44 protein-coding genes, 4 pseudogenes and 1 CRISPR repeat array (2 of these 49 cut by a window edge) are annotated in these 57,173 nt (G+C 66.6%); of the genes and pseudogenes, 25 read left to right on the top strand and 23 right to left on the bottom strand.

Going from position 1 to position 57,173, the window contains the following annotated elements; genetic code table 11:
• Positions 1 to 491: the 3' portion of a SurA N-terminal domain-containing protein gene (locus tag ACYVKI_RS14885; protein WP_460691147.1), read on the top strand. The gene continues 310 nt to the left of window position 1, outside the view; 491 of the gene's 801 nt are visible here — the last part of the coding sequence; its start codon lies off the left edge, out of view; it ends in the stop codon at positions 489 to 491.
• A 152-nt stretch (positions 492 to 643) separates the two neighbouring features.
• On the opposite strand, the gene ACYVKI_RS14880 is transcribed toward ACYVKI_RS14885, so the two are convergent.
• The 3 genes from ACYVKI_RS14880 to ACYVKI_RS14870 all read right to left on the bottom strand — a co-directional run bounded on the left by ACYVKI_RS14880 (position 644) and on the right by ACYVKI_RS14870 (position 4,964).
• Positions 644 to 2,098, bottom strand: coding sequence for a DUF3100 domain-containing protein (locus ACYVKI_RS14880; protein WP_460691146.1), 1,455 nt, complete (start codon positions 2,096 to 2,098; stop codon positions 644 to 646).
• 137 nt (positions 2,099 to 2,235) lie between these two features.
• Positions 2,236 to 3,723 carry a chlorohydrolase family protein gene (locus tag ACYVKI_RS14875; protein WP_460691145.1) on the bottom strand — a complete coding sequence of 496 codons (1,488 nt, stop codon included), beginning with the start codon at positions 3,721 to 3,723 and terminating at the stop codon, positions 2,236 to 2,238.
• The gene (locus ACYVKI_RS14870) at positions 3,723 to 4,964 is read right to left on the bottom strand and encodes an amidohydrolase family protein (RefSeq protein WP_460691144.1); all 1,242 of its coding nucleotides are present in this window, start codon (positions 4,962 to 4,964) and stop codon (positions 3,723 to 3,725) included. Before ACYVKI_RS14870 ends, ACYVKI_RS14875 begins: the two co-directional genes overlap by 1 nt.
• Before the next feature lie 170 nt (positions 4,965 to 5,134).
• On the opposite strand from ACYVKI_RS14870, the gene ACYVKI_RS14865 reads away from it, so the two are divergent.
• Genes ACYVKI_RS14865 through ACYVKI_RS14855 form a run of 3 tightly spaced genes read left to right on the top strand, consistent with a single transcriptional unit; the run spans position 5,135 to position 7,741 of the window.
• Positions 5,135 to 6,529, top strand: coding sequence for an MFS transporter (locus ACYVKI_RS14865; RefSeq protein WP_460691143.1), 1,395 nt, complete (start codon positions 5,135 to 5,137; stop codon positions 6,527 to 6,529).
• On the top strand, positions 6,453 to 7,100 hold the full coding sequence (locus ACYVKI_RS14860) for a GntR family transcriptional regulator (RefSeq protein WP_460691142.1): 648 nt from the start codon (positions 6,453 to 6,455) through the stop codon (positions 7,098 to 7,100). The genes ACYVKI_RS14865 and ACYVKI_RS14860 overlap by 77 nt, the downstream gene beginning before the upstream one ends.
• Before the next feature lie 14 nt (positions 7,101 to 7,114).
• Entirely contained in the window at positions 7,115 to 7,741 is a 627-nt protein-coding gene (locus tag ACYVKI_RS14855) for a trimeric intracellular cation channel family protein (protein ID WP_460691141.1), read from the top strand.
• A 58-nt stretch (positions 7,742 to 7,799) separates the two neighbouring features.
• Here the strand turns inward: ACYVKI_RS14855 and ACYVKI_RS14850 are convergent, their stop codons facing one another.
• From ACYVKI_RS14850 to ACYVKI_RS14840, 3 genes are all read right to left on the bottom strand, one after another.
• A complete protein-coding gene (locus tag ACYVKI_RS14850) occupies positions 7,800 to 9,230 on the bottom strand; it encodes an aspartate ammonia-lyase (protein WP_460691140.1) in 1,431 nt (476 codons plus the stop codon).
• 101 nt (positions 9,231 to 9,331) lie between these two features.
• Complete coding sequence (locus ACYVKI_RS14845) at positions 9,332 to 10,867, bottom strand: sodium:solute symporter family protein (RefSeq protein ID WP_460691139.1); 1,536 nt, start codon at positions 10,865 to 10,867, stop codon at positions 9,332 to 9,334.
• Positions 10,867 to 11,139, bottom strand: a complete 273-nt coding sequence (locus tag ACYVKI_RS14840) for a hypothetical protein (RefSeq protein WP_460691138.1) — start codon at positions 11,137 to 11,139, stop codon at positions 10,867 to 10,869. The genes ACYVKI_RS14845 and ACYVKI_RS14840 overlap by 1 nt, the downstream gene beginning before the upstream one ends.
• A 653-nt stretch (positions 11,140 to 11,792) precedes the next feature.
• On the opposite strand from ACYVKI_RS14840, the gene ACYVKI_RS14835 reads away from it, so the two are divergent.
• The 8 genes and pseudogenes from ACYVKI_RS14835 (at position 11,793) to ACYVKI_RS14800 (ending at position 19,715) form a co-directional block, all read left to right on the top strand.
• Entirely contained in the window at positions 11,793 to 13,316 is a 1,524-nt protein-coding gene (locus ACYVKI_RS14835) for an ABC transporter substrate-binding protein (protein WP_460691137.1), read from the top strand.
• A gap of 33 nt (positions 13,317 to 13,349) precedes the next feature.
• Positions 13,350 to 14,309, top strand: a complete 960-nt coding sequence (locus ACYVKI_RS14830; RefSeq protein WP_460691136.1) for an ABC transporter permease — start codon at positions 13,350 to 13,352, stop codon at positions 14,307 to 14,309.
• Positions 14,306 to 14,470, top strand: a pseudogene (locus ACYVKI_RS14825) (hypothetical protein); the annotation flags it as partial. The gene ACYVKI_RS14830 and the pseudogene ACYVKI_RS14825, both read left to right, overlap by 4 nt.
• Positions 14,471 to 14,566: 96 nt before the next feature.
• A complete protein-coding gene (locus ACYVKI_RS14820) occupies positions 14,567 to 15,172 on the top strand; it encodes an ABC transporter permease (protein ID WP_460691234.1) in 606 nt (201 codons plus the stop codon).
• Entirely contained in the window at positions 15,169 to 16,821 is a 1,653-nt protein-coding gene (locus ACYVKI_RS14815; protein WP_460691135.1) for a dipeptide ABC transporter ATP-binding protein, read from the top strand. Before ACYVKI_RS14820 ends, ACYVKI_RS14815 begins: the two co-directional genes overlap by 4 nt.
• Before the next feature lie 11 nt (positions 16,822 to 16,832).
• Entirely contained in the window at positions 16,833 to 17,741 is a 909-nt protein-coding gene (locus ACYVKI_RS14810) for a LysR family transcriptional regulator (RefSeq protein WP_460691134.1), read from the top strand.
• 49 nt (positions 17,742 to 17,790) lie between these two features.
• The gene (locus ACYVKI_RS14805; RefSeq protein WP_460691133.1) at positions 17,791 to 18,153 is read left to right on the top strand and encodes a hypothetical protein; all 363 of its coding nucleotides are present in this window, start codon (positions 17,791 to 17,793) and stop codon (positions 18,151 to 18,153) included.
• Positions 18,154 to 18,182: 29 nt separating this feature from the next.
• On the top strand, positions 18,183 to 19,715 hold the full coding sequence (locus ACYVKI_RS14800) for an amidohydrolase family protein (protein WP_460691132.1): 1,533 nt from the start codon (positions 18,183 to 18,185) through the stop codon (positions 19,713 to 19,715).
• A gap of 416 nt (positions 19,716 to 20,131) precedes the next feature.
• On the opposite strand, the pseudogene ACYVKI_RS14795 reads toward ACYVKI_RS14800, so the two are convergent.
• Together ACYVKI_RS14795 and ACYVKI_RS14790 are read right to left on the bottom strand one after the other, a co-directional pair.
• A pseudogene (locus ACYVKI_RS14795) lies at positions 20,132 to 21,112 on the bottom strand (IS701 family transposase); the annotation flags it as partial.
• Positions 21,113 to 21,190: 78 nt separating this feature from the next.
• A complete protein-coding gene (locus ACYVKI_RS14790; RefSeq protein WP_460691131.1) occupies positions 21,191 to 22,375 on the bottom strand; it encodes a metal-dependent hydrolase family protein in 1,185 nt (394 codons plus the stop codon).
• 137 nt (positions 22,376 to 22,512) lie between these two features.
• Here ACYVKI_RS14790 and ACYVKI_RS14785 point away from each other — a divergent pair, with 137 nt between their 5' ends.
• Entirely contained in the window at positions 22,513 to 23,367 is an 855-nt protein-coding gene (locus ACYVKI_RS14785) for a MurR/RpiR family transcriptional regulator (protein ID WP_460691130.1), read from the top strand.
• Positions 23,368 to 23,441: 74 nt separating this feature from the next.
• A complete protein-coding gene (locus ACYVKI_RS14780; protein WP_460691129.1) occupies positions 23,442 to 24,908 on the top strand; it encodes a sodium:solute symporter family protein in 1,467 nt (488 codons plus the stop codon).
• 253 nt (positions 24,909 to 25,161) lie between these two features.
• Here the strand turns inward: ACYVKI_RS14780 and ACYVKI_RS14775 are convergent, their stop codons facing one another.
• Together ACYVKI_RS14775 and ACYVKI_RS14770 are read right to left on the bottom strand one after the other, a co-directional pair.
• Positions 25,162 to 26,400 carry an acyl-CoA dehydrogenase family protein gene (locus ACYVKI_RS14775; RefSeq protein ID WP_460691128.1) on the bottom strand — a complete coding sequence of 413 codons (1,239 nt, stop codon included), beginning with the start codon at positions 26,398 to 26,400 and terminating at the stop codon, positions 25,162 to 25,164.
• A 40-nt stretch (positions 26,401 to 26,440) separates the two neighbouring features.
• A complete protein-coding gene (locus ACYVKI_RS14770; protein WP_460691127.1) occupies positions 26,441 to 27,958 on the bottom strand; it encodes an AMP-binding protein in 1,518 nt (505 codons plus the stop codon).
• A 315-nt stretch (positions 27,959 to 28,273) separates the two neighbouring features.
• Here ACYVKI_RS14770 and ACYVKI_RS14765 point away from each other — a divergent pair, with 315 nt between their 5' ends.
• Positions 28,274 to 28,642, top strand: coding sequence for a hypothetical protein (locus tag ACYVKI_RS14765; protein WP_460691126.1), 369 nt, complete (start codon positions 28,274 to 28,276; stop codon positions 28,640 to 28,642).
• Positions 28,643 to 28,685: 43 nt separating this feature from the next.
• Here the strand turns inward: ACYVKI_RS14765 and ACYVKI_RS14760 are convergent, their stop codons facing one another.
• Positions 28,686 to 28,841, bottom strand: coding sequence for a hypothetical protein (locus ACYVKI_RS14760; RefSeq protein WP_460691125.1), 156 nt, complete (start codon positions 28,839 to 28,841; stop codon positions 28,686 to 28,688).
• On the opposite strand from ACYVKI_RS14760, the pseudogene ACYVKI_RS14755 reads away from it, so the two are divergent.
• From ACYVKI_RS14755 to ACYVKI_RS14740, 4 genes and pseudogenes are all read left to right on the top strand, one after another.
• A pseudogene (locus tag ACYVKI_RS14755) lies at positions 28,840 to 29,538 on the top strand (TRAP transporter large permease subunit); the annotation flags it as partial. The gene ACYVKI_RS14760 and the pseudogene ACYVKI_RS14755 sit on opposite strands and share 2 nt — an antisense overlap.
• A 97-nt stretch (positions 29,539 to 29,635) precedes the next feature.
• Entirely contained in the window at positions 29,636 to 30,358 is a 723-nt protein-coding gene (locus ACYVKI_RS14750; protein WP_460691124.1) for a TRAP transporter large permease subunit, read from the top strand.
• An 88-nt stretch (positions 30,359 to 30,446) separates the two neighbouring features.
• Positions 30,447 to 31,313: an enoyl-CoA hydratase/isomerase family protein gene (locus ACYVKI_RS14745; RefSeq protein WP_460691123.1), complete on the top strand. Its 867-nt coding sequence runs from the start codon at positions 30,447 to 30,449 to the stop codon at positions 31,311 to 31,313.
• Entirely contained in the window at positions 31,310 to 32,209 is a 900-nt protein-coding gene (locus tag ACYVKI_RS14740) for a 3-hydroxyacyl-CoA dehydrogenase family protein (protein WP_460691122.1), read from the top strand. Before ACYVKI_RS14745 ends, ACYVKI_RS14740 begins: the two co-directional genes overlap by 4 nt.
• Positions 32,210 to 32,216: 7 nt before the next feature.
• Here ACYVKI_RS14740 and ACYVKI_RS14735 read toward each other — a convergent pair whose 3' ends face one another.
• Complete coding sequence (locus ACYVKI_RS14735; protein WP_460691121.1) at positions 32,217 to 33,137, bottom strand: LysR substrate-binding domain-containing protein; 921 nt, start codon at positions 33,135 to 33,137, stop codon at positions 32,217 to 32,219.
• A gap of 137 nt (positions 33,138 to 33,274) precedes the next feature.
• On the opposite strand from ACYVKI_RS14735, the gene ACYVKI_RS14730 reads away from it, so the two are divergent.
• Genes ACYVKI_RS14730 through ACYVKI_RS14720 form a run of 3 tightly spaced genes read left to right on the top strand, consistent with a single transcriptional unit; the run spans position 33,275 to position 36,293 of the window.
• Positions 33,275 to 34,564: a CaiB/BaiF CoA transferase family protein gene (locus ACYVKI_RS14730; RefSeq protein ID WP_460691120.1), complete on the top strand. Its 1,290-nt coding sequence runs from the start codon at positions 33,275 to 33,277 to the stop codon at positions 34,562 to 34,564.
• A complete protein-coding gene (locus ACYVKI_RS14725; RefSeq protein WP_460691119.1) occupies positions 34,561 to 34,992 on the top strand; it encodes an acyl-CoA thioesterase in 432 nt (143 codons plus the stop codon). Before ACYVKI_RS14730 ends, ACYVKI_RS14725 begins: the two co-directional genes overlap by 4 nt.
• 56 nt (positions 34,993 to 35,048) lie before the next feature.
• Entirely contained in the window at positions 35,049 to 36,293 is a 1,245-nt protein-coding gene (locus ACYVKI_RS14720) for an acyl-CoA dehydrogenase family protein (protein ID WP_460691118.1), read from the top strand.
• Here the strand turns inward: ACYVKI_RS14720 and ACYVKI_RS14715 are convergent.
• The 11 genes and pseudogenes from ACYVKI_RS14715 to ACYVKI_RS14665 form a co-directional block, all read right to left on the bottom strand.
• Positions 36,245 to 37,200, bottom strand: a pseudogene (locus tag ACYVKI_RS14715) (helix-turn-helix domain-containing protein); the annotation flags it as partial. The gene ACYVKI_RS14720 and the pseudogene ACYVKI_RS14715 overlap by 49 nt on opposite strands.
• A 123-nt stretch (positions 37,201 to 37,323) precedes the next feature.
• Positions 37,324 to 37,857, bottom strand: a complete 534-nt coding sequence (locus ACYVKI_RS14710) for a GNAT family N-acetyltransferase (protein ID WP_460691117.1) — start codon at positions 37,855 to 37,857, stop codon at positions 37,324 to 37,326.
• Between the two features lie 134 nt (positions 37,858 to 37,991).
• Positions 37,992 to 45,280: direct repeats of the CRISPR family, unit length 28 nt; unit sequence GGCTCATCCCCGCGTAGGCGGGGAGCAC.
• 28 nt (positions 45,281 to 45,308) lie between these two features.
• Positions 45,309 to 45,704 (bottom strand): type I-E CRISPR-associated endoribonuclease Cas2e, encoded by a 396-nt coding sequence (cas2e, locus tag ACYVKI_RS14705; RefSeq protein ID WP_460691116.1) that lies wholly within the window; start codon positions 45,702 to 45,704, stop codon positions 45,309 to 45,311.
• Positions 45,701 to 46,648 carry a type I-E CRISPR-associated endonuclease Cas1e gene (gene cas1e, locus ACYVKI_RS14700; protein WP_460691115.1) on the bottom strand — a complete coding sequence of 316 codons (948 nt, stop codon included), beginning with the start codon at positions 46,646 to 46,648 and terminating at the stop codon, positions 45,701 to 45,703. The genes cas2e and cas1e overlap by 4 nt, the downstream gene beginning before the upstream one ends.
• A 1-nt stretch (position 46,649) precedes the next feature.
• Entirely contained in the window at positions 46,650 to 47,339 is a 690-nt protein-coding gene (gene cas6e, locus ACYVKI_RS14695) for a type I-E CRISPR-associated protein Cas6/Cse3/CasE (protein WP_460691114.1), read from the bottom strand.
• Positions 47,336 to 48,031, bottom strand: coding sequence for a type I-E CRISPR-associated protein Cas5/CasD (gene cas5e, locus ACYVKI_RS14690; RefSeq protein WP_460691113.1), 696 nt, complete (start codon positions 48,029 to 48,031; stop codon positions 47,336 to 47,338). The genes cas6e and cas5e overlap by 4 nt, the downstream gene beginning before the upstream one ends.
• On the bottom strand, positions 48,028 to 49,170 hold the full coding sequence (gene cas7e, locus ACYVKI_RS14685; RefSeq protein ID WP_460691112.1) for a type I-E CRISPR-associated protein Cas7/Cse4/CasC: 1,143 nt from the start codon (positions 49,168 to 49,170) through the stop codon (positions 48,028 to 48,030). The genes cas5e and cas7e overlap by 4 nt, the downstream gene beginning before the upstream one ends.
• A 77-nt stretch (positions 49,171 to 49,247) precedes the next feature.
• Positions 49,248 to 49,760, bottom strand: coding sequence for a type I-E CRISPR-associated protein Cse2/CasB (casB, locus tag ACYVKI_RS14680; protein ID WP_460691111.1), 513 nt, complete (start codon positions 49,758 to 49,760; stop codon positions 49,248 to 49,250).
• Positions 49,761 to 49,893: 133 nt separating this feature from the next.
• Complete coding sequence (gene casA, locus ACYVKI_RS14675; RefSeq protein ID WP_460691110.1) at positions 49,894 to 51,591, bottom strand: type I-E CRISPR-associated protein Cse1/CasA; 1,698 nt, start codon at positions 51,589 to 51,591, stop codon at positions 49,894 to 49,896.
• A gap of 2 nt (positions 51,592 to 51,593) precedes the next feature.
• Positions 51,594 to 54,443 carry a CRISPR-associated helicase Cas3' gene (gene cas3 / locus ACYVKI_RS14670; protein ID WP_460691109.1) on the bottom strand — a complete coding sequence of 950 codons (2,850 nt, stop codon included), beginning with the start codon at positions 54,441 to 54,443 and terminating at the stop codon, positions 51,594 to 51,596.
• Positions 54,444 to 54,718: 275 nt separating this feature from the next.
• Positions 54,719 to 56,170, bottom strand: a complete 1,452-nt coding sequence (locus tag ACYVKI_RS14665; RefSeq protein ID WP_460691108.1) for a galactokinase — start codon at positions 56,168 to 56,170, stop codon at positions 54,719 to 54,721.
• 142 nt (positions 56,171 to 56,312) lie between these two features.
• Here ACYVKI_RS14665 and vapB point away from each other — a divergent pair, with 142 nt between their 5' ends.
• The 3 genes from vapB to ACYVKI_RS14650 all read left to right on the top strand — a co-directional run.
• Positions 56,313 to 56,564: a type II toxin-antitoxin system VapB family antitoxin gene (gene vapB / locus ACYVKI_RS14660; protein WP_460691107.1), complete on the top strand. Its 252-nt coding sequence runs from the start codon at positions 56,313 to 56,315 to the stop codon at positions 56,562 to 56,564.
• Positions 56,558 to 56,989 (top strand): PIN domain-containing protein, encoded by a 432-nt coding sequence (locus tag ACYVKI_RS14655; RefSeq protein WP_460691106.1) that lies wholly within the window; start codon positions 56,558 to 56,560, stop codon positions 56,987 to 56,989. Before vapB ends, ACYVKI_RS14655 begins: the two co-directional genes overlap by 7 nt.
• Before the next feature lie 86 nt (positions 56,990 to 57,075).
• On the top strand, positions 57,076 to 57,173 hold the 5' portion of the coding sequence (locus ACYVKI_RS14650; protein WP_460691105.1) for an organic hydroperoxide resistance protein. 325 nt of this gene lie beyond the right edge of the window; 98 of the gene's 423 nt are visible here — the first part of the coding sequence; its start codon is at positions 57,076 to 57,078; its stop codon lies off the right edge, out of view.

Below are 57,173 nucleotides of genomic sequence, written 5' to 3'. Positions count from 1 at the left end.
CGGGCCAGGAGGTCGACGAGGAGGCGATCAGGGAGCAGTCTCTGGAGGCCATGGTCTCCAATGAGCTGCTGATCCAGGACGCTGAGGACTCCGGGATCGACGCCGATGAGGACGACGTCGACGAACTGCTGGAGACCACCGCCGAGCAGGCCGGCATGGAATCCGTGGATGATCTCATCGCCGCCTACGAGGATCAGGGGATGGATGAGGAGAAGCTCCGCGAGGACGCCCACGACCAGGTCCTGATCGACCAGCGGCTCGCCGAGATCGAGGCTGAGGAGCCCACTGAGGAGGAGCTCCGCGAGTACTACGAGCAGGCCGTCGCCCAGCAGCCCGCCGAGGGTCCCGAGGGTGAGGAGGCCGAGGTCCCGGAGTTCGAGGACGTGCGTGAGGATCTCGAGGAGCAGCTCGAATCCCAGCTGCAGGACCAGGCGGAGCAGGAGCATGTGGCTGAGCTCCGCGAGGACGCCGACGTCGAGACTCACCTCTGAGCCGAGGACTCGTCCCGCACATCACATCGGCTGGGCGAGAGGGCCGGATCGCGGGGCTCTCGGCCCGTGGAAGTCCGTCCGTTTCGCCCAGCCGATGTGTCCGGGGTCGTCTCATGGTGCCTCAGGGCGCCTGAGGCCGCCCGGCCGTCGGGTCAGACCGCGGGCAGCACGAACTGCGCGACGACGGCGGCGGCGAGATAGGCCGAGGCCAGGGTGAGGAACCCGACGAGGACGACCTTCCAGCTCATCTTCTTCAGCCCGTCGATGTCACGGCCCAGGCTCAGCCCCAGCAGGGCGATCTGCGGCAGACCCACCAGCAGCACGTTCAGGTTCTCGGTCATCCCCACCAGGAAGTCCGAGCCGGGGAAGAACGGTGCCGAGGCCAGGGTGGCCATGGCGAGCACCCAGATCGAGGCGGGGACTCCACGGGTCACCCGGGCCAGCAGGAAGGCCAGCACGGACAGGCCGGTGACCATGCTCAGCCCGACGACGCCCTGCCAGGTCAGCGTCCCGGTGCCGACCCAGTTGATCAGCAGCCCGGCCACGCCGGTGAAGAGGAAGGCGGCGACCCAGGCGGCGATGGTCTTCGGCGGCGGCGGGTCCTGGGCGCGCTTCGGTGTGGGAGCCGCGTCCGTGCCTGTGCCGTCCGTGCCGTCTGTGCCGTCTGTGCTGTCCGTGCTGTCTGTGCTGTCCGTGTCGACGGCGATGCTGCGCGCATCGGCTTCCTGCTTGCCCAGGATCCTCACCCACACGCGGTAGAACCAGCGGGCGAAGGGCAGCACGACGTAGACGCCCATGTAGAAGCCCACGATGTTGGTGACCAGGTTGCTGATCGCGGCCAGGGCCATGATCTCGCCGGCCATCTCCGGGTAGAGCACTGAGAGCGAGCCCACCGCGCCGAGCATCATCGAGGCCGAGCCGAGTCCGGAGGCCAGTGCCAGCGCGCGCGGGTCGAAGATGTCCAGGCCGCCGGTGATGCCGGCGATCAACGAGATGAACACCGCGCCGAACACGGTGCCGAGCAGCCAGACGCCGAAGACGCCCTGGTACTCCGGGGCTCGCACGCCCCATTTGTCGATGGCGTAGGCGAGGTAGGATTCGCGGTTCGCGGACCAGGTGGCGCCGATCGCCACCCGACCCAGTCCGAGTCCGACCGCCACCGGGATGCCGATGATCACCGTGCCGAAGGCGTTGCCCAGCTCCTGCATCGCGATCGCCGGGCCGATGTCCACCAGATCCGGCAGCGACGGGCCGATTCCGGTGCCCAGCAGCGCCAGGAACACCACGATCCCGACCCGGATCAGCAGCTCGCTGACCGCACGCGTGGGCCCGGTGACCGGGCGCCAGGGCTGCAGGCCGACGACGGCGCCGATCAGCACCGCCCAGAGCAGCGGGAAGAGCACGATGGCGGCCAGCCCGACGGAGATCTCATAGGTGCCGATCAGTACGGCGGTGGCGGGGACCCCCACGCCGAGCAGCATCGCGGCGAGCCAGGAGCGGCGAGAGAGCCGCGGGCGAGCTGATGGTGTGCCTGCAGCCCCCTCCTCCGGCGGTGTCGCCGGAGGAGGGGGCTGGGTCGACGTCGGCGACGTGTCGTTGGTGTGCATTCGATCCTCCCGAGTGAATTGGTATACCAAAACCATAGGGAGGGGTGTGATCTACGTCAATAGCTGCCGTGAGCCATCTCACGTAGCGAGAAGGTTCGATGTCTCAACGGTCAGGACGCCTCAGCGGTCAGGACGCCTCAGCGGAGTGGGAAGCTCGGCGGCTGCAGGTCCTCGAGGCTGCGCCCGGCGAAGTCGCTGACCGTGTGCGAGGCGATGTACTCGTCGAGGAACTCCTGGGCGCGGGCCTGGTAGTCGCCGTCGTCGACAGTGCGGAGCTCCCCGTCCTCGACGATGGTCCGCCCGGCCACCACCACCCGGGTGATGTCCCGACCGTCGCCGTTGAGCACCATCGTGCGGATCGGGTCCGCATGCGGCCCCACATGGGCACCGGTCAGGTCCATCACGAAGTAGTCTGCCTGCGCCCCTGGAGCCAGGCGTCCCAGGTCCTCCCGGCCCAGTGCCCGGGCCGGGTCCAGGGTCGCCGAGCGGAACAGGTCCTGCGGCTGGGCGGCCGGCCCCCGGCCGGTCAGTGTCTTGGTCATCACCGTCGCGAGGTCCAGGGCGCGGATCATGTTCGGCGGCGCCGAATCGGTGCCGATCACCACCGGGATCCCACGCTCTCGGTAGGACTCGTAGGTCTGCAGGCAGGAGCCATAGTGGCCACTGGGGATCGGGCAGAAGATCACCGAGGTGCCGGACTCGGCCAGCAGGGCGAGGTCGTCGGTGCTGTCTCCGCCCAGCCCGTGCTCCGGGCCGCTGATCTCCGCGGGCATGTGCAGATGCCCCGGCATCGTCCAGGCATGAGGGATGAACGTCCGGTCGCCCAGGAAGCCGATCTCCGCCAGATGCGGCAGCGAGCGACGCGAGGTGCGCCGGATCATCTCCCGGTTCTCGGGCACGCCCTGAGCGGCGTGCAGGCGGATCGGCACGTCCAGATCGTCGGCGGCCTGCCGGGTCAGCCGCAGCGTCTGCTCGGTCTGGGTCTCGATGCGCGCCGGAAGCAGCGCCCCGCGGATCATCCCGTCGGCGGTGCCGTCGTAGTCCTGGATGAACCGCACGGCGTCGTCCAGCCCCTCCAGGCCCTTCCGCTCGTCCCGGTGCAGCAGCATCTGTGAGCCGTCGGTGTAGGGCACGTGGGTCCGGTAGCTGGGCCCCAGGTAGGCACGGATGCCCAGCGCCTCCACCGCCTCGGCGGTGTCGGCCATGTCCTGATAGTCCTCGCACCATTCCTTATAGGTCTCGGCGGCGATCGGCATCATCGTGGTGATGCCGTTGCGGATCAGCTGGCTGATCGCGAACTCCCGGCGGAACTTCTCCTTCTCCCGGGTGAAGCGCGGCCCGTGATCGTGCAGGTACTCCTCGGACCAGGCCAGGCCGAGCAGCCGGGAAGCGTCGGGCCAGCAGTCGAACAGGGCGTGGTCGATGTCGGCCAGTGCGTTGAGGTCGATGAATCCCGGCGAGACCACGGATTGACCGGCATCGACCTCCCGGTCGGGGCTGCCCGGCCAGTCCCGACCCACGAAGAGGATCTGGGCGTCGTCGTGGACCAGCTCGCCGTCGGGGATCAGGCAGTGGTCGCCGTCGGCGTAGCCGATGACGAATCGGGCGCGGATGCGGGTGATCATCAGCGGACACCTCCGATCAGCTCGCCGCCGGAGGCCACCAGCCGGCCGGCGGAATAGACGTCACGTGCGTCCGGGCAGTCCATCACCGCGGAGGTGACTGTGTCGGCGTGAAGCAGGATGAAGTGCGCGGGTGCGCCGACGGCCAGGCCGAACCTGGCGTCGTCGAGCAGGCTCACGCGCTCGGGGCGGGCCCCGGCCATGACCATCGCTCCGCCGCGGGAGGCGATGTCCACACAGGCTTCGACGTCGGCGTCGCGGCGGAATCCGTTGGTGAAGGCCAGCTGCCAGGTCCGGCGCAGCAGGTCCCCGTCGCCGTAGGGGCTCCAGTGGTCACGCTGGCCGTCCTCGCCCAGACCGACCGCGACCCCGTGCTCACGCAGCAGACCCTGAGGCAGGGAGCCGATGGAGGGAGCGACGGTGGTCAGCGAGACGCCGGCCTCGGCGAGCAGCTCCACCACACGAGCCACATCCTTCTCCGGGTTCGTGTGCAGGGCGAAGGCATGGGAGACCGTCACCTTGCCCTGCAGGCCCAGCTCCTGAGTACGGTGGGCGATCTCCTCCATCGAATAGACCCCGGCGGTGCCGGACTCATGCAGATGGATGTCCGCGCCGACGCCGTACTTCTCGCACAGCCCGAACACCACGTTGAGGTGAGAGACCGGGTCGCGGTCATAGAGGACCGGGTCGAGGCCGCCCACCAGGTCCGCGCCCTCGGCCAGGGCCTGGTCCAGCAGATCGACGACGCCGGACTCCCGCTGGATGCCGGCCTGGGGGAAGGCCACGATCTGGTGGTCGATGACGTCGGTGTACCGGGAGAGCCCCTCCTGTACGCCGTGGAACCGCTCCAGCCCGCAGTCGGAGTCCACCTGGGCGTGCGAGCGGACCCGCACTCCGCCGGAGGCGATGATCTGGGCCAGCGCGTAGGAGGCCTGGTCGGCCACGCTGCGCTCGCCGTCGCGCCATTTGCGGCGGTCGTTCATGATGTAGCCGTGCAGGGTGCCGTCGGCGGTGTGGGGCAGGAAGGTCTGGCCGAGGCGGTTCGAGTCCAGGTGGGAGTGGACGTCGCCCAGGGCCGGCAGCAGGACGCGGCCGCCGCCGTCGACGCTCTCCGCGCCGTCGGGGGAGGGGGTGGTCCCGGCCGGGCTGATCTCCGCGATGCGCCCGTCCTGGACGGTGAGATCGACGGCGGGTTCGTCGGGGGTGCGCGGAAAGGGTCTGACGTCGGTGAATCGGGTGGTCATCCGCTGTCTCCTGGATGGTCGGGTGATATCGGGTGGCGACGGCGTCGATGGAGCTGACAGGGTCAGTCTCGTGCGACCTGCCGAGGGAGTGGGAGAATTCACCTCCAGGTATTATGGTATACCAAACAAGAAGTGGCACGATGTTCAGATGACAGGATCAGGAGGCCGGCATGAGAACTGACGCGCAACCCGGACGGGGCGCGACGGCCCTCGCCGTCCTCGCCCTGGCGCTGCTGGCCGTGTGTCTGCGCCCCGCCGCGACCTCGCTGGGTCCCGTGCTGGCCGACGTCGAGGCCGCCTTCGCGCTGCAGGGGTGGCAGTCTGGACTGCTCACCGCGCTGCCGGGGGCTGCCTTCGTGGTCTTCGGTGCGATCTCCTTCCTGCTGCTGCGTCGGCTGGGCCTGTTCTGGTCGCTGGCCATCTGTGCGGCCGCCATCGCCACAGGGCTCGGGCTGCGGGTGCTGGTGGACAGCTGGTGGAGCTTCGCGGCGTTCACCACGCTCGCGCTCGCCGGCATGGCCATGGGCAACGTGGTGCTGCCCGTCTTCGCCAAAGCGCGTTTCCCCGACCGCCAGGCGGTCTCGGTGACCGTCTTCATGGTGGGCCTGGGGCTCGGCGCCTCCGTGCCAGCCCTGCTCACCGCACCCCTGGCCGAGCATGTCGGCGGCTGGCGCCTGGGCCTGGGTGTGTGGGCGGGGCTGCCGCTCATCGCCCTGATCATCTGGGCGACCCTGCGGCACTTGGGCGGGGTGCCGGCCGCCTCCGCCCAGAACCGCGGAGCCTCCGGGGCCGTCGGCCGCATCACCGCCTCGCCCGGAGCCTGGATCCTGCTGCTCTACTTCGGGCTGCAGTCCCTCCACGCCTATACGGTCTTCGGCTGGCTCGCCCGGATCTACCGCGATGCCGGCCTGGACCCGGTCGCCGCGGGCGCCATGGTGGCGATCGTCGTCGCCGGCGGCATACCCGGCGGGTTCATCGCCCCACAGATCGTGGTGCGCCGCTGGCACGTGCGCAGTGTGCTCATCGGCTACGGCCTGATCTCCGCAGTCGGCTACACCGGCCTGCTGATCGCTCCCACCACCGCGCCGTGGCTGTGGGCGGTCTGCCTGGCCATCGGCGGATTCTCCTTCCCCTCAGCGCTGGCGCTGATCACCGCCCGCACCAGGGACCCGGAGGTCACGGCACGGGCCTCCGGCTTCATCCAGTCCGGCGGCTACGTCTTCGCCGCTGTCGGCCCCTTGGCCATCGGTGTGGTTCTGGAGCGCACCGGCACCTGGACCGTGCCGCTGATCGGGCTCATCGTGCTGGCGCTGGCCATGGCTGTCGTGGCCTGGTGGGCGTCCTCGCCCGACTCGCTGGACGACGAGGTGGCACCCGATGAGCCGCCGCCGGGTGGGTCGGCGGAGTCGGCCGGCGCGGAGCCGGGCATCGTGGAGACGAGCATTCCGGAGGCGGGCCCAGCAGACGGGGAGTGGAACAATGAGATCCATGGCCGAGCCAGAGACCAGAGAGTCCGAGACGACGCGCGTGGCCACCCGGCTGCGCGAACAGATCATCGACGGTGAGCGCCCGCCCGGCAGCCGGCTCGTGGAGCGCGAGCTGGCCGCCGAGCTCGGCGTGAGCCGCGTACCGGTCCGGGAGGGTCTGCGTCTGCTGGCCGCCGAGGGTCTCATCACACCTCGGCCTCGGACCTGGGCCATCGTGCGCGAGTTCACCGACCGGGACGTCCGCGAGCTGGAGGAGGTCCGCACCTCGTTGGACACCCTGGCCTTCACCTCGGCCGCCCGGCGCCACGACGTCGCCGGGTTGGCACGCCTCGAACGGGTCCTGGTCAACGGGGAGGCCGCGGCCCAGGCCGGCGACGACGTCGCCGCTCACCGAGCTGCGGCGGCGTTCCACTCTGCGGTGGTGGAGCTGGCGGACAACGCTCACCTGCAGGAGCTGTGGGGCACCATCCAGTCTCGGGTGCGCTGGATGCTCAGTCAGCACGATGACCTGCTCGTGGTCGCCCAGGAGCATCGTGGCCTGTTCGAGGCACTCGCCTCCCGGGATGAGGAGCTGGTGGAACGTCTGGTCGTCGAGCACGCCCAGACCAGCCGGGACCAGCACCTCGAACGTCGCGCGCGGCAGAGCTGAGCGGGGCTGGGTCGATGTCGATGACCACGGTGGTCCTCGTCCTGGAATTGGTGGGCACCTTCGCCTTCGCCGTCTCCGGGGCGCTGCTGGCGGCGCGCAAAGGATTCGACCTGGTGGGCTCACTGTTGTTGGCCAGCCTCGCCGGGCTCGGAGGCGGAGTGATTCGGGACCTGATGTTGAGCGCGGGGGTGCCCAACGCTTTCTCAGCCCCGCAGTACCTGGTGCCCGTGGTGCTGGCCGTGGTGGCTGTGTTCATTCGGCTCATCCATGAGGACAGGCTGCGGCGCACCCTGCTGGTCTTCGACGCACTGGGTCTCTCGCTGTTCTGCGTCATGGGCGCGACCATCGCCCATGAGGTGGGACTGAACCCCATCGCTGCGGTGCTGCTGGGGGTGACGACCGCCGTCGGCGGTGGGACACTGCGGGACGTGGTGGCCAATGAGGTGCCGCAGATCTTCAACCCGCAGGGCGTCTACGCCGCGCCCGCCTTCCTGGGTGCCGGGGCGACCGCACTGCTGCTGGAGACGGGGCTGTTCAGTGCCATCACCGCCGTCGCGGTGGCGCTGCTGGTCTTCGGACTGCGCCTGCTGGCGCTGCGCTACCGGTGGCGGATCCCGTTGGCGGTGCTGAGGCGGAGATGAGCTGGTCTCGCAGAGGCCGCGGTGAGGGGCGTGTCATCGATCGCCGCGTTGCGTGACGTCACCCGAGAGCGGGGGAGACACGTGCGTCGGGGTCTGGGGGCGGGCCGGTGAGATTCCGGGGAAGGAGCAGCTCATCCAGGGCCTCTCGGGTCATGAGACCTTCGTCGACGACCGTCTCCGGGATGGTGCGCCCGGAGCGCAGTGCCTTCTGTGCGACGAGCGACGCCTGGGTGTATCCGATGTGCGGGCACAGTGCTGTCACGAGTCCGATCGATCGTTGAACCGTGTCACGCAGTTCTCTTTCATTGGCAGTGATGCCCTGAACGCATTTCTCATCGAGGGCTCTGCAGGCTGCTGTGAGATGTGTCAGCGAACGCAGGAGGCTGGAGCCGATCACCGGCTCGAAGGCGTTGAGTTGGAGCTGTCCGCTTTCTGCTGCCATGGTGACCGTCACATCGTTGCCGATGACCTCGTAGGCCACCTGGTTGACGACCTCAGGTATCACCGGGTTGACCTTTCCCGGCATGATGCTCGACCCTGCCTGAACGGGCGGAAGGTTGATCTCGTTCAACCCCGCTCGAGGTCCGGATGAGGTCAGGCGGAGGTCGTTGCAGGTCTTCGAGAGTTTGACTGCGACACGCTTCAGCACGCCGGAGAGTTGGACGAACGCGCCGGCGTCCTGGGTCGCTTCGATGAGATTCTCAGCGGTGCGGAGTTCGGCGGAGAGCAGCTCGGAGAGCTTGGAGCGGACGAGCTCGGGGTAGTCGGGATGGGTGTTGAGTCCGGTCCCGATGGCTGTCCCGCCGAGATTGATCTCGGACAGCAGATCTATGGCCTCCACCAGTCTGCTGCGGTCTTCCTCGAGCATGACGGCGTAGGTGAAGAACTCTTGTCCGAGAGTCATCGGCACGGCGTCCTGCAGCTGTGTTCTTCCCATCTTCAGGACATGTGAGAATTCCTGAGCCTTCCTGCGGAAACTGCTCGCGAGATCCCGCATGGCGCGGCGGAGCAGATGAAGCTCGTGCAGGAGAGCGATCTTCAGTGCCGTGGGGTACACGTCGTTGGTGCTCTGGCCGAGGTTCACGTGCTCAAGAGGATGAAGGCTCTCGTAGGCGCCCTTCTTCAGGCCCATCCGTTCGAGGGCGACATTGGCGATGACCTCATTGGCGTTCATGTTGGTCGAGGTTCCTGCACCACCCTGGAGCACATCCACGACGAACTGGTCATGGAAGCTGCCGTTCCGGATCTCAGAACACGCGCGTTCGATGGCGTGGGCGCGTTCTGCGCTGAGGCCTCCGAGCGAATGGTTCGCGTAGGCGGCGGCCTGCTTCACAGCTGCGAGCGCGTTGATGAGGCCCGGGTACGCGGAGATGGGAGTGCCGCTGATGCGGAAGTTCTCGGCCGCGCGGGCGGTGTGCACGCCGTAGTAGCACTCGGACGGGATAGGCAGGGGGCCCAGCAGGTCGTGTTCGGTTCGGGTGGTGTGCATGACTGTGCTCTTCCTGATCCTCAGGTCTCGAATCCGCGGCGCGGGCCGACTGGGGCCTCCCCCGATCGTCGTCGACGCCCGGGGGAGGCCCCAGTGATCCGTCAGCGGTTGGGCGTCGTCTCTGCGGCCGAAGACGTCTCCGGATCCGTGGGAGTGTCGTCCCAGCGTTCTTCGTCGAAATCCTGCTGGCGGCGTCGAATCTTGAGGAGCAGGTCGGAGCTTCGTGGCTTCGTCAGAAGACTCACACTGATGAAGACGATCACGTTCAGCAGAAGCGACAGCAGGCCGGCGCCATGGACGCTGAACGGCCCGGGGACCAGGGCCGGGAAGATCGTGAACAGCACGAGGGTGGTGATTCCCACGATCAGGCCGGAGGCCGCGCCAGCCACGCTGGCACGCCGCCAGAAGAGTGCCCCCACTGTCGGAACGATGACTTGGGCGAGTCCTGCGTAGGCGACCAGGCCGATGGCGATGAGCAGCCCAGGAATGTACAGGGCCATCACATAGGCGATGGCGCAGAAGGCCAGGATCGCCCAGCGGCCGACCCAGATGCGCTTCCGCTCGGGCAGGTCCGTCTGGATGTAGCGGCTGTGGAAGTCGATCGTGTAGCTGGCCGCCATGGCGTGGACCTGGGAGTTCGCCGTGGACATCGCAGCGCCGGCACCCGCTGCGATGACCAGCAGCGCCAGCGCGAGCGGTGCATACTCCAGGAGCATGATCGGCAGCACGTGGTCAGGCTGCTCGACGTCGGGTTCGAGGAGGACTGCTGAATTGCCGATCACCAGGGCTCCGATGTAGGCGATCGCCACGAGACCCAAGAGGAACGGCATCAGGTCGAACGATCGAGGGCTCCTCGCGGCGTACATGCGTGTCCACAGCTGGGGCGTCATGAGCGCACCGACCGGTGTGATGACCGCCAGAGCGATCCAATACATCCACATGCCGTCGCCGAGGATGAGGTTCTCGGGGCGGACCTGTTCGATCTGGTCGAACATGGTGCCCATTCCGCCCACCTCGCCCAGGATGAACACGCCCGCGGCGATGAGCCCGAAGAAGATCCCGACGCCGTAGAAGATGTCGGTCCAGGCGATGGCGCGGAGTCCTCCTGCCCAGACGTAGGCGATGATGACGGTGTAGAAGAGCAGGCCGCCCACCCAGAACGGGATCGTGCCACCTGAGGCCACGTCGATGAGGTAGGCCCCGCCCGTCAGCTGGATCTGCAGGTGAGGAAGGGAGAAGACGAGAAGGATGACAGCGATGAACGTGGCGAGTCCAGGTGACCGGTAGAGATCGACGAAGAAATCACGAGCCGTCAGGTAGTTTCCTGTCTTTCCGTGAAACCAAACCCTTTTTCCGATCCAGTAATACATGATTCCGAAGAATATATTGAAGATGACGGCCGTCCAGTAGGCCGGTCCATAGAGGTAGAAGTTTGCGTTGGAGCCGAGGAAGGCGAAGGCGCTCCACCACGTGGCCTGCACGGTGAAGAACAGGGCGATCGGCCCCATGGCTCGTCCCTGGACGAAGTAGTCGCTGGTGGTGGGACGTGCCTTCAGCGAGGCGATCAGTCCGATGACCAGTGGAATCGCGAGGGCTCCACCGATGGCTGCGATGCCGAGGATCTCCTGGGTGTTCATCAACCTCTGCCCTCCTGGGTGTCCTGAGTGCCAATGGCGGTCGTCGCGGTGCGTGGGGCGCGGCCCCAGTGAGAGATGTGCGCCCAGAGGAGGACGCTGCAGAGGAGTCCCCAGATGATGATGATGTATCCGTAGATGAAGGGCATGCCGAAGATCCTGGGCTCGGCGACATCATGGAAGAAGAGCACGCCTGGGAACTGGGACAGTCCCAGGAAGGTGATGATGAGCGACCATATGACCTTGGTCTTGAGTGTGTGGGGTCCTGTTCGCACACGATCCTCCTCGTCCGGCTCTGGGCGCCGGTGGTGGCGCCGCAGTGCAAGCGGTGGCGTTGGGTGGCCCCATCTTTAATCGTGAAGGAAGCGTGTTCAATAAGTGAAAAAAGAGGAGGCGCATCACAAGATGTGATGCCAGACGGCCAGCGTGGACCACAGTCCCAGGGCGGGTGATTCGACTGCCGTCGGTGGTTGTGTGTCATCTGACGGATACTGATCCAGCAGGGCGTATGCGTCACTCCGCGTCAGTGCGGGATGGAGTGCTGGACTGCGGGTTATCTCGGCCTCGGAACTGGTGGTCGCCGCGACGTTCAGCAGGGGCGACGCCAGGTCAGGAGGCCGAAGGCTCCTCGTGGCACAGGCGCTTGGTGGAACGGGGGTCACAGAAGTGACGCACGCCACAAGATAACTCTCATAGCCCAGTGGACTCATTAAAACTGCAGGTCAGGCGGGATTCGTGAGCTTCGTGGTTATGCGAAGACTTATGGCCTGCATGGATATAAGTTATTGGACACTCCTGCTGAACGTGCTGGAGGCTGTCCCTAACCCATACGCCGGACTGCAGGTGTTCTGGGGGTCACCGCACCTAGAAGATTGGAAACAACGTGCCTGAGTCTCGAACATCACGTGTCCCTCGATTGTCCTCGGCGGTGGCGCTGGCCACTGCTGGAGGCCTGCTGCTCGCAAGTTGCGCCGGCGACGACGCGGGAGGAGACGGCGGCGACAGTGGCCCTGTCGCTGATCAGGTCCTGCGCTACGGTATCGGTGGAGAGATCCCTGAGCTCGATGCCGGTGTGGCGCAAGGCAACCTCGCGGTCACCATCAACTCGCTGATCCACAGGGGTCTGCTCACCTGGGATGAGAATGGTGAGCTTGCTCCTGCCCTGGCGGCGGAGTGGGAAGAGATCGATCCCGCTACCTTTGCCTTCACCCTCCACGAAGGTCTGACTTTCAGTGACGGATCTCCGCTCACCAGTGAGAACGTCCGTCGATCCTACGAGCACTACGCAGACCCTGATAACAGTGCAATCGTGGTCGAGTCGTTCTCTGGGATCAGCGACATCGAGACCCCTGACGACACGACGGTCATCATCAACCTTGAGGGCAACGACGCGTCGTTCTTGGAGTTCGTCGCGAACGCCACTGCCGCTATCGTCCCTGACCAGGCGCTCGAAGGCGAGCCCAATACCGTCGGGGCAGGTCCTTTCCAGATTGACCAGGTCAACGAAGGGACCAGCACTGTGTTGACCCCTTTCGAGGGCTATTACGATGCCGACTCTGTCAACCTCGAAGAGCTGGAGCTGGTCTACTACGCAGACGACACTGCTCGCACGAATGCCCTCCGTAGTGGCGAGGTGGATCTCATCGACTACGTTCCCTGGGAACAGTTTCAGGCCATCGAGGACGAGGATGCTCTCGTCCTGGAGAGGGGGTCGGGCCCCCTGATGACCTTGATCCTCAACATCGACACTGTCGAAGAGTTCCAGGATCCGCTGGTGCGGCAGGCGTTGGCCTATGCCATCAGTCGGGAGAATGTCGTGCAGGGTGCCTTCGAGGGCAACGCAGCACCGATCTACGGTCTGCCGCTGATGCCGGACGAATACGAGGGCGCTGCAGACTTCTGGGAGTATGACCCGGACTACGCTAAGGAGCTCCTTGCCGAGGCTGGATACCCGGACGGATTCTCGGTGACGTTGAGTGCGACGGCCCAGTACAGCTTCGTCCAGGACGTGGGACTTGCTGTGCAGCAGGATCTCCAGGACATCGGTCTCGACGTGACGATGGATCTCCCTGACTGGCCCACCTATGTCGAGAGGACTGCTGACGCGGACTTCGAGATGGGGATCGGCTCGGTCGCTCCTTCAGTGCAGGAGCCGTCGTGGCTCAGCGGAATCGTCAGTGGCCCTCCGCACTACAGCCGCAGCGCGGGCTATGACAATGAGGAGCTCTACAACTACATCCAGCAGGGCCTCTCCGCAGAGAGCGAGGAAGAGGCCAGGGAAGCGTACGAGAAGGCCTTTGCCATCTTCGAGGAAGAAGCACCTACTGTGCCGCTCACCGAGCGGGATCAGGGCTATGCATACAACCAGCGAGTGGAAGGGTTCACCGTGCTGCCGGGCATTCTGACCCTGCAGTCGGCCCTGACTCTGGCTGACGCAGAGATCACCGAGTGACCGGACGATCTCTCTGAGGATAGGTGACGCTTGATGGGTAGATTTCTGCTCAAGCGCCTGAGTATCGGCGTGCTGCTGCTCTTCGTGGTGGTGACGTTGGTGTTCGGGGCGATCCACACGGTGCCGGGCGATCCCGCGCGGACCTTGTTGAGCGGCGGAGAGAGCGGGGGAGAAGTCTCCGAGGCGGCCCTCGCCAGGGCCCGGGCCGAGCTGGGATTGGACCTCCCGCTTCACGAGCAGTATTTCTCTTATCTGGTAGGCGTGTTCACCGGCGACCTCGGAAACTCCTTCTTCCGGGGCACAGGGGTCACGGAGATGATCGCCGCACGACTCACGAACACGTTGTCCCTCGTCGGGCTGGCGGTGGCGATCTCCTTGGTGATCGGCATCACTATGGGAACCATTGCCGCTCGGCGGGGAGGCGTGATCGACCAGATGATCACCGCATTCACCTCCGTAGGGATCTCCATTCCGGTGTTCGTGGTCGGTGTCCTCCTCGTCTACATCTTCGCGTTGGAGTTCGGTTGGTTTCCGGCCGGAGGGTACGTGGCATTCGGTGATGACCCGGGACGACACCTCCAGTTGCTCGTGCTGCCTGCCGCTGCGGTGTCCTTGGAGTTCAGCTCCGTCATTGCACGAATCACCCGGGCCTCAATCCTGGAGACCGCCGGTCAGGACTTCGTGCGGACTGCCAAGGCCGCGGGGTTCAAGGACCGCCAGGTCTTCGGGCGGGCCATCTTCCGGAACTCGCTCACCCCGGTGACCACCATCGTGGGGCTAGGTATCGGTACCCTGCTCGGCTCGACCGTTCTGGTGGAGCAGGTCTTCAACTGGCCCGGCCTGAGTTCGCTGCTGATCGAAGGTGTCGCCAGCCGTGACTACCCGGTCATCCAAGGGGTGGTCATCGTCACGGCGGCACTGTTCATCCTCATCAACATCGTGGTGGATGCGTTCTACGGAGTACTTGACCCCCGAGTGAGGCAGACCTCATGACCATGGCACACCCCACCGACGTCACGGCCGCCCCGAAGGCTCCGAAGGGTCGGAATATCCGCGGAGTTCTCGCCTTGACGGGCGCAGCAGTCATCGTGATCCTGGCGGTGTTCGCCCCCTGGCTCAGTCCGGCGGACCCCACACAGCAGAGCATGGAGCACAGATTCGCTCCGATCGGAGCGGAAGGGTACCTTCTCGGGGCCGACTCCTTCGGGCGGGACATACTGTCACGTCTCATCCACGGGGCGAGGGTCGAGATGATCACGGCCCTGAGTGCGACACTCATCGCCATGGTGGCAGGCGTGACGCTGGGGCTCCTCGGTGGATACTTTGGAGGCCTGACCCGGGGTGTGACCATGAGGGCCATGGACGTGGTGCTCACCATCCCTCCGCTGATGCTCGCACTCTTCGCCGTCACGCTCTATGGCGCGGGGATGGTGACTCTCATCGGGGCGCTGGCGATCCTCTTCACTCCGGCCTTCGCCCGCATCACCTATGGCCAGGTGCTTTCCATCCGTGAGCGCGAGTATGTCGACGCCGCACGTCTCTTCGGCGCCCCGGTGCCGGTCATCCTGGTAAGGGTCATCCTGCCCAACGTGTCTGCACCCATCCTCGTGCAATTCACCCTCACCATCGCCAACGCGATCCTGCTCGAGTCGGGGCTGAGCTACCTGGGTCTCGGCATCGTCCCGCCCACGCCCTCTTGGGGTGCGATGGTTGCCGAAGGCCAGCGCTACCTCGGTGCCGAGCCGCAGGCGCTGCTGGTGCCGGCCGCTGCGATCGTAATCAGCATTCTGATCTTCACCCAACTCGGAGATGCGATGCGCAGATGGCTAGACCCGCAGGAAAGGAAGCGTCGATGACTCTGCACACACCGATCTTGGACGTCCAGGACCTCATCGTGGACTTCGCCGGAGCCGACGGGCCGAACCGTGCGGTCGATGGCATCGACTTCACCATCGGCAGAGGAGAGATCGTCGCCCTCGTCGGGGAATCCGGCTCAGGGAAGTCGGCCTCCGCGATGGCGCTGTTGGATCTGCTCCCGGAGACCGCGATCCGCGGAGGCTCTGCGATCTTCGAGGGCGAACTGGACCTCATGTCGCTCTCCGGGCCACAGATGCGCATGATCCGGGGAGCCTCTGTGGGAGTCGTCTTCCAGGAGCCCATGACAGCGCTCAATCCGGCCTACACGATCGGCAAGCAGCTCTCCATGGCGCTGCGCGCCCACCGCGCACTGGATAAGGATGAGGTCCGGAGGCGTTCTCTCGAACTGCTGGAATCCGTGGCTATGCCGGACCCCGAACGGCGTCTGAAGCAGTATCCCCACCAGCTCTCCGGTGGACAGCGGCAGAGGGCCATGATCGCGATGGCGATCTCCGGTGATCCCTCACTGCTCATCGCGGACGAACCCACCACTGCGCTGGACGTTTCAGTGCAGGCAGGCATCCTCGACCTCCTGCATCGCCTCAGAGAGACCCAAGGGATGTCGATCCTGCTCATCACCCACGACATGGGGGTGGTAGCGGACATCGCCGATCGGGTCGTGGTGATGCGGCACGGAGAGGTTGTGGAGCACAACAAGGTGGTCCCCATCTTCGAGAAGCCGCACGACCCGTACACGATCCAGCTTCTGGACAGCGTGCCGCGCCGCGGTCATATGCTCGGCGGTCGCGGTCCGCGCGGCGTGCTGGACGACGAACGGCTCGACCGTTTGGTGATCAGGGATCTCACCATTGAGTTCGGTGGGAGCCTCATCACCAAGCCGTTCCGAGCAGTCGACGGTGTCTCGCTGGATGTTGCGGCCGGTGAACTGGTCGCTCTCGTCGGAGAGTCAGGCTCCGGGAAGTCAACCATCGGTCGGGCCGCCGTGGGTCTCCAGAAATCCACCGGAGGTTCCGTCGAGGTAGACGGAGAGCTCCTCCGAGGTCCTGCGGCGAGTGCCTCCATGGTCTTCCAGGACCCCGCTTCCTCCTTGGACCCGCGGGTAACCATCGGCAGCTCGATCGTCGCGCCGCTCAGGTACCGTCGGCGGGGACTGTCCCGCTACGAGCTCGACGAGCGAGCCGGAGATCTCCTGGAGAAAGTCGCGCTGCCGGCCGACTGGCGTCATCGGTATCCTCACCAACTCTCCGGAGGCCAGCGTCAGCGCATCGGCTTGGCTCGAGCGCTGGCCGACAACCCTGCTCTGCTGGTGGCTGACGAACCCACGAGTGCGCTCGATGTCTCCGTCCAGCAGAAAGTACTGGAGCTGCTTCTCGAACTGCACGACGAGCTCGGCTTCGCCTGTCTGTTCATCACGCATGACCTGTCCATCGTCGAAACGCTGGCGCATCGTACAGTGGTGCTGAGGTCCGGAAGGATCGCGGAAGAGGGGCCCACCGCAGATGTGCTCTTGAACCCGCAGGACAGCTACACGCAGACACTGCTCGAGGCGGCGCCCATCGCAGACCCGGTCGCGCAGCGTGCCCGGCGCGGCCGACCTCTCAGCGAGACCGACTATGTGGTCGCCTAGACTGACCCGCTATGGAGACTCGGCGCCTGGAATACTTCCTCATTCTGGTCTCAGAGGGGAGCTACAAGCGTGCCGCAGCGCGGCTCTTCATCAGCCAACCCGCCTTGAGCCAGCAGATCAAGAAGCTGGAACAGACGCTGGGCGTCCAGCTCATCGATCGGAGGGCCCAAGGGTTCACTCTCACCGAGGCCGGTCAGCATGTCTTCGACCAGTCCCACCGGGTGCTGGACGAAGTTTCGCAGTTGACCGCTCTGGCCAGTGGGGTGTCCCCGTCGACGGTGGGTCGGCTGCGGCTGGGGATCGTCCCGGGCCTCTTCTGGGGTTCGGTCACTCGCGTCATCAGAGATTTCACCCGACGCTATCCCGCGATCGACATCTCCATGCGCAAGGGCCGGACCGCAGCCCTGCACGAACAGCTGAGCTCCCACCAGCTGGATGTCGTGATCTCCTATTCCCCGCCCACCGACCCCGGCGCCCAGTCGGCGATCATCCTCCGCGAGGAGTATGCCGCCGTCGTGCCGGACGACCATGCCCTTGCCCTTCGGCGGAGCCTGAGGATGGAGGATCTGCGCGACGAGACGTTCTTCATCATCCCTCGGCAGGTCTCGCCGTCGGACTACGACGCGGTGATCACCGCCTGTCGGCAGGCGGACTTCTCTCCTCGGATCTCGACCCATGGGACGCCCGAACTGTCCGTGCAGGAGAACTACTTCAGCCAGATGGGGGCAATCTCCACAGGGCTCGGCGTCGCCATCATTCCTCTGAGCTTCTCCGTGTTCCAAGAGGCGTTCGGAGGTATCCGGTTCGTTCCGCTCATCGCCTCCGAGATGGAAGTGCGAGCGCGTCTGGGATGGAACGCCGATGCCCGCTCCTCGGAGCTGCAGGCATTTCTGTCCCACTTCAAGACCTCCTTGATCTGACGCGCTCCGCCGGGCCGTTGACTTACACCACGAAAGAGAGGGAACGCCTGTGTCTGACTACTACGGAGAAACCCAGAGCCTTCTGCGCAGCCGCCTCGAGCTGTGGCCTCGGGAAGGTAAGACCGATGATCTGGTGCAGCACTTCAAGGATCGAGGAGTCATCGAGAAGGCCGTCGAGATGGGCCTCTGTGTCCATGGGGCACTGCTGACCCCTCGGTCTCCGGAATCTCCTGTGGTCGTGGAAGCGCTCTGGCGCCGTGAGGACGACTACCTGCGGTGGCAGGAGTACAGCAGGGCAGACGGCATGGGGAGGATGGCCGACCTGCTGGACCCGAACAGGGAGCCTGCCCGCCATCTGAGCGAGATCAGTCATATCTCGCGATTCGCCGCCACCGCAGTCGTCGAGTCCTGATCCGTCCGTCATCGAAGTCAAGGAGCACGATGGTCAACACACTTCGACCGCCCCAGGAGGCCGCACCTGCTCGTACCGCCGGTGAGGGCCCGTTCGAGCGGCTGATTCTTCGCAATCTGACGATCATCGACGGAACAGGGGCCGCACCCTATGGGCCGGCTGATGTCGTCATTGAGGATGGGAGGATCACCGGGATCTGGGAGGAGAGCAGTTCGTCGACATTGATGGAGCGGCCTCCGGACGGCTCAGGAGAGGAGAGGGATCTCCGGGGGCATTACATCCTGCCCGGGCTGGTGGACTCCCACGCGCATATCGGCAGTGCCAACCAAGCACCCAATGCCGAGTACGTCTACAAGCTCTGGCTGGGCCATGGGGTCACCTCTGTGCGCGAGGTGGGGGCCTTCAACGGACTCGACTGGACCGTACGGGAGGCGGCCAGGGCGGAGAGGAGTGAGATTGCGGCGCCGCGGATCCACGCGTATCCGGCGTTCCGCGCCGGGCCTGCGGGGACGAGCACCCCGCTCACTCCTCAGGAGGCCCGGGAGTGGGTGAGCGACGTCGCCGAACGGGGGGCGAAGGGTGTGAAGTTCTTCGCCGCCGCCCCCGCGGCTATGGAAGCTGCGTTGAAGGAGATCAATGCGCTCGGGCTCGGCAGCGCCTGCCACCATGACCAGCGCCGGGCTTCGCAGGTGAACGCCCTGACTTCGGCACGATGGGGACTGGCCAGTGTGGAGCACTGGTACGGCATGCCCGAGGCGATGTTCCGGGACCGGACGGTGCAGCACGTGCCGGGCGGGTACAACCACAACTCCGAGCCCGAGCGGTTTGAGGAGGGGGCTCGTCTCTGGCTGCAGACCGCAGAGAGGGGGAGCGGGGCCTGGCAGAGCACCCTGGAGGAATTCCTTGAACTGGGAACGACCCTGAGCCCCACCTTCAACATCTACATCGGATCACGCGACGCTGCGCGGGTGCGCACCTCAGAATGGCACGATGAGTACACCGCGCCGGTGCTGTGGGATTTCTTCCAGCCCTCTGAGGCCAACCACGGCTCCTATATGGGGGACTGGGGGACCGAGCAGGAGGTCAGGTGGCGCCACGCGTACTCAAAGTGGATGTCGTTCGTGAACGACTACAAGAACATGGGCGGACGAGTGACCGCCGGCTCTGACTCCGGCTTCATCTACAAGACCTACGGCTTCGGCATCGTCGAAGAGCTCGAGCTGCTTCGGGAAGCAGGATTCCACCCCCTCGAGGTGGTCAGAGCTGCCACGTTGTACGGCGCTCAGTTGATGGGCATCGACAACCACGTGGGATCCATTGAGGTCGGCAAGCAGGCGGATCTGATGATCCTCGAGGAGAATCCGCTGGAGAACTTCAAAGTGCTCTACGGCAACGGCCATCTGCGTCTGACCGATGATGGGCATCAGCGTGTGGGCGGTGTGAAGTACACCCTTCGGGGCGGCGTCGTCTATGACGCTGCCCAGCTGAGAGCTGATGTCAAACATCTTGTGAAGTCGCAGAAGGAGGCACTGGCGGAAGGCCAGTCACTCCATGACCACTGATCGTCCGGCATTGCGCGATCGACCAGCGCCCGGGCCAGATGTCCAGCGCACCTGAGACGATGCTGTCGCGTCAGGTGCGCTGGGCCGTGGTCGTGAGATCCTGGACGTCCTCGCTGCCATGATGGTCCAGTCCAACGGTGATCGTGGCGCATCTGCGCCATACCCGAGCTGATGCACCGGTGGGTCGGTAGCGTCCGCGGGGCTTCCGCCTAGTACTACAGTCGTGTTTATGAGGCATGGCCTCGGGCGCGGTGATGGTGATGACGGGCCTGCTGCTGGTGTCGTCGACGCCACCGCGAGCGAAACAGGACCTCTTCCGGGCATCTCGGCGAGGACCAGATCAGGGTGCCCGGCAGTCGCCGAATCTCGGGCACCGAGAGCGCGATCAGTTCCTCTGACCCGGGCTCTGATCCGGACTCAGAGCCCCCCTTTTTCGCTCGGATGACGCTCAATAGGGCATGGGCGAGCATCGCCAGGGTGATGTGCCGGTACCAGCCGGTGTAGCTACGGACCTGGTAATGATCCAGTCCGGCCTCGCCCTTCGCGGTCTGGAAGCTCTCCTCGATCGCCCACCGGTAACGACGCTGGCCTTTGGTCCCGTGGCCGGCAGGACGGATCCGCCATCTGCGTGGATCCAGCTCTCTGGCCAGTTCATCGGCCCGGTACTCTCTGCCGATCGGCCCCTGGGGGCTGATCACGTGCTGGTTCGCCGCCACGGCCAGCACGTAGTGGAGTCCGCTGTCCTCGATGCGGCGGCGCAGCCGGGCCGGCTGACCATAGACCGCATCTCCGGTGACCCACCGCGCTGAGATCCCGGCGGCGAGAGAGCGCTCGATCATCTGCCCGGCCAGCTCGGGCTTGGTGGCGAATCCACGCTGGGACGGAACACCGGCGGCAGCGCAGCGATCGGGATCCTCAGCCCAACTCCTGGGCAGGTAGAGCTCCCGATCGATCAACGCGCGCCCACAGGTGCTGGCATACCCCAGGAACACCCCGATCTGGAAGTTCTCGATCCGGCCTGCGGTACCGGAATACTGCCGGGCGACCCCGGCCGAGTGCGCCCCCTTCTTAAGGAAGCCGGTCTCGTCGAGGATCAGCACCGCCTCAGAATCGCCGAGGTGGTCCTCGAAATAGCCGGCCAGGTCATCACGGACCAGGTCCGGGTCCCAGTCGGTGCTCGAGAGCAGTCGCTGCATCGCATCGGGGATCCCGTGGCCGGCCTGTTCGGACAGGGTTCAGGAGTTCTTCCGCTGCTGATCGCTCAGCAGTCCCCGCAGATAGGCCACCGCATTCTGATGTGGCTCGCTGCGCGAGAATCGGGGCTTCACCAGGCGGCTGATCTCGTCGAGGCCTTCAGCCCATTGTTCTCCCTCTGCCACGCCTGCATCATCGTTCATCTGCCATGGTTAACACCGCAGGCCAGCAGGAATCTTCGCTACACGCCGATCATGACCAAGACGAACACGACTGTAGTACTAGTCGATGACACGTCCTCCCCGGACGAAGACGCTCGCGACCGACGTCTCTGGGCGCGCAAGAACTGTGATGTCTTCCAACGGGTTCTCCTTCAGGAGGACCATGTCGGCGTATGCGCCGTCGGTGATGGTGCCCAGGCTGCCCTCGGCCTGCAACAGTCGGGCAGCAATCGTCGTGGCTCCGCGCAGGATGGCCCCGGCAGACTGCACCTGTGAACGAATCTCGAATTCTTGGCTCTGGTGTTCCCACATCGCTCCCAGGAGGTCTGAGCCGTAGGCGATGTCCACCTTGTTCCTGTCGGCCAGCGCAAGGGCGTCGAGTCCGGCGTAGAGGACGTCGTCGACCTTCTTCTGGCTCGGTTCGGGCAGTCCCAAGGCTGCACCGTCGGCCTTGAGGCGCTGGTAGGTCACCAAGGTAGGGACGAGGAACGCGCTGTGCTCGACGAACAGCCTGGTGGATTCCTCGTTGAGGAGGTTTCCGTGCTCGATGGAGCGCACCCCCAGCCGGAGGGCACGGTTGACCGCACGAGCTGCGTATGCGTGGCCGAGGACGTATCGATTGGTCGCCTGAGCTTCTTCGACGGCGGCACGGATCTCGTCGTCGGAGAACTGCGTCGAATCGATGCGATCCGTCGGGGAGGCGACGCCGCCGGAGAGCATGAGCTTGATGTGATCTGCTCCCGTGCGCAACTGATGGCGGGCTCCCTTGCGCACTTCGTCAGCGCCGTCACAGACGAGACCGATCTCTGGACAGCATTGGTGTCCGTCCAAGACGCTGGTGCCAGGTCCGCGCCCATCGCCGTGGCCGCCGGTCTGTGAGAGTGCCTTACCGCCGAAGTACAGCCGGGGAGAGACGAAGAGACCCTCGTTCACAGCGCGGGCCAGGCCGAAGTCTGCGCCACCGGCGTCGCGAAGCGTGGTGAATCCCCGACGCAGGGCCCCCTGCATCGTGTTGATGGCCGTTGCGGTCATGTAGGCCGGCGACTGGTCGCCCAACGATGCCAGATTGGCCGTGTTCGCCAGCACATGGACATGGCAGTCGATCAACCCCGGGCAGGCGATGTGCCCTTGGCCATCAAGCGTGACATCGTCCGCTTCCACAGGGCCGCCCACCGACGCGATACGATCACCATTGAAGCGGACTGTGGTGGGTTCGGAGAGCGTCTCGGACTCCGGGTCGAGCACTCGAACATTTGTCACAACGGTCGGGCGGGGGTCCAGTTTCATGGAGCTCGTCTTTCGTCGGTTCCGAAGATTCCGTGTCGTACTCGACGTGAATCACTGTTCACACACACTAAGCAAATGCAAAGGATGTTGCAAGCATGGGAGGTGATCTCTCTGTCTGGCTGGATGGACTCCTCGCCGGTCGCACGGCCCCCCGGGCGACGGCCCGAGTGATCGAGATATTGAGGTCGGACCCGCAGAAGGCGGCGTTCGCCACTGTTCGGTCGATGGCGGAGACGGCGGGGGTCAATATGGCGACAGTGACCCGCACAGGACAGTTCCTCGGCTACTCCGGGTGGCCGGCCTTCGTCGTGGACTATCGGGGCCAATACCTCTCCACGCTGCGAGCAGGCACCATCCCTTCGCGCGGAGGTGTGGCCGATGTGTCCCCGGGGCCCCGGGCCCGCGTGCACCAGGACGCCGAAGTGCTGCAGTCCATGGCGGAGAACCTCGACCAGGAGAGTTTTCACCGGGCAGCCCAGCAGCTGCGCCGGTCCGGGCGCATCGTCGTGCTCGCAACCGGCATGTATTTGGCTCCCGCGATCCAGCTGTCCTACAACTGTCAGCTGCTTGGCTGCGACTCGGAAGTGCCGATGGCGTCCGCGTCGATGCAGCTCAATGCCGTCAGAAGGCTGGGGCCCGGCGACACGCTGGTGATCTTCACGATCTGGAAGACGGCCGACGTCGTCTTCCGCTTGACTCGATACGCCCACTCTCGCGGGGTGCCTGTCATGGCCTTCGCTGACAGGTCGACGCCGGCTTCGGCTATGGCGGACTTCACCTTGACGGTGCCCACTGAAGGCACCAGCTATCTCCCGTCGGGCGTGCCTGTTGTCTCCGCAGTGCAGGCGCTCCTGGGCACGCTTGCAGACATCGACCCTCGAGGCGCGGAAGCGAGCTTCGCCGAAGCGGACGCCTTGTGGGCCGAGATGGGCATCATCCACGACATGTAGCAACTTTTGTTGCATGTGAGTGTGAGGAACTGCATACTGAGCAGGTCCCGTCGTCGAACCCGCGAAGGTCTCGCATGTCCCTGACTAGCCTCACAGTACTTGTCGTCTATCTCGTGGCCATGGTCGGAATCGCCCTCTGGTTCTCCCGGCGAAAGTCGGTCACAAGCGGCGAGGACTTCATGTTTGCCGGAAGATCTCTGAACTCCTTCGTGTTGGGATGTACGCTGCTCGCGACATTCGTCGGCTCCGGATCAATCATTGGTGGTGCCAACTTCGTCTTCACCTACGGGCCGTTGACAGGGCTCGTATTCTCTTCGGGGCTCTTTGCGGGCATCATCTGCCTGGCCTTCATAGCGCGTCGAGTCCGCATCATGAAGTTCAATACTGTCCCGGACCTGTTCCGCCGACGCTACGGTTCAACGACGAGTGTGATCGGCACTGTGGTGGTGCTCATTGCGTTCATCGGCATCTCTGCCTACCAATTCACCGGCGCCGGATACATCTTCAGCCTGATTGTGCCGGTCACAGAGTTCCAAGGCACCCTGATCGCCGTGGTCCTCATCGGGTTCCTCGCTCTCTCGGGTGGTCTCAAATCCGTGGCTTGGACAGATTTTGCTTCCTCGATCTTCTTGGCGTTGGGACTGGCGGTGGCGCTCTTCTACATCTTCATCACTGACATGGGAGGATTCGGGAGTTACGTCGACCAGCTTGATCCCGAGTTTCTGACGTTCACGGGAACCCTCGGTCCACTACAGATGTTGGGATTCTTCCTCCCGCTTTTCCTGCTCATCTTGGGCGATCAGAACATGCACCAGCGCCTGGCTTCGGCCAAGAGTCCAGCAACTGCGGTCAAAGCTATGATCGTGTTCCTCGTCGGTGCTGTGCTGACTCTGGGCATCACTACCATGCTCGCGTCCTCCGCCTCGATCCTCAATCCTGACGTCAACCCGGACATGGCCATCCTGGGGCTCGCGGCGGGAGAATTCACTCCGCCGCTGATCGGGGCGATGATTCTCGTGGCAGCGTTGGCGATCATTCTGACCACAGGCTCGTCCTACCTCTTGACCTGCTCGGGGAACGTCGTCTACGACCTGATCTTCCGGCCTCGCGCGGCACGCCGTGAACGTCCGGACGCCCACAGGAAGGAAGTGCTCTTCAGCCGTCTCTCCATCCTGGTCATCGCCGTGCTCGGCTACGTCATGGTGCAGTTCTTTCCCACACTTCTTGCTCTGCAGATGTACGCATACACCATGTACGGCGCGGCCATCACCCCTGCCGTGATTGCCGCGCTGTTCTGGAAGCGGGCCACATCTGTCGGCGCTATCTCGTCGATCCTCGTGGCCGCGGTCGCAACGATCGGCTGGGAAGTCTTCGGTTCGGGTGAGGTGATGGGAGCGGTGGTTCTCGCTCTGCCTGCTTCGGTGCTTGCGCTCGTGATGGTGTCCCTTCTCACCAAGCCTCACGAGACACCGCCAGGCTCCGCGCTCGATCCCGAACGCGGTGATGCGATCGAGTCTGATCCCTCGATGATGAGGGTGTGACCAGGGCCTGAATGTGATGTCTCGGGACATGGTGGACACCTCGCCGAGGTGCTTGTCTCGAGCAGGGAAGGGGTGAGCGCCGACTCCCTGCCAGCCCCGACCGCTTGATGCTCGGCGAATGATCTCCATGCCGTTTCCAGGGGCCTGACCCCTGGCGGCTGAGTTCTTCAGCCCGGCTGAGGGTTGCAGCATGCCGATCGGGCTGTCCAGGGATCTCGCTGCCGTCACCTCCTCCGGCCTTCCTGAGGGCGGCTCACCGGAAGGCGGCCTCCCCGGTGAGGCGCTGACCGATGATCAGCGTGTGGACCTCGTCGGTGCCCTCATAGGTGCGCACCGACTCCAGGTTGTTGGCGTGCCGCAGCGGGGAGTGCTCGGCGGTAATCCCGTTGCCGCCGAAGATGGTGCGCGCCTCTCTGCAGATCTCGATGGCGGCCCGGCAGTTGTTCAGCTTGCCCACCGAGATCATGTGGCTCTCCAACGTGCCGGCGTCCTTCGCTCTGCCGAGCTGCAGAGCCAGCAGCTGGCCCTTGGTGAGCTCCAGGGCCATGTCGGTGAGCTTCTTCTGGGTCAGCTGGTAGCCGGAGAGCGGGCGACCGAACTGCTGGCGCTCCGCCGCGTAGTCCAGTGCGGCCTCCAGGGCGTCCCGGGCCGCGCCCATCGCGCCCCAGGCGATGCCGTAGCGGGCCTCCGAGAGGCAGGAGAAGGGGCCGCGCAGGCCCGGGTGCTTCGGCAGGATCGCATCGGCCGGCAGGCGGACGCCGTCCAGGACGATGTCGCACTGCAGCGAGGCCCGCATGGAGAGCTTCCGTTCGATGGCCTCGGCCCGGAACCCGAGGGTGTCGGTGGGCACGATGAAGCCGCGCACCACCTCGCCGGCGTCGTCGGGGCGGGCGCGGTGCTCACCCTCGACCGCGGCCTCGGACTCAGCTGCCGCGACTTTGGCCCAGATGATCGCTACATCCGCGATGGTGGCCAGCCCGATCCAGCGCTTCGCGCCGTCGAGCACCCACTCGTCGCCCTCGCGGCGGGCGCGGGTGGCCATGCCGCCCGGGTCCGAGCCCGCGGTCGGCTCGGTCAGTCCGAAGCACCCGATCATCTCCCCGGCGGCCATGCCGGGCAGCCACTGCTGCTTCTGCGCCTCGGAGCCGTGCTTGTGGATGGCCGACATCGCCAGCGAGCCCTGCACCGAGACCACCGTGCGGATCCCGGAGTCCCCGGCCTCCAGCTCCTGCATGGCCAGCCCGTACTCGGTGGCGCTGCGCCCGGCGCAGCCGTAGCCGCTCAGGTGCATGCCGAACAGCCCCAGCTGAGCCATCTCGCCGAACAGCTCAGTCGGCAGCACCGCGTCCTCGTACCAGCGGGCGATGTGCGGCCGGATCCGCCGGTCCACGAGCTCCGCGACCCGGTCCCGAGTGGTGATCTCCTCGGCCGAGAGCTGGGCCTCGATGCCCATCAGATCGGTGCGGCGGAGGGTGGGGGTGCTGGTGGTCATCAAGACTCCTTCGTCGAGAGGTGCGGGCGGGGGCGTGTGGTCAGTCGGCCGGTGCGGGCTGTTCGGCGAGCAGCTCGCGGGCGGCCGGGCGGCGGATCTTGCCGGAGGCGGTGCGGGGCAGGGACTGCACCAGATGGACGATGCGTGGGCGCTTGTGTCGGGCCAGGTGCTCCCCGGCGTGCCGATGGATGTCTTCCCTGAGCTCCTCGCGGCGTTCGTCAGTGAGGCCCTGGAGGGGTTCGCGGAGGACGATCAGTGCGGCGAGCTCCTCACCGAGCCTCTCATGGGGCTGCCCGAGCACGACGGAGTCTTGGACCGCGCTGTGTGAGATGAGCACCTGCTCCACCTCCTGCGGGTACACATTGAGTCCCCCGCGGATGATCAGGCTGGAGCGACGATCCACCAGGTGGACATACTCGTCCTCGTCGATCCATGCGATGTCCCCGGTGCGGAGCCAGTCGCCGTCGAAGGCCTCGGCGGTGGCCTCCGGGTCTCCGGCGTATCCGGCGAAGATGGTCGGTCCGGAGACCTGGAGCTCCCCGAGGTGTTCGGGCCCCCGCGGCATCGAGGTCCCGTCCTCCCCGACGATCCGGACCCGGGTGCCCCAGGAGGGAGTCCCTACGGAACCGACCCGACGCGCCGCCCTGCTGGGATTCAGGCAGATCGACGACGTCGTCTCCGAGGACCCGTAGCCCTCCAGCAGCGTGGCGCTCGGCACCATGTCCTCGAAGCGCTCCAGCACCTGGGAGGACAGGGCGGACCCGCCGGAGGAGGCATGACGGAGGCTGGACAGGTCCCGGCCCTGGGCGCCCGCAGCGATCAGATCCACGTACATGGTGGGCACTCCGGAGAAACGCGTCGCTCGGTGCTTCGCGATGAGGTCGAGCACCTCATCGGGGTCGAACCGAGGAACCAGGACCAGAGTCATGCCCCAGGCCATGGCCGTGTTCATCAGGCTCGACATGCCGAACACGTGATGCAGGGGCAGGCAGGCGATCACGACGTCGCCAGCGCCGGGTGAGGTGCGCGCCTGGAGGGCGGTGCAGCTCATCCAGAGGTTCCAATGGGTCAGCTGTGCGGCTTTGGCCGCGCCGGTGCTCCCCGAGGTGAAGGTCACCGCCGCGACGTCCTCGGGAGAGCGGAGCACCAGCGGGTCCGGGAGGCCCGCCTCGCCCCGTGCCAGAAGGGTGGGGCAGTCCAGGAACTCTATGCCCTCGCCGCCTTCCGGCGCACCGGGGGGCGCGCTGATCAGGGCGCGGGCGCCGGAGATCCTCAGGGCGTGTCGGAGCTCGTGAGGAGTGGCATAGGGGGCCACCGGGGCGGCGACCAGGCCGGCGCGGAGGGCTCCGTAGAAGCAGACGATGAACTCGACCGACGAGGGCATCTGCAGGGCGACGGTGTCTCCTGGCCGCATGCCGGAGGCTTGGAACCCGCGTGCCGCTCGGCTGACCTCCTGGTTGAGTTCGGCGAAGGTCAGCGTGCGGTCCGCAGCGACGACGGCCGCATGGTCCGGCAGCGTGTCGGCAACGTGTGACATCGCCAGGGCGGGGTTGAACATGGGGGCTCCTTCCCTTGCTCCATGTCGTGGAACACGTAACCAGCACCTCCGGGGTTTGGCAACGCCGGGCCAGGGCCTCGGGGAGGATCGAACGCTGAGGGTCTGGCTTCTCGGACTGCTGTGCCCTCGGGCGGCGTTGAGCTGGCGCGGTTTCTCGGGTGCGTTGCGTGCAACAGGCGCAATTCATGCGAATTGAGGAATGAATCCCGGAAGCTGTCGTGCGAGTCACATCATGAAGGTATGAATGGAGGAGTGCTCCACCGCCTCTTGGCGACGCCGACACGTCAGCAGCACATGCCATCGACTAGAGGTCCCATGTCCGCCAGTATGACCCGCCGCAGCGTCCTCTCCGCCTCCACCGTGGGCTCGGGGCTGGCTGCGCTGAGCGTGCTGAGCGGATGCGCCGCGGCGCCGACGCTCGCTTCAGGGCTGTCGCGTCAGCTGGTCTGGTCCACCTATGGCGTCGGCACCAGGACCTACAACGATCTCGCCGCCGTCGCCAACACGCTCACAGGGCGTATGGGCGTCCAGGCCCGTCTGATGACCTCTGACGCCGTGATCGGGCGACTGGCGCCCATGATCAATGGGACGGCGCATTACGCGCGTGCCGGAGGCGAGTACTACTACGAGGATCTGCCGAGCCTCCCGCCCATCGATGACGTCGACGAGGGGGCCGCGGCATGAGTGCCGCGAGTCGCGAGGGCCGCGTCGCACCGCGGGCCGACAGTCACAGCCCCGACGTCGACGGCGCTGTGCGAACAGCGACGACGGCGCCCTCGGGGACGCGCGGCGTCCTCGATGCAGTGCGCAGGAATCCGCGGCTCTCGTCTCCGTGGACGGTGGCTGTGACGGCGTTGACGCTGACCGGGGTCCTGCTCGCCATGAATCAGGTGTTCTTCTGGAACATCGGAGGACTGGCTGTGCTGACCAATGCCTTCCTGTACCTGCTGATCGCTTGCTTCATCCCCATCGTCTTCATCATGTGGCCGGCCCGAGGCGCACGTGCGGCGCGGGGCGAAGATGACGACACCGCCCAGGGGGTTCCCTGGTACGACGTGCTGGTGCTGACGGTCTTCATCGCCTGCTGCCTGTGGTTCGCCTACCATGGCGTCGACATCCAGGAGTATGGCTGGGAGTTCATCGCGCCGACCACTGCCACGGTGCTCAGCTTCGTCCTGTGGGGCATCGTCCTGGAGGCGCTTCGACGTGCCGCAGGGTGGATCGTGGCGGTGCTGGCCCTGGCCTTCTCGCTGTACCCGATGGTGGCCGAGGGCATCCCAGTGGGTCTGCTGCAGGGGGTCTCCTACGACCTGCCGACGATCGCTCAGATCCACGTGATGGGGGCGGAGAGCATCCTCGGACTGTCGCTCCAGACGGCAGGGTCGATTCTGGTCGGTTTTCTGCTCTTCGGGGTCGTCCTGCAGCACACCGGCGGTGCAGGGTTCTTCCCCGGGCTGTCCATGGAGCTGTTCGGCCGCCATCGCGGCGGCTCGGCGAAGGTCACGGTGGCAAGCTCCGCGGCCATGGGCATGAGGAGCGGCTCGGCCGTCTCCAATGTGCTCACCACCGGACCCATGACCATCCCTGCCATGGAAGGCACCGGATTCAGCGCCCGCATGGCGGGAGGGATCGAGCGAGGCCACGGCCTTATCCGGCGGCTCCATCACACCGCCGATCATGAGCACGGCCGCCTTCCTCATGGTCTCTTTCGTCGGTGTGCCCTACACCGAGGTCCTCATCGCGGCGACGATCCCTGCCCTGCTCTACTTCCTGGGCATCTTCCTCCAGATCGACGGCTATGCCGCGCAGCAGGGTCTCTCCGGTACGCCGCGAGACATGCTTCCCCGACTGGGCGCCTCCCTGCTGGCCGGGTGGCCGTACCTGGGGGCGCTCGCTCTGCTCACGGTCCTGCTCTTCACCTCAGGCTCCGAATCCCAGGTGCCCTACTGGGTCGTGGGTGTGCTGCTGGCCATCGCAGTCATCACTCCCGGCCTGCGCTTCGGCCCCCAGGAGTGGCTGACGATGGTGCTCGACGTCGGCCGGACCCTCGGGCAGATCATCGCGATCATCGCGGGGGTCGGACTGTTCCTGGGCGGGCTCTCCGCCACCGGAGTGGCGCTGTCACTGTTCCGCGACCTGGTCGCCGAGGCAGGGTTCGGAGAGGTGGCGCTGGCGCTGCTGGCCAGCCTCGTGGCGGTCTACGCCATCGCCTGCGCGATCGAGGGCTGGTTGGTCGGCATCGAAGCCCCCGTGAGCGGGCCGCTGCGCGTGCTGCTCGGAGCCGGCGGGTTCCTGCTGTTCCTCAGCAGCAGCGCCCTGGCACTGGTCGGACTCGCCGTCGTCGGCGCGGTGCTGGGCCTGGCGATGTGGGGGAGACGTCCAGGGGACTCTGCGGGATGACCGGGGGCGGACCGCCGCAGACTGGGCCGCCGCGGCAGATTCGGCCACCACAGACACCACATCCACACAGGAAGGGGCAGGACAGCCCATGGAACATCGCACGACGCACGAGACGCGCAGGATCGGCAGTCTGATCCTGAGCGTCCAGGACGGTATCGGCATGATCACCGTGGACCGACCCGAGGTCCTCAACGCCCTGAACAGCACGGTGCTCCTCCAGCTGGCCGAGGCCGTGGAGGAGATGCGCTGGGACGATTCAGTGCGGGTCATTGTGCTCACCGGTGCCGGAGGAAAGTCCTTCGTCGCCGGAGCCGACATCAACGAGCTCGCCCGACGGACTCCGGCAGATGGCCTTCGGGCGACGATGCAGCGGCTCTACTCGACCGTGGAAGCGGTGGAGAAGCCCACGATTGCGGCGGTCAACGGGTATGCATTCGGAGGCGGGCTGGAGCTCGCGCTGGCCTGCGACATCAGGATCGCCTCCACTGCCGCACGCTTCGCCCTGCCTGAGACCGGACTGGGCATCATCCCCGCCGCCGGCGGGACGCAGCGGCTCGCCCGGCTGATCGGTGTCGGGCGAGCGACCGAGATGATCCTCACTGGCCGCCGCCTCGACGCAGAGGAGGCGCACCGAGCGGGGCTGGTGACTGCCGTCGTCGAGCCTGAGGATCTGCTGGGAGAGGCCCGGCGCACGGCCGAGAAGGTCATGTCCCGGGGGCCGCTGGCTGTCCAGCTCGCCACCACGATCGTCCGGCAGGGCCTGGATGCCGACGCCTCCACCGGGATGCTGCTGGAACGGTTGGCGCAGGCCGTGCTCTACAGCACCGGAGAGAGGGACGAGGGCACCGGCGCATTCCTCGAGAAGCGCCGTCCCGACTACACCGCGCACCAAGTGGTGCAACCAACGCGTCAGGGCTCGCAGGCCCCGGCCGCACAAGGGGGAGATGGCGCATGAGCGGACAGACCGCACAGGACACGACGTCGGCGAGCGTCGCCGGGATCCGGACCGTCACCGTGGTCGGTGCAGGAACCATGGGGTCACAGATCGCGGCCGTGGCCGCCCTGGCCGGGTTCGGCACTCATCTGGTCGACATCGCCGAAGAGCCGCTCAAGGCGGCCGCCGACCGTCTCCACACCCGCCTGGCCAGAGACGTGGAGAAGGGGCGCCGCGCGCAGGACGACGTCGCTGCGGCGTGGGAGCGCCTGGAGCTCACCACGGACCGGGATGCGGCAGCGGCCGCCAGCGACATCGTCATCGAGGCGGCCGTGGAGGACCTGACGATCAAGCGACGCATCTTCGCCGAGCTTGACGCGGTGTGCCGTCCCGAGACCATCCTCGCGACCAACTCCTCCAACATCGTCTCCTCCCGGGTGGCCGATGCGGTGGAGCACCCGGAACGGGTCTGCAATCTGCACTTCTTCAATCCGGCCCTGGTCATGGAATGCGTGGAGCTGGTCCCGCATGAGGGGACTTCCGAGGAGACGATGCAGCGGGCTGCCGAATTCACTCGTGCCCTGGGCAAGACCCTGGTGGCGCTGAAGCGTGAAGTCCCCGGCTTCATCGCGAACAGGCTCCTCAATGCGGTCCGTCAGGAGGCACTGAACCTGCTGGACCAGGAGGTGGCCGACATCGAGGACATCGACGCCGCGGCACGCACCGCCCTGCGTCACCCCATGGGCCCGTTCGAGCTGATGGACCTGGTCGGCATCGATGTGGTGCATATGATCCGGCACGCCGAGTACGAGCAGACCGGGGATCCCAGCACCCTGCCCCACCGGGCCATCACTGAGCTCTATGAGGCCGGCCGGTATGGTCGCAAGAGCGGTCGCGGCTGGTACACCTACGACTGAGCGTCCCTCAGGAGGGCGCCCCGCCGGTCTGCGCGCGGGGGTCGGGATACATCTTCTCGGCGATCCCGATCACCGCGCGCAGAGCAGGATTGTCGTCGGCGCGGCGCCAGATCATCCGAACCTCCAGAGGGCGCTCTTCTGTCGAGATGCTGGAGAACACGACGCCGTCGGAGGAGACGTTGTCGCGCACGGAGTCCAGACTGAGCCCGCATCCCATCTGGGCGCCCACGAGCACCACCTGGGTCCAGGAATCGGGCGCCGTCTGGAGGACCCGGGGGACGAAGCCTGCCGCCATCGCCAGGGAGTTCAGCCGGTTCTGCAGGGCAGCACCGGGGCCGCCGGGAAGCGTGATCCAGGGTTCCTCTGACAGGTCCTTCATGTCCACGGTGGTCCGAGCGGCCAGCGGGTGTGAGCTGGGGAGCACGACCATGACTTCCTCGAGGGTGATGACGGTGGATTCCACCTCTGCGGGGAGGAAGTCCCAGCGGCCGATCACGAGGTCCAGCGAGCCGTCCAGCACCCGTTCCAGTCCCAGGTGGGAGAACTGCGAGCTATAGAGCTCCAGCATCAGGCCGGGGCGTGATGCGCGGACCTGCCGTGCCAGTTCGCCGACCTTCCGGTTGATGGAGGCTCCGGCGAATCCGATGCGTACACGTCCGGTCTCGCCGCTGAGCGCGTTGCGGACGGCCTGCTCGGCCGCCTCTGAGGCGTCCAAGAGTCTGCGGGCAGGGTCCAGCAGCGCACGTCCTGCTGAGGACAGCGCTACGTGGCGGGTGCTGCGTTCGAAGAGCTCCGCCCCGAGAGTGCGCTCCAGCTGCTTGATGAGGCGGCTCAGCGGCGGTTGGGCCATCCTCAGCCGCGCTGCGGCGCGGCCGAAGTGCAGCTCCTCCGCCACCGTGAGAAACGCCCGGGCCTGATGCACTTCCATGCGGCTCCTGTTCGCCGTCACCCTCCCTGATTGTTGTCCATGAGGTATCAGAGTGGAGATGAATTTGTCTTGGACAAAGCCTAATCCGCATGGTTGTGTGGTGCAAAACACATGGTGCACCGTGAATGGGAGAAGTGATGGCACTGTCCGCCGCAGACATCGGCTCCGAGAAGCATCAGCAGCGCGACCGCCCGCAGGAGGGACGGTCGACGTCGCAGGTGACAGAGGCGACGCCCAACGGGCCGCTGACCGGCGTCGTGATCGCCGACTTCTCCCGCGTCCTCGCCGGACCGTACTGCACTATGTTGCTGGCAGACATGGGCGCCACCGTCATCAAGGTGGAGGGGCCGGGAGGGGACGACACGCGCCAGTGGATCCCCCCGCACCGTGACGGAGTCAGCACCTACTACCTGGCGGTCAACCGCAACAAGCACTGCCTGACCCTGGATCTCAAGGACCCGGAGGACCTGCGCACCGCCCATGAGCTGCTGGACGCGGCCGACGTGTTCGTGGAGAACTTCAAACCCGGTGGGCTCCAGAAGTTCGGTCTCGACGGGGACGCCGTCGCCCGGCGCTGGCCCCAGCTCGTGCATGTGAGCATCACCGGCTTCGGCACGCGGGGCGGGGCCACGATGCCCGGCTACGACCTCCTGGCGCAGGGGGTCTCCGGGTTCATGTCCGTCACCGGAGATCCGGACGGCAAGCCCCAGCGTGCGGGAGTGGCCATGTTCGACGTCATCACCGGTCTGCATGCAGCCGTGGGCATCCTCGGGGCGCTGCGTGAGCGTGAGGTCTCCGGGCAGGGCCAGCACTTGGAGCTGGATCTGCTCTCCTCGGCACTCTCCGGGCTGGTCAATCAGACCGCCGGATACGCGGCCTGCGGCAACGTGCCGCGTCGTCTGGGCAACGATCACCCCAGCCTGTACCCGTACGGGCCCTTCCCTGCCCAGGACCGTGACCTCATCATCTGCGTCGGCAACGATCGGCAGTTCACCCGGCTGGTGGCGCGCCTGGGGATGCCGGAGCTCGCCGCGGACCCGCGCTTCTCCACCATGGAGGCCCGCAACGGGCACCGCCATGAGCTGCGCCCGCTGCTCGTCGAGGCACTCGCCAGAGCCACGGCCGACGAGTGGTTCGACGCGCTCCAGCAGGAGGGGGTTCCCTGTTCACCGATCCTCGACATCGACGAGGGTGTCGAATTCGCCGCCTCCCTGGGCCTGGAGCCCGTGGTGGACTGTGGTGCCGGTGACTCTCGAGTTCCGACCATCCGGCATCCTGTGACTTACAGTCGCACGCCCGTGAGCTACCCCAAACAGCCGCCGGCCCTCGGAGAGGACCAGGAGGCAGTGCTGTCCTGGCTCGCCGATCGACGGGATCAGCGGGCCCAGGACGGCGCGGACGCAGCGCCGCAGGAGGGCGACCGGTGAGCGCCGCCGCCCCGTTCGTCTGCCCCATGCCGCTGCGCTGGTCGGACCAGGATCTCAACGCCCACGTGAACAACGCGAAGGTCATCACACTGTTCGAGGAGGCGCGGATCAAGGCGTCCGCCCACTGGTTCGGCGGGGTGCCCCGCCGACCCCGCCTGGTGCGCTCGCTGACGGTGGATTACCGCCATCCCCTGCACTTCTCGGCCGAGGCCACGGCGCACGTCTGGATCTCCCGGATCGGAACCACATCCTTCGTGGTCCACCACGAGATCCATCAGGAAGGGCGTGCCTGCGTCACCGGTCGGTCGGTCATGGTCTCCGTTCATCCGGAGACAGGGAAGCCCGAGCCGCTGAGCGACGAGGCGCGCCGCGACCTCGAAGCCGCGCTGATCATGGACGCGCCGACCGACACGTCCTTCGCGGGCTGACCACCAGCCTCTGATACCACCCTGTCTGATCACCTGAGTGAACGGAGACGCCATCCATGTCCGAGCCCTTCACGGCCGCGCACGCCGCCGACGCGATCCTGGCACACGAGCTGACCACCCTGGACTTCTTCTCGCTCGACGAGGGCCTCACCGAGGAGGAGATCGAGCTGCGCGACCGGGTCCGGGAGTTCGGACTGCGTGAGATCGCCCCGGTGATCGATGAGCACTGGGAGAGGGCGGAGTTCCCGGTCTCGGTGCTGCCCGGGCTCGCGCAGCTGGGCATCGTGGGCGGTTTCATCCCAGGGTATGGATGCCCAGGGCTGTCCCGTCGGGCGGCTGGGATCGTGGCCCGGGAGATGGGGCGCATCGACGGCTCGGTGAACACGTTCTTCGGCGTCCACTCCTCGCTCTGCATGGGGAGCATCTACATGCTTGGCAATGAGGAGCAGCGCCAGCGGTGGTTGCCCGCCATGGCCCGGTTGGAGAAGACCGGGGCCTTCGCTCTGACCGAGCCGACCCACGGCTCGGACTCCGTCTCCCTGGAGACGCGGGCGCGCAGAGAAGGTGACACCTGGGTGCTCGAGGGGCACAAACGCTGGATCGGCAACGGGCACGCCGCCGACGTCGTCGTGGTCTATGCCCGCGATGAGGCTGACAACCAGGTCAAGGCCTTTGTGGTGGAGAGGCAGGACGACGGCGCCTGGCCCGCGGGCTACCGTCCCGAGGTCATCACCGGGAAGATCGGCAAGCGCGCGATCAACCAGGCGGACATCGTGATCGAGGGCCTCAGGATTCCCTTGGAGAATCGTCTGGAGCACTGCGAGAGCTTCGCCGGCGTGAACCGGGTGCTGGCCGCCACGCGCGGCGGGGCGTCCTGGGAGGCGCTGGGTCACGGGACGGCCGCCTTCGACATCGCCGTCCGCTACTCCCTGGAGCGGGAGCAGTTCGGCGGACCCATCGGCGGGTATCAGCTGGTCCAGGAGAAGCTGGCCACGATGCTCTCCGACCTGGTCTCCATGCAGCTGATGTGCCTGCGGATGGCGGAACTCGCCGAACAGGGGAGGCTCACCGGTCCCCGAGCTTCACTGGTGAAGATGACCACGTCGCGGAAGGCGCTGGACATGTGCCGCACCGCACGGGACATCCTCGCCGGCAACGGTCTTCTGCTGGAGAACGAGATCGCGCGGCACCTCACTGACATGGAGGTCGTCTCCACCTACGAGGGGACTGATTCGATGCAGGCGCTCATCGTCGGTCGAGAGATCACGGGCCTCTCTGCCTTCACCCGCTCGCGTCGCTGACCGCGGTCGGCAGGGCGAGGGTGAAAGGGGTCGAGTGCGGCGTGGTGGAGTCCGGCGCCGCACAGCCTTGCGCACAGTTCGTGAGATCGCACCCGCCAAGGCTTCCACAGGGCGGGTGAAGTCCGCAGCCCGGTAGTTGGTCCCGTTGTCGGTGACCACCCGATCCAGTCGCCTGATCCCGTCAGCGGCGAAGAAGACCCGGACCTTGGCGAAGAAGCTGATCGTGGTCGCCGCGGCCTCATCGTCCAGGGCTTCGGTGTAGGCCAGCCGGGAATACCCATCCACCGCTGAGTGCAGGTAGGTATAGCCGACCCGGGCACCGGGACCGCGCTTGGCCTTCAGCGCCGCGCCAGTACCCCGGCCGTGGGCGAACCAGCCGCCTCCGTCGGGGATCCGCCCGAGCTTCTTCACATCCAAGTGGACCATGTGACCGGGCCAGTAGGCACGGATCCGCCGCGGTGGACGCCGCTGATCCTCACCATCAGGGGCCAGGTCCCGCAGCCGGGAGATCCCCAACCGATGCAGCCACCGGCCCACGGTGCGCAGCGCGATGACCACCGGGGCATGCCACCGGACCTCGGCGCCATCGCTGTCTTCAGTGTCGTAGCCGCCGGTGACCAGGTGTTGCCAGATCCGTCGGGCTGACTATCTACGGTGCCGGCGCAGGTCCTCGATGCGGGTGACGATCTCTGCCGGGGTCTGCCCGGGGCTCTGAGCGGGTCGACAGGTCCGGTCTTGGAGGCCTTCTTCGCCTTCAGCGAGGCAGCGGGCGACCCAGGTGGTCACCATCGGGCGTGAGACCCGGAACTCGGCAGCGACGTGGGCTTCTGGGGATCCCGTCGTTCAGGTGGCGGGTGACCATTCGGAGTCGGCCGGTGGGGGTCAGGGGTGCGTTAGCGTGGGTCATGGACGGGCTCTCTGGTGCGGATGGGTTGTGTAGGAACTTCCAGCCTGTGGCGGGGAGCCCGTTCCTCATCTCATCGACGCACCCGTGATAAGAACCTCATGCCCCACAACAACTAGGGCCGGGTCAGGACTCCAGGCGCTTGACCATCCGCTCCTCGGTCTCCGTGGCGGTGCCGGGGGCGCCGTCGTCGTCCACGGACGAGTACGTGGTGGTGGTGCGCTCGCCGGTGGGCCGGTAGCCCAGCCGCTCGTAGAGCCGCCGGGCGGCAGGGTTGTTCAGGTCCACGCGCAGCTGGAGGGTCAGCGCCTCCTCGTCATCGGCAGGATCACCGTCGTCCGGCGGCTCCCCCTGGGCGGCCCGCTCCAGCACCGCCTGTTCGGCTGCGCCCAGCAGCGCGGTGCCGATGCCGTGCCCGCGCCGGGTCTCGACGACGTGGACGTTCCTCACCTCGGCCGGCCAGGTCCAGCAGAGCTCCAGTGAGCCGACCAGCTCGCCGTCGCAGCACGCGATGAGTCCGGTGCCGATGCCGTGCGCCTGCTGGCGCAGCAGATACGGGCCCATGCTGGCGACCTCCGGCCGGGCGGTGAGGAAGGAGGGGAGGTCGGGCTCGCGGATCTCACGGACCTGGTGGCGAGCGGCAGGGGCGGTCATGGTCATCCATGGATTCTTCCACGGTCGCCGACACCCCTGGACAGGTGAGGTCTGCGGTCTACACTGTCCGCGGAGGTTCGGCGCCCGCTTCGTTCGAGCCCCAGATGCGGAGCCAAGACCAGGGTCGGCAGGCTGACTCGGGCTCACCCCTGCGTAGGCGGGGAGCACGCAGGCTCGCCGGATCGTGAGCCGTCGCTGACGGGCTCATCCCCGCGTAGGCGGGGAGCACTCCTCGAACGAGCCCTCGAGTTTCGACTCGACGGGCTCATCCCCGCGTAGGCGGGGAGCACTTCGTTGCCCTCAACCACCACGACCCGCACCTGGGCTCATCCCCGCGTAGGCGGGGAGCACAGCGGGACCATGCCCTCCGCCTCAATAGCGTCCGGCTCATCCCCGCGTAGGCGGGGAGCACGCCAATCAAGGCTGGGACCGCTTCGCGGACCACGGCTCATCCCCGCGTAGGCGGGGAGCACAAAGCCACCTCCGTGCTGGTGGAACTGGGCGTAGGCTCATCCCCGCGTAGGCGGGGAGCACGCATGAGCTCCTGCGGCCCGTGGTTCGCTGACCGGCTCATCCCCGCGTAGGCGGGGAGCACTCTCGCTGGTTCCTGCGGTGGTTGCTGAGTGCGGGCTCATCCCCGCGTAGGCGGGGAGCACTCCGTGGCACGGCAGTACCGATCCATGGGGGAAGGCTCATCCCCGCGTAGGCGGGGAGCACTGCTTGATGCGGACGCGGACCACATCTGGACCGGGCTCATCCCCGCGTAGGCGGGGAGCACATGAGAGAGAAGCTAGACCCGAACCCGGTGCAAGGCTCATCCCCGCGTAGGCGGGGAGCACGAGGCTGCGGATGAGCTGGGCTGCTCGTTCGTGGGCTCATCCCCGCGTAGGCGGGGAGCACTCCCGGTAGACGACCACCATGTCGTCGGTGAGCGGCTCATCCCCGCGTAGGCGGGGAGCACGTCTCCGTGTCGGTGCGCAGCAGAGCTTCGACGGGCTCATCCCCGCGTAGGCGGGGAGCACAACCGGTCGCCCTCGAGGTCGATCCAGCCTATGGGCTCATCCCCGCGTAGGCGGGGAGCACGGGCACATGCTCACCGAATGCCTCTGGCAATACGGCTCATCCCCGCGTAGGCGGGGAGCACGAGCTGCAGGGCGGATGGAGCTTCCCGGTCACGGGCTCATCCCCGCGTAGGCGGGGAGCACTCGTACCATTTCGGTGCCGATGTCCAACGTCCGGGCTCATCCCCGCGTAGGCGGGGAGCACGATGGTGAGCTGTCCGGGGCGATCCCGGAGGACGGCTCATCCCCGCGTAGGCGGGGAGCACTGCATCAGCGACTTCCCGCCAGAACGCCGAGCGGGCTCATCCCCGCGTAGGCGGGGAGCACATCGCGGGGCATATCTTCTTCGTCCCGCCGCACGGCTCATCCCCGCGTAGGCGGGGAGCACCGCATGGCGAAAAGCTCGCCCGGCCCCGACCCAGGCTCATCCCCGCGTAGGCGGGGAGCACTGGGGCTCGGGCATCGCCGAGCAGGGTGTCGCGGGCTCATCCCCGCGTAGGCGGGGAGCACACCGTCCCCGGCGAGGTGGTGCAGGAACTCGGAGGCTCATCCCCGCGTAGGCGGGGAGCACAGGTTGGCGGCGTCGTAGGCGCGCCGGGTCTTCGGCTCATCCCCGCGTAGGCGGGGAGCACGCACACCACCGATGGAGACATACCCTTGACACAGGCTCATCCCCGCGTAGGCGGGGAGCACAGCAGGATCGGAGCGTCAGCCCCGGTGGCCGCGGGCTCATCCCCGCGTAGGCGGGGAGCACGACCACGCCGCCGCCGCGTTCCCGCCCGTGGTGGGCTCATCCCCGCGTAGGCGGGGAGCACATCGCCGAGGCATGGGACGGGCTCAAGTCGGCGGGCTCATCCCCGCGTAGGCGGGGAGCACTTCGACGTGCAGTACAGCATCTTGCAGGGGCACAGGCTCATCCCCGCGTAGGCGGGGAGCACCAGCCAAGTAGTCCAACGGAACCATTCGCCCCGGGCTCATCCCCGCGTAGGCGGGGAGCACACCGAAGTGTCTGACTTCAACGAGCTGAACCTGGGCTCATCCCCGCGTAGGCGGGGAGCACGGCGACGGGGCTGCTGGGCTGCGGCTCGGCGCGGGCTCATCCCCGCGTAGGCGGGGAGCACGAAGGCCATGTTGACGCCGCCGCCGAGACTGAAGGCTCATCCCCGCGTAGGCGGGGAGCACGCAGACACCGTCTCGTACTGCGTCTCGGCCTCAGGCTCATCCCCGCGTAGGCGGGGAGCACCGCACCAATGGTGGCGACCGGCAGAATCTCACCGGCTCATCCCCGCGTAGGCGGGGAGCACTCGCGGAAGCACTCGGCATCACGGCCGGAGAGCGGCTCATCCCCGCGTAGGCGGGGAGCACTAGCTGGCGACCCCTCCGGCGGTGATCCCCATCGGCTCATCCCCGCGTAGGCGGGGAGCACCCGTCCATGCACGCCTTCAACGTCGGCACGAGGGGCTCATCCCCGCGTAGGCGGGGAGCACTCCCCCTCCACGACAGATGATGAGGCGATCATCGGCTCATCCCCGCGTAGGCGGGGAGCACCCGCTCGTGCTCCTCCGGGACGTCCTCGCCGCGGGCTCATCCCCGCGTAGGCGGGGAGCACGATATCAATGCGAGCCGTCCAGCCGACGCACAGGGCTCATCCCCGCGTAGGCGGGGAGCACCGCGAAGAATCAGCTCGTTCCCGTGGTGAATGAGGCTCATCCCCGCGTAGGCGGGGAGCACATGAGTGACCCCTTGGTGAGCTGGTCGGCGGCGGGCTCATCCCCGCGTAGGCGGGGAGCACACCAAAGTTCTCCGGTCGGGTAATGCGGGGTGGGGCTCATCCCCGCGTAGGCGGGGAGCACACCTCGGAGGGTTCGGCATATATGCAGCCGTCGGGCTCATCCCCGCGTAGGCGGGGAGCACTGTGCGGCGATGCCGGCTACAGTGCCAGCCGAGGGCTCATCCCCGCGTAGGCGGGGAGCACGTGCTCGCGGTCGTCGTAATCCATGTAGGGATAGGCTCATCCCCGCGTAGGCGGGGAGCACGACCCTGCCGCCGAGAGTGGCGGTGCTGACCCGGGCTCATCCCCGCGTAGGCGGGGAGCACGTCCACAGCACGTGCCCGTAGGCTCCCTGGTCGGGCTCATCCCCGCGTAGGCGGGGAGCACTCCGCGCTGACCGCGAACCAGAACGTGCGTACCGGCTCATCCCCGCGTAGGCGGGGAGCACGCCTTGGCGGTCCACGCGGAGACCTTGTCCCAGGGCTCATCCCCGCGTAGGCGGGGAGCACGCGGTCTGCATGGCGGTCTCGCCGTACACCGACGGCTCATCCCCGCGTAGGCGGGGAGCACCGCCTGGGACATCATTGAGGAGACTCCGGCGCTGGCTCATCCCCGCGTAGGCGGGGAGCACGAGGAGGCTGACCCGGTTAGCTATCAGGTCGCAGGCTCATCCCCGCGTAGGCGGGGAGCACTTGAGGCATCCCACCTGCATGGCATGTCCCGCAGGCTCATCCCCGCGTAGGCGGGGAGCACCTGGCCCGCAGAGCAGGCCCAGTCCGCCGACGCGGCTCATCCCCGCGTAGGCGGGGAGCACGTCCGTAACGCCAAGGCCGAAGCGCTGCGTGAGGGCTCATCCCCGCGTAGGCGGGGAGCACGGCGAGGTCCATCCCTCGATGGCGGGCCATCCGGGCTCATCCCCGCGTAGGCGGGGAGCACAGCAGCGCGAACGTGTAGATGGCGTCTCCATTGGGCTCATCCCCGCGTAGGCGGGGAGCACGGGGTAGCCGCCAATGAGAATCGCTTCCCTGTGGGCTCATCCCCGCGTAGGCGGGGAGCACACGACATCGCGGCCCGTGGCACACGATCCTTGGGGCTCATCCCCGCGTAGGCGGGGAGCACGCTATACGGAATGGGAATCACAGGGTTTCAGAAGGCTCATCCCCGCGTAGGCGGGGAGCACCCCCACCGGATAGCCCCGTCCAGCTGCCGGAGCGGCTCATCCCCGCGTAGGCGGGGAGCACGAGGCGATCCTCCAGGCCGTCGAGACCTTCGAGGGCTCATCCCCGCGTAGGCGGGGAGCACGACATCGAGGTGGGCGTGGATGATCCAGGGATGGGCTCATCCCCGCGTAGGCGGGGAGCACAAAGTCGTTGCCCTGGAGCAGGACGGGCGCGGGGGCTCATCCCCGCGTAGGCGGGGAGCACATCAGTCCGAGGTCACGGCGGATGCTGCGGACCGGCTCATCCCCGCGTAGGCGGGGAGCACCGACCTGCCGCAGCTCCTCTACCGGCTTGATTCGGCTCATCCCCGCGTAGGCGGGGAGCACCGACCTGCCGCAGCTCCTCTACCGGCTTGATTCGGCTCATCCCCGCGTAGGCGGGGAGCACTGCTCAAGTGAACCTGACCTGGAAGGAAACCACGGCTCATCCCCGCGTAGGCGGGGAGCACCCAGGTCCAGGGACTCCTGATCGTGGGAGAGAGGGCTCATCCCCGCGTAGGCGGGGAGCACAGCCTCTACATCAAGGATGCGAAGGTCACGAAGGGCTCATCCCCGCGTAGGCGGGGAGCACTTTCGACCATGAAGGTAGTGAGCCTCGCCAGGTGGCTCATCCCCGCGTAGGCGGGGAGCACCTTTTCCTCTGTGTCGAGTCTCCGGCTGAGGACGGCTCATCCCCGCGTAGGCGGGGAGCACGCTGAGGACCCAGTCAATAATGGGTGTGGCTCCGGCTCATCCCCGCGTAGGCGGGGAGCACCGTGCTGTGCTCCGCGCTGATCTCGGTGATGCGGGCTCATCCCCGCGTAGGCGGGGAGCACGTGGATCGGACGCGCAGGACTTCCCCGCACGAAGGCTCATCCCCGCGTAGGCGGGGAGCACCTCCATCGCGTCCATCGCCTCGGTGTCCTCCGGGGCTCATCCCCGCGTAGGCGGGGAGCACGGGGCCATGGCTGCAGCCAAGGCGTCGTTGGCCGGCTCATCCCCGCGTAGGCGGGGAGCACCCCTCTGCGGATCAGCACGACGAGCGCGACAAGGGCTCATCCCCGCGTAGGCGGGGAGCACTGTTCGATCACATTCGTGATCTTCATGCCGTCTGGCTCATCCCCGCGTAGGCGGGGAGCACTCGCTGATCCGTGTAGATGACCCTGATTTCACGGGCTCATCCCCGCGTAGGCGGGGAGCACTGCGCGTCTCGCGCCGACTGGTGGGCGGGCACGGGCTCATCCCCGCGTAGGCGGGGAGCACGGCTCGCCGCCGTCCTCATTGATCCACAGGGGAGGCTCATCCCCGCGTAGGCGGGGAGCACTCGCCATCGTCATCACGGAGCCAGATGCAATAGGGCTCATCCCCGCGTAGGCGGGGAGCACGACGCCGCGATCGACAAGTTCATGGAGCTGGTGGGCTCATCCCCGCGTAGGCGGGGAGCACCACGGACGGCTGTGTGGCGCCGAGGTTGACGTCGGCTCATCCCCGCGTAGGCGGGGAGCACTGGGACGTCAACGCCGATGCGCTGATCACCCAGGGCTCATCCCCGCGTAGGCGGGGAGCACTGACAGAGAGAGGGACAGGGAGGCCCTTCGTCAGGCTCATCCCCGCGTAGGCGGGGAGCACTCCTACGGCGACCGCATCGAGGTCGACGGCGAGGGCTCATCCCCGCGTAGGCGGGGAGCACCTCACTGGGGTCATAATTGACCTCGCCGGACACGGCTCATCCCCGCGTAGGCGGGGAGCACATAAGGGATTCCGGTTATCCATCGGCGACCCTCTGGCTCATCCCCGCGTAGGCGGGGAGCACGACTACACCATCAGCGCCCTCGCCGTCGCCGCGGGCTCATCCCCGCGTAGGCGGGGAGCACCAGCAGCGCTTCGGCGCCGGCATCTCGTACTCGGGCTCATCCCCGCGTAGGCGGGGAGCACCTTGTCCACGGTGCAGACCCGATCCGCCGGGGCGGCTCATCCCCGCGTAGGCGGGGAGCACGGTGGAGGCGCTGAGGCCACGGGCACACAGGAGGGCTCATCCCCGCGTAGGCGGGGAGCACTCTGGACAGGAGAGGTGAGGGGTGGTGAACATGGGCTCATCCCCGCGTAGGCGGGGAGCACACGTCAACGGGGCACTGCTGTCCGCCGGTGACGGGCTCATCCCCGCGTAGGCGGGGAGCACTCACCATCCCACCCAATCGCGACGAAGGCCAGGGGCTCATCCCCGCGTAGGCGGGGAGCACCTCAGGTGGCATCCGGGTGCCTGGCTCGCAGAGGGCTCATCCCCGCGTAGGCGGGGAGCACGGGTATCCGGGACGGCATCTACGTACTGAAGGAGGCTCATCCCCGCGTAGGCGGGGAGCACTCGGTTCCATGAGTCTCCAGCGTGATGACCACAGGCTCATCCCCGCGTAGGCGGGGAGCACATCACGACGATCTTCTCGATCTTCACTCTCGCGGGCTCATCCCCGCGTAGGCGGGGAGCACCCGAGCACCGCCAGGGGCGCCCACAGCCGCAGCGGCTCATCCCCGCGTAGGCGGGGAGCACTCCTGGATGACACGGTCCGGGTCGCCGTCCCAGGGCTCATCCCCGCGTAGGCGGGGAGCACCCCCTGGAGGCCCTGATGGCGATCAATGACGGCGGCTCATCCCCGCGTAGGCGGGGAGCACAAGACGCCCGCCAGGAGGCTCGCAACGAGGCCCGGCTCATCCCCGCGTAGGCGGGGAGCACCCACGGATCGGACGGCCGCAGTCCTCACAGGTCGGCTCATCCCCGCGTAGGCGGGGAGCACCTCGATCCTTGCCACCAGATCGCGCTTCATGTCGGCTCATCCCCGCGTAGGCGGGGAGCACAACCCCGCGGAGATCGCGACCCAGTACGGCTGGGGCTCATCCCCGCGTAGGCGGGGAGCACATCCGGGCGCTGCTGTCCTCGGTGACGGGCATCGGCTCATCCCCGCGTAGGCGGGGAGCACACAGCCCCCACACGCTCAATCCAGCCAGACACGGGCTCATCCCCGCGTAGGCGGGGAGCACTTGGAGGTGTGAGGCATGGCGATCCGGGACACGGGCTCATCCCCGCGTAGGCGGGGAGCACTGGGACTTGGAGGACATCTACCCTCGGCTCGGGGGCTCATCCCCGCGTAGGCGGGGAGCACTTGCGCAGAAGGAAGGACAAGCGGTCGTTCTTGGGCTCATCCCCGCGTAGGCGGGGAGCACCGCGGCCGTGGCGGCGCCGAAGGGATCGACCAGGGCTCATCCCCGCGTAGGCGGGGAGCACTCCTAGACCATCGGACCTCCACGCCCAGCACCGGGCTCATCCCCGCGTAGGCGGGGAGCACCGATCCCCCAGCGAGAACACAGGTCAGGTCCAAGGCTCATCCCCGCGTAGGCGGGGAGCACACTTCCTGACCTGCGATTTTATCGACGGTCAGGAAGTTTCAGATGCAGTTTCATCGTCGGAGGTCTCGTAGCGCCTCATCCACGAGGCGCGCCGGCTTCGCAATTGTCCACGGGCTGCACTCCAGCCGGTCTTCTTCTGCTGGGGATTCTTGCTGATCGGTCGCTTCATCACGGTGATGCCATCCAGATCGGTGGGCTCCCAATGATGGTCATGGACGTGAAACTCGAGGCGCTGCTCATTCCCACTGGTATGGACCATGAGGGCACGTCCCTCACGGGCCATACCGCAGACGCGTTCCCACAGCTTCTCTCGGACACGTCTATTGACGTTCCCGACGAAGACTCCTGGGCTGATCTCCAGCAACCACTTCGTCAGGTCCCCACGAAGTCCCGGAGGTGTAGCCGTCAGTACGAGAACCATCATGTCGGCTCCGTCTCGTGGTTCTTTCCTGCATCGACGCCGCCGTCGGGGTCCCACAGCTGGAGATCCTCAGCATCCCGGTCCCAATCGCCTGCAGTATCGTGCGAGGTGCCTGCGAAAAGCGACTGGATCTGATGAGCGCACCGGGTCAGCATTTTCGTCTCCACGACATAGTCGCGGAGCCGCCGCCGCACGGCGGAGGTGATTGACTCGGTGTCCTCCACCGCCACGTCGAAGGCCGCGGGGATCGTGGTCTCAGCCTTGAACAGGTCGGCCACATCGTAGACGAAAGCGCGTGAGGTGCCCGTGTGGACGAAACCCAGGCCCGGGGAACAGCCGAGCGCGGTGATCACTGAGTGCGTCACCCCGTAGAGGGCCGCATTCCCCGCTGTGAGAGCCTGATTCACCGGATTGCTGGCATCCAGCTCCCCGGGCCGGTAGTACCGACCCGACCAGGGGATGCCCACTCGTTCGGCATGGTGGCGATAGATCTTTCGGACCCGGGCGCCCTCGCGGCCACGCAGCTGGTCCATCGTCAGAGTCGACACGTCCTCGCCAGGGAACCTGAATTGATACATCCTGCGCGCAACGTGCAGGCGGCTCCGGGTGTTGGACACCAGAGCCGCCTGACGCTGGAGCAGAGCAGAGTTCCTTGCCGTGGCGGACCCATGGGCATAGAATCGAACTCCCTGTTCGCCGCACCAGACGACGCTCACACCACAGTCGCCGAGCAAGGACATCGCTGCATGGGTGATGCGTGTGCCCGGCCCGAGCATGAGACATCCGAGCCCGGCGGCAGGAAGGTGGACGGTCCCCTCGCTGTCAGTTGACGTGATCGCATTCTCGTCTCGGTGGACGACTGACCTTTCCAAGTAGACGAACGACAGGCGATCCTCTGCCCGCAACAGCTCAGTGGGCACCGGTGGCGGTACTCCGGGGATGGACATGTCAGATCCTTCTCAGGGTCAGCAGTCCGCAGCCGTAGGCCTTACCGCGTCCGATTCCTCGGACGAGTGCGTCACGCAACTGATCCACGTCCGTCACCGTCAGCATGCCGTCGAACTGAGCCTGTCGGAGAGTCACCCGACCATAGCTGTCCGCCTCGGGGTCGGCTCGACGAAAGCTGCGGTCACCACGAGACGTGACGGTGACGCGCGGAGCGTTGTCGGAAGTGCCGTCGGGGCAAGCCCCGGCAACGTCGAAGCCCCACCGGTCCGATTTGTCCACCAGCCAGTTGATCTGCTGAGCCACTGTCACGTGAGGGATCACCTTGCCGCGTCGGCCATCGCTTCGGCGGAGTGCCTTGACGGGATTCGCACGCAGCCGGAACCCCCACCGTTGACCACGTTTCAGCTGGCCCAGGAATGGTCCGTAGTCAGCGGATCGGGCCGGACTCGTCTCCCAGCCTGCCTGTTCCACGAGGTGGCCGAGATCAGGTTTCTCCGGGGAGACCATGTACAGAGTCTGTCGGCCCTCCGCTTCATCGAGTCGCCACAGTACTCGTCCGTCAGCGGAGTCGGTCACGGTCCCAGGAGGGAACGCTCCCATCATGGCGGCGTGCATGGCCTGCGGGCTGCCGAGCAGTCGGCGGGCCTCCCGTCGCAGGGGATTAAGTGCGAGTGTGGTGAACCATGTCATGAAGCCTGCACCGCCTCGAAGAAGGGGTCAGTTGTCGCTGACCCGTCAGGATTGTCGAACTCAACCGCCTCACCGGAGACGACGGTCCTCCAGTCATAGCGTCGGTGCGTGGGGTCGAAGCTGACGGGAACGTCGCGGTGGGCGTCGCCGTCCTCTCCCGGGGCGGCGTCTCGCAGCACGGGCAGATGGACGACGCGAGCGCGGGTCTTTCGGTGGGATCGTGACGCCTGCCAGGGGACCGAACGCAGTGCTTCCTCCACATTGCCGGGATGTCGGCCGATGAGCACGTCAGGATTCGCCGGGCAGGAGCGGCGCCCCAGGTAGAGGGGGAACCGCGGCGCACGCAATGCCGCCTCCAAGGCGTCGAGCATGTCAGGATCTCCAGTGACGGCCGCGACGAATCGCGCGTCAGACAGGTAATACCGGGAGGAGAGCGGTTGAGCCGCACCAGACCGCCAGTCGATCGCGGTCTGAAAATCCCGCAGCAACGATCCGGGCTGATCGATCCGCACTCCGAACGTCAGCGCGGCCAGATCCTCCATGGAGTCGGACCGACGCCTTCCCTGTGCCGCCGCGAGCAGTCCGAGCACGCCGGACTTGGTCGGTGCGCTCTGAGTATCGCGTGTGGTGTATCGACTCTCGGAGCCCCATGACTGCAGAGGTCCGCGGAGTCTCAGGAGCAGCGAATTCATGCGGGCTCCTTCGCAGCGAGAGCGTCTTCGAGCTCGTCGAGCAGCTGCTTCCGGCTCACGAGTTCTCCGACCGCCGCCAGTGCTTCCTCCAGCGGGGCGATGGCCATGACCCAGGTCTTCTCGGCCGGAGCATCGTAGGTCTCGGAGATCTGTGCGGCCTCGGCGGCGAGCTTCTTGGCGGCCTGCGCCCGACGGTTCTCATCGGGTGACTCGATGACCGGTTCTTCGAAGGCGTTGACCCAGGAGATCGGACGGTCAGACCGGAGGGAGACGACGACAGCTTCCGGCATCGTTCTGTTCGCGAAAGTGTTCTGCTTGCCGGTTGGCATTGACGTCACGAAGGACTGTACGAAAGCCTTCGCAGCCTCGGAAGCGGCCTCATCAGAGGCCAGGTTCTCCGCCAGTTGAGTCATATTGATCGTGGCGTACCGATAGAGGGTGGACGACATCATCTGCACTGTGCCGATCATCCCCGCCCCGGTCTCCTCCGCGTCTTCGACGACGTCATCGACCGCCGTGTAGTAGTCGAACTCCGGTTCAGCAGCCGAGGTGCCCAGCGCGTGCGCGACCTGGACAGCGGCATCGACGTTGTAGTCCGGGGAGTCAGCGACCATCCGGCCGAACATCGCAATGTCGACGCTGTGCTCCTCATCCAACAGTTTCTTCGCGTCCCTCTTGCCGGGCTTGGCCCCGTCGTGGTCGATGACGTGGCGTGCCAGGCGTTCGATCTGGTGGGCGCTCAGGAAGAGCAGATAGCCGGTCTCGCCGACAGGCTCCTTCGACTCCTCAGCGTCTGCGGGGTCCTGATCCTTCTTGGGCTTCGGACGGCTCGTCTTGATGCCCGCCGCTTGGAACACGGCCTCAACGGCCTCCGCCGCTCGGGCGGTCTCCCAACTGGCGTCGAGATCCTGAATCTTCTCGACCGTCTTCTCGACCACACGTTTGGTGCGGGTGCCCAGCTGGTCTGGAGACAGGTACGTGGAGAAGTCCTTGCGGATGGCTCGCTTCCAGGCCTGGGAGGAGACCCGTTGCCGGGGAACTCCACCGAAAGTCGCGGTCTTGGGTGCTCCAGTGTCGTCTCGGTTGATGTTGTTGGGGGGAAGCGTGTGCAATGCGTGGACGTCGATGTAGAGGGACATGAGATGGCCTTTCGTCGGAGTCAAGTTCAGGTCGGGGTCAGGTCTAGGGATCGGCGGAGCGTCGTAACGATGGGACGTCAGCTGTCCGGCGTGTCGCTGTCTGAGGAGGTGAAGGCACCTCGGGCGTAGCCGCGGCCCCACCGCAGGCTCACGCGCCGTCGCCCGCCAGGTCTGCGCATATCTGCTAGGTCCTGGGAGAGCAGTCCATAGTCGGTGGGGATCTCCTCTGCGCGAAGCAGCTGGACCATGCTCCGCAGGTGATGGCGCACGGCATTCTCCCCGGAGTTGAGGAGCAGCGCGTCGAACCGGCTCTTGATCGAGGAGCTGTCCCGTCGGCGGGACAGCAGGCCTACGGCGTAACCGAGATTGTGGTCCCGGCGCGGGGCGGAGGTGTGCATCGGTCTGCTCAGGGACTGCTGATGGAGTGCCCAATGGGTGATGGCGGTGAAGGCGGCCCACTCGTGGCGGCTGGGCTCGTCGGTCCGCATCCACTGTTCCGGGAAGTCGGGGACGATCTCTTCCAGCACCAGCGTCCAGGCTCGGATGTGATCGGCCGGGTCATATCCCGCCGCGTTCCTGAGCGTGGCCACCGATGCACGTGCACTGCCGGCATGTCCGGCTTTGTCGTGTGTCACCTGGCTTTGGATGCGGTGGATGGCGGCTGACGTCAGGCGGGCCAGATCCGGTGGCACACCCGGCGCGTTCGGGGGTGCGGGGGCCGTGTCAGTGGACATGGATCTTCTCCTGTTCGGCGGGTGGGGGAGTGGCGGGGGAAGATTGCGGAAGGGTATCGGCGAGTCGCCGCATCAGTTCGCTCCACGCCGTGGAGGCAGACACCAGGCGTGGTCGTTCGTCGCCGATCAGTCGACCTGTCATGGCGGAGGGGTTGGCGCCATCGAGCAGGATCCTCGCGTGGTCCAGCACGACGCCTCGCACGGTGCGGTGCCACTGGGACTGATGAGCGCCCAGGTCCGTGTGCGGGCCCAGTCGGATCAGCCAGTCGGCAAAGGAGGCGTCAAGGGCGTGGAGGGCTGTCTGCCGAATCGTCGGGTTGAATGCGTAGTCTCCGCCGGCGGCCTGAGCGAGGGCGCCGGCGAACTGTCCGAGAGCCAGGGTCGCGTCCAACGCGGAGGTGACGGCGTCGACGGCGGCTTTGGCCAGGCTCGAGTCCTGGGCAGTCAGGAGGTTCAGCTGGCACGGCACCGTGGAGCTGATGGTGTTCGCGTAGGAGGACTGCTGCGCCCCGTAGACGGCGCCGACCAGTTCGACGTGGACCAGTCGGCCTTCGGGGAAGTCCTCGCGCCCGATCCCGTGGAGCCACTCCACAGTCGCCGGCTGATGGTCCAAAGGAGTCTTGCCTGAGGCTGCGACGACGCCCTCGCGCACCAGAAGGGCAGGGACTCCCCGCCAGACTGTCAGCTCGTCCTGATGTTCCCGAGCCATGAAGACGCTCTGCGACTTCGACGACTGGTTCCGGCTGTACCGATACCCCGTCATCGGGTCCTCGAACTGGTTCTTCGTCACGATCCGGTCGCCATTGGAGATCAGGACGCCGGTCACCTGATCACCGGTGAGATGCAGTCGAATGCGGCGCGACTGCCACGTTGCCACGTCACATGGGCCGGTCGGCGTCGAAGCCTCGCTGTGCCGTGGTGATGGGGTGTGGGGTGGGCGCTCCCACGCTGGAAGGTCCGGCTCCTTGTCGGAGGCCTGTCGGATCGCCTTCGGCGTGGTGTTGAGCATCAGGGTTTCGGCCAAGGAGGCCCCATGGAGGACAACGAGACCGACCTGGCCGGTCCACCCCGGCCCGATCGGGTAGCCCTTGCCGTTCGTCACCCGGGGGTCCCCCAGGGCACCAGGCTTGATCCCGGAATAGTCATATGCCTGCGCTGTGATGAGCCACCGTGCCGCTTCAGCCAGGCTCAGGGCCTCACGTCCGGTGCCCTCGCGCATGGTGAAGTAGTCGGATTCCGCCTCGGGAATCAGTCTCCTGACCTCCAGAGTGCTTCCATCCTTCTTCTGCAGATCGGCGACCTGCATGAATGGCGCCGAGGTGTCGAGCAGGTCGAATCGTCGACGATGCTCCTCCAGGTAGCTCAGCACTGGGGCATGGATCCGGGGAGTGTCAGGCTGCTCGAACAGGTCGATCCACCATTCGTCGTCATCCGTCCGGCGAGAGGAGAGCTCACCATGGGTGAGATGACCGCGCCAGAAGATGGCCAGGGCGACTCGAAGGATCGCTGCTGACTGAAGAGGGCTCTCTCCGCTGATGCGAGCGATCTCTGAGCTGCGGAGGAATACGTCGGTCAGGGACAGCTCCGCTGTCGTGCCGTCAAGCATCAGGCAGCTGATCCAGGGGCGGTCCAGCAGATTGAACCCCTGGGGTGTGGGTGCGGATGGAGGCGCATCGGGTGGTGCCATGGTCACTCCTGAGGGTCGTGCGCAGGTCGCGCTGCGATGTCGGTGCGTGAATGGTCGATGAGGCCCAGCTCTGGGTCGTACTCGAGACGTCGTCCGGCGAGGACGGCCTGGTTCGATTCGTCGAGAGCGAGCATCAGCTGCCCTTTCAGGGCGAAGGAGTGGTGCCATGCGGGGTCCGTCTCGCGCTCCAGCTGATCCAGGGCGGCCTCGAGACGGTCTGGCCGGGCGAAGGCGCGGGGCAGCCGGACCGAGCTGGCCGCGATCGTGTGCGCGTGGTGGTCCTCCGGGACGGCCCCATGCATGATCTCGATCCCGTCATCTGCGTTCGACGTGTCGGGATTCACCAGGCCGTAACCGTGAGTGGTGGCCCTGACGAGCAGAACTTCGATGCTCGGATCGGTGTCCCGCACCTGGGCCATGCCCCGCTCTTCGCCCCAGGAATCCTGATCCACGTCGTCAGCAGGTGCCTGAAACAGGTCAGTCAGCGTCGACCCTCGCCACGGCTCCGGCAGACGAAACGTCTCAGCTCGTCGGGAGCTCTCCTGCTCGTCCGCTTCGTGAGCGCTGAGGGCTTCCTGGAAAGGGACCCGCCAGGTTTCGGGGACGCCGGGGTTCTCATAGGTCTGATCCACCAGTGTGGGGATGTCAGCGGGGATCGTCACGGATCCGTGGTTGCGCTCCAACCCCAGCGCAGCGGTGCTGGCCAGCAGTAGGGCCTTGGGGTAGATGAGCTCAATGGTGTCGACGAAGATCGGCGGCATCTCTGCTGATGGGCGTCGCGTGTAGCCGCGGATGAGGGTCCGGGGACGCTCAGCCCATTCAGGTCGATCTCGGCGAGGGCGTGCGTGACGATGAAGACGTCCCATGCGTTGCAGGATCAGGTCGCTGGGGGCGATATCGGTGATCAGCAGGTCGAAATCCAGGTCGAGGGACTGTTCGATGACCTGCGTCGCCACGACGATCCGGCGTCGCGGACGGTCACCATCACGCGTGCTCCTGGGTCCGAGCTCCTTGAGCAGATCCGCTTCCATACGCACTCGCTGTGAGGCCATGAAACGCGAATGCAGCAATCGTGCGTCGTCGCCCACCAGCTCACGGGCCAGTCGGTATGCCGCCTGCGCGCGATCGACGGTGGAGCAGACGACGGCTACGCAGCCGCCGCTCTCCCTGACTGGGTGCAAGGCCTGGCGAAGTGCCGCGTCATCGTCGTCGAGGACTCCGATCTCCACATCCTGGTGCGCGGGACTGCTCTCTGGAGTCAGCACCGTCGTGCCATTCAGCGTGGTGAGCGTCAGGACCGGGTAGTGATCCCCCGTGTCGAGGTCTGCCGCGGGAGGAGCTTCGGGATCCAGGCCTTGCCGATACGCATCGATGAGTTCGCGTCGCCGAGTGGCCGGGAGCGTGGCCGACAGCAGGACGACGGGTGCTCGGTACTCGCCCAGCCAGCTGAGGGCTCTCCGCAGATACTGCGACATATACGTGTCGTAGGCATGCACTTCATCGATGATGACCACTTTTTGGGCCAATCCGAGGTGGCGCAGCATCATGTGCTTGGTCAGCAGGGCGGAGAACAGCACCTGGTCCACTGTGCCGACGACGACATTGGATAGAATGCCCTTCTTGCGTCCTCGAAGCCATTGGTGGGCCAGCACCTGGCCACCGGAGTCGTCCCCGATGCCGCTGAATCGTGGCAGCCGCCGGAAGGTGGTGTTCAGATGGCCCTTCGAATGCCCCAGGAACAGGGACGCCGGCGTTTCCTGGGCCATCGCGTCCCGGCACCAGTCGGTCACCCGGCGTAGCAGCCCGTCCGCCGTCGCCATAGTGGGAGCGGCGACCATCACTCCACCGGCACCGCTGCGATGGGCCAGGTGTTCCGCTGCCAAGAGTGCCGCTTCTGTCTTGCCCTGGCCCATGGGCGCCTCGATCGTCAGCAAGGCTCCTTCACCTTCGGGGACGGTGGAGGCCAGTTCGAGGGCGGCGCGTTGGGCGGGGTGAGCGGCTCGCTCCTCTGGCCAGTGGAAGCGAGTCGCGAAGGCCGTCGACGGGTCGCCCTCAGATGGCCGCGGAGCCCATGGGAGACCAGGGTTCACAGAGCTCAGCGCCTTGGGGGGCCGTGCTGGATCATCGTCGCGTCCGGATGGAGTCAGGGGGCAGGCCTCAGCGTTGGAGGCGATCCAGTCGGTCATGATCACCAATCCCGTGAGGATCATCTGTGCTGAGACCGGCCAGGAGCGACGACGCAGCTGCGGCAGGACGTCGTCGAAGCCGACCTCGTGGCTGAGGGCCTCCAGCAGATCCTGCTGCAATGCCTGCCAGGCTTCCGGCAGATGGTCGACGTGGTCGGCGGCGCGTGACAGCTCCGTGTTGGCTGGTGGCAGGCCGTGGTGAGCTCCGGCGATCGAGGCGATGCGGCGGGCGAGGCGACCTCGCAGGTCGGCCCTTCGGCGGAGGAAGTGTGTGATCGCAACGAAGCTGATGTGCGAGTGCGGGAGCTTGGTCTGGTAGAGCGTGTGCGTGTGGTGGGGAAGCCCGGCGTCGTAAGCCTGAGCGGAGAGATGAGCGAACTCCGGCCTGTCGGCCAGGACATCGACGAATAACGGGTCGGCCTTGCCGACGTCGTGGCATCCGGCGAGCCACATAACGGTGTGGCGCATCTGCTCCGTCGTGAGGCCGAGAGCGTCCTCGGCCTGCCGCCGGGCCCCTGGTGCCACCCACTCGTCCCACAGGAGGCCAGCGATGTGGGCACTATCCCTCATGTGCTGAGGAAGGCTCAGCCACCCGAACTCGTCCCCGGATTTCGCCCACAGGGCCCAGCCCTGCGCCGGCCAGTGTGTGTCAGTGGTAGGTGCCATGGTGGTCTCAGGCCTCCTCGCCAATCCTGTGGGGTGCCTCACACAATATCAAGGCCCTATTGGATAACACAACCTATGTTTCCATATGGAAGGCCCCGCGAAGGCGGGGAGCACGGGTGATTCGCCCAGATGGATCACACAACCTATGGGCTCATCCCTGCCATGGCAGGGCAGGAGTATCCTCCCAGTTCCAGCTTGAGCTTACCTGGATCGTGGTCATTCGGTCTTTGGTTCAGCTTCCTGAGGGTCCCGTACCGATTCGGATCGTGCCCAGATCACCCCACTGCGCGGGCCGACGCGGACGGCTCCACAGGCAGGAAGCGCGGAGCGGCGAACCCCTGCTCCTCACACATCCGAGCCGCGGCCCGGATGACCTCGTCCTCGCGGCTGCGGGGCACCAGCGCCAACACGGAACCGCCGAAGCCGCCGCCGATCAGCCGCGCGCCCAGCGCCCCGGCCCCTGCCACGGTCTCCACCAGGGCGTCCGCCGCGGGGAAGGACACCTCGGCGTCGTCGCGCATCGAGGCATGACCGGAGGTGAGGATCCGACCCACCTCGGCCGCCGCCGTCGTCGGCTCCAGTCCCTCGTCAGTGAGGATCCGGTCCAGCTGCTCAGAGCGCAGCATCTCCGTCAGCGCGTGTCGCAGCCGACGCCGGCAGGCCGCCGTGCTGCGCCCCTCGAGGGCCTCTGCGCCGCCATTCAGCTCAGCGAGGCCTGTCAGCCCATCGCGGCTGGTCAGTGCATCGAGCCGTGCCAGCGCGGCGTCGACGTCGTCCGCCTCCGGGTGCTCCGGCAACAGGTCCCGCAGCCGGTCCACACCGAGCAGGCGCATCGCCGCCTCCGAGTCGGCGCGGCGGTCGTCGAACTGCCCGTCGCCCAGCCAGTGGGCCTGCCGGGTGTCGATCGCCAGGAACGCGTGCTCGGCCAGCAGTCCGTCCACCGGCAGGCGCTCGACCGTGAAGTCCCGGCAGTCCAGGGACACCACATGGCCGGCCCGTCCCCGCAGGCTCACCGTCTGGTCCAGCCCGCCGGTGCCCGCACCGACCACCTCCACCTCAGCGCGCATGCATGCGGCCGCCAGCCGGGCACGCAGCCCGTCGTCCAGCGCCGCATCCAACGCGGTTCCCGGGTTCGCCGCCCCCAGCGGGGTGGCCAGCGCGACGAACGCCAGCATCGCCGAGCACTCCAGCGCGGCGGAGGAAGACAGCCCGCCGCCGATGGGCAGTGTCGAGCAGATCAGCAGGTCCGCACCGAAGCCCTCCGGTACCGCCAGCTCCGGGGTCTCCTCGCCCAGCCGAGCCAGCGCCCACAGGGTGCCGGCCACATACCAGGTCCATCCCGAGATCTGCCCGGGGACGATGGAGTGCACATTGGTGATCGTGGCCGGCTCGCCGACCTCCGTGCCGCCGTCATCCCCTACCACCGCAGCCACAGCGGCCAGGCTGAGGGTCTGCACGCCGTCGTCGAGCTCCGGATCCAGGGTGCGCAGCCGCAGCAGGCCGTCCTGCCGCGGGGCGGCGGCCACATAGGTGCCATGGGCCAGCGCCATCGGCAGGCACCGGCCACCATGGAAGTCCACATGCTCACCGTTGAGGTTCGCCCGCCCGGGGGCGAACCAGACGCCGTCCGGATCCCGACCGAACTCCTCGGCGAACCGGGTGCGGAGCCCTGCGCTGATGCGGTGCGGCTCCCCGGGGGAGAGGCAGGCGGCGTCGTCGGAATGCATGGTTCCCTATTCTGCCTGGCGGAGGGTCGGGACACGGCATCGGTGACCGAGCGTCCGTTGGAGGCCAGTCGGGGCGAACCTGAGACTTGTCGCCACGCTAGTGGGTATATACGATAGGTGTATACGTGCGGAGGGGATCATCATGACGGCAGCGCGAGCCTCGGACCGGGCCAGGGTCTTCTACTCGAACAGATCCCAGGCGGTGCGACTTCCGCGTGAGGTCGCGTTTCCTCGGAGCGTCCGGGATGTGCTCGTCATTCCGGTCGAGGACATGCTTCTCCTCAAGCCCGCCCCGAAGGGCTGGGCCGAGCTCTTCGATGACCCCGCGAACCATGCCGCGCCTGACCTCCTCCAGCCCCGCGAGCAGCTGGAACTGCAGGACCGCGAGTGGTGACGGCCCGGCGGCCAGCCGGACTGTTGCTGGACACGAACATCCTCATCGAGGTCATCCGTGGTCGCGCGCCTCAGCTCAAAGACAGATTCATCCGTCATGGCCCCGAGCTGGCCACGTCATCGGTCGTCATGGCGGAGTTGGTCTACGGGGCGTTGAAGAGCGTCGAGCCGGAGAAGTCGATGGGAGCTGTCGCTGCGTGGCTTGAGCAGCTCGACGTGCTCCCCTTCGATGCTGAAGCTGCCGCAGAGGCTGGTCGGGTGCGCGCTGAACTGGAGCGAAACGGCACACCCATCGGCTCCTACGACGTGCAGATCGCCGGTCACGCCCGTGCGACAGGCCGCACTGTCGTGACGAACAATCGTCGGCATTTCTCCCGCGTGGAGGACCTGGCGGTGGAGGACTGGTTGAACAGGGCACAGCTCTGAGCGAATACCGGTACAACCCCCTGGCCAAGCTCGGGGGGATGTGTTGTTCTGATGCAGGACTGATCGTCGACCGAGAGGAGATCACCATGGAGACCCTGTACACGGCGGAGGCCATCGCGACCGGAGGAGGCCGAAACGGCCACACCCGCACCGACGACGGCCGCGTCGACCTCGACCTGGCCGC

This window comes from Nesterenkonia suensis (genome assembly GCF_054782935.1).
This window is presented reverse-complemented; position numbering and strand designations above follow the sequence as displayed.

Excerpts from the sequence above, each read along its gene's own strand:
- vapB (WP_460691107.1), top strand. The coding sequence starts at position 56,313 with ATGACGGCAGCGCGAGCCTCGGACCGGGCCAGGGTCTTCTACTCGAAC.
- ACYVKI_RS14820 (WP_460691234.1), top strand. The coding sequence starts at position 14,567 with ATGATCACGGCCCTGAGTGCGACACTCATCGCCATGGTGGCAGGCGTG.
- cas2e (WP_460691116.1), bottom strand. The coding sequence starts at position 45,704 with ATGATGGTTCTCGTACTGACGGCTACACCTCCGGGACTTCGTGGGGAC.
- ACYVKI_RS14720 (WP_460691118.1), top strand. The coding sequence starts at position 35,049 with ATGTCCGAGCCCTTCACGGCCGCGCACGCCGCCGACGCGATCCTGGCA.
- ACYVKI_RS14870 (WP_460691144.1), bottom strand. The coding sequence starts at position 4,964 with ATGACCACCCGATTCACCGACGTCAGACCCTTTCCGCGCACCCCCGAC.
- ACYVKI_RS14800 (WP_460691132.1), top strand. The coding sequence starts at position 18,183 with ATGGTCAACACACTTCGACCGCCCCAGGAGGCCGCACCTGCTCGTACC.
- cas1e (WP_460691115.1), bottom strand. The coding sequence starts at position 46,648 with ATGTCCATCCCCGGAGTACCGCCACCGGTGCCCACTGAGCTGTTGCGG.
- cas6e (WP_460691114.1), bottom strand. The coding sequence starts at position 47,339 with ATGACATGGTTCACCACACTCGCACTTAATCCCCTGCGACGGGAGGCC.
- ACYVKI_RS14750 (WP_460691124.1), top strand. The coding sequence starts at position 29,636 with ATGAGCACGGCCGCCTTCCTCATGGTCTCTTTCGTCGGTGTGCCCTAC.
- ACYVKI_RS14775 (WP_460691128.1), bottom strand. The coding sequence starts at position 26,400 with ATGACCACCAGCACCCCCACCCTCCGCCGCACCGATCTGATGGGCATC.
- ACYVKI_RS14865 (WP_460691143.1), top strand. The coding sequence starts at position 5,135 with ATGAGAACTGACGCGCAACCCGGACGGGGCGCGACGGCCCTCGCCGTC.
- cas7e (WP_460691112.1), bottom strand. The coding sequence starts at position 49,170 with ATGTCCCTCTACATCGACGTCCACGCATTGCACACGCTTCCCCCCAAC.
- ACYVKI_RS14810 (WP_460691134.1), top strand. The coding sequence starts at position 16,833 with ATGGAGACTCGGCGCCTGGAATACTTCCTCATTCTGGTCTCAGAGGGG.
- ACYVKI_RS14665 (WP_460691108.1), bottom strand. The coding sequence starts at position 56,170 with ATGCATTCCGACGACGCCGCCTGCCTCTCCCCCGGGGAGCCGCACCGC.
- ACYVKI_RS14850 (WP_460691140.1), bottom strand. The coding sequence starts at position 9,230 with ATGCACACCACCCGAACCGAACACGACCTGCTGGGCCCCCTGCCTATC.
- ACYVKI_RS14845 (WP_460691139.1), bottom strand. The coding sequence starts at position 10,867 with ATGAACACCCAGGAGATCCTCGGCATCGCAGCCATCGGTGGAGCCCTC.
- ACYVKI_RS14765 (WP_460691126.1), top strand. The coding sequence starts at position 28,274 with ATGTCCGCCAGTATGACCCGCCGCAGCGTCCTCTCCGCCTCCACCGTG.
- ACYVKI_RS14745 (WP_460691123.1), top strand. The coding sequence starts at position 30,447 with ATGGAACATCGCACGACGCACGAGACGCGCAGGATCGGCAGTCTGATC.
- ACYVKI_RS14860 (WP_460691142.1), top strand. The coding sequence starts at position 6,453 with ATGGCCGAGCCAGAGACCAGAGAGTCCGAGACGACGCGCGTGGCCACC.
- ACYVKI_RS14855 (WP_460691141.1), top strand. The coding sequence starts at position 7,115 with ATGTCGATGACCACGGTGGTCCTCGTCCTGGAATTGGTGGGCACCTTC.
- ACYVKI_RS14780 (WP_460691129.1), top strand. The coding sequence starts at position 23,442 with ATGTCCCTGACTAGCCTCACAGTACTTGTCGTCTATCTCGTGGCCATG.
- ACYVKI_RS14770 (WP_460691127.1), bottom strand. The coding sequence starts at position 27,958 with ATGTTCAACCCCGCCCTGGCGATGTCACACGTTGCCGACACGCTGCCG.
- ACYVKI_RS14760 (WP_460691125.1), bottom strand. The coding sequence starts at position 28,841 with ATGGCGAGCAGGACCCCGGTCAGCGTCAACGCCGTCACAGCCACCGTC.
- ACYVKI_RS14735 (WP_460691121.1), bottom strand. The coding sequence starts at position 33,137 with ATGGAAGTGCATCAGGCCCGGGCGTTTCTCACGGTGGCGGAGGAGCTG.
- ACYVKI_RS14785 (WP_460691130.1), top strand. The coding sequence starts at position 22,513 with ATGGGAGGTGATCTCTCTGTCTGGCTGGATGGACTCCTCGCCGGTCGC.
- casA (WP_460691110.1), bottom strand. The coding sequence starts at position 51,591 with ATGGCACCACCCGATGCGCCTCCATCCGCACCCACACCCCAGGGGTTC.
- ACYVKI_RS14710 (WP_460691117.1), bottom strand. The coding sequence starts at position 37,857 with ATGACCATGACCGCCCCTGCCGCTCGCCACCAGGTCCGTGAGATCCGC.
- cas5e (WP_460691113.1), bottom strand. The coding sequence starts at position 48,031 with ATGAATTCGCTGCTCCTGAGACTCCGCGGACCTCTGCAGTCATGGGGC.
- ACYVKI_RS14830 (WP_460691136.1), top strand. The coding sequence starts at position 13,350 with ATGGGTAGATTTCTGCTCAAGCGCCTGAGTATCGGCGTGCTGCTGCTC.
- ACYVKI_RS14875 (WP_460691145.1), bottom strand. The coding sequence starts at position 3,723 with ATGATCACCCGCATCCGCGCCCGATTCGTCATCGGCTACGCCGACGGC.
- cas3 (WP_460691109.1), bottom strand. The coding sequence starts at position 54,443 with ATGGCACCTACCACTGACACACACTGGCCGGCGCAGGGCTGGGCCCTG.
- ACYVKI_RS14815 (WP_460691135.1), top strand. The coding sequence starts at position 15,169 with ATGACTCTGCACACACCGATCTTGGACGTCCAGGACCTCATCGTGGAC.
- ACYVKI_RS14880 (WP_460691146.1), bottom strand. The coding sequence starts at position 2,098 with ATGCACACCAACGACACGTCGCCGACGTCGACCCAGCCCCCTCCTCCG.
- ACYVKI_RS14740 (WP_460691122.1), top strand. The coding sequence starts at position 31,310 with ATGAGCGGACAGACCGCACAGGACACGACGTCGGCGAGCGTCGCCGGG.
- ACYVKI_RS14730 (WP_460691120.1), top strand. The coding sequence starts at position 33,275 with ATGGCACTGTCCGCCGCAGACATCGGCTCCGAGAAGCATCAGCAGCGC.